Source organism: Prevotella sp. P4-98 (assembly GCF_002251405.1).
GTDB lineage: Bacteria > Bacteroidota > Bacteroidia > Bacteroidales > Bacteroidaceae > Prevotella.
In genome coordinates, this window is sequence record NZ_NPJC01000028.1 from 57,672 (window position 1) to 115,342 (window position 57,671).

Below are 57,671 nucleotides of genomic sequence, written 5' to 3' on the forward strand. Positions count from 1 at the left end.
GCATCATCGACTGCGATGTGACCAATACATTGGGCCATTTCATACCACAAATGCAGATCGATGTGCCTCAACAAGTCATCGACAACTATGAGGAGTTGCTACGTACCGACCAATATCCGCCGTGCTACCGCATCATTCCTCAATTGGCTCCCATCACCATCCATGCTTGGATGGCTGCTTTGCAAACCGAGCGGTTGGAGCAAAAAACGGAGGCTATAGCTGAACGCGCACGTAGATTGGGTGGTTCGTGGGAAGACGCTTACTTCATGACCTTGGCCCGCAACTATGGTTTCGGCATCAACGGAGACAGTTTCGAAGAGTGGGCAGCACACATTCCCCTATCGGCTGTGGGACATCATCGCGATGATCAGTTTCAAGTGGAAGCCATTTTCATGGGACAAGCAGGATTACTAACACCCGAATCCATTCCACAGCGCTACCGCGACGAAGCCGTTGCTGACCCATACTTTCAGCGCCTTAGTAAGGAATATACATACCTTGCCCATAAATTCTCACTCCAACCGATGGACCACCACCGCTGGCGTTTCCTACGACTGAGACCTCAGAATTTCCCCTATATCCGTTTGTCACAACTGGCATGTCTCTATCATGAGCGTAAAACAAGTCTCTCGCAACTGACCGATTGCAAAACTGTGGCAGAGTTGCAGAATATGATGGGCACCCACGTATCCGACTACTGGAAGACTCACTACACTTTCGGACAGGAGAGCGAAAGCAACACTAAACATCTGTCGCCATTCTCTATCAACCTATTGCTCATCAACACTTGCATACCGATGCTCTTTGCTTACGGTCGTCACACTGCCAAAGAGGAATATTGCGACAGGGCTTTCGACCTGTTGGAACAGCTCCGCGCCGAGAGCAACCATATCATCCGCATGTGGAGCGAATGCGGTCTGAAAGTGAAAACGGCCGGCGATTCGCAAGCACTTATCCAACTAAAAAAAGAATACTGCGACCGAAAAGACTGTCTGCGCTGCCGCATTGGCTATGAATACCTTCGCCGACCAGGAGACAAAACACAGCAGCCCCATGAACAGATAAATAGCAAATCATAAATACATGAGTAAATATATTTTTGAAGCGCACATGGAAGTGCGCGATTACGAATGCGACATCGAAGGCATTGTCAACAATGCCAATTATCTGCACTATGCCGAACATACCCGCCATCTGTTTCTGAAATCACGAAACCTGAGTTTTGCAGAAATGCATGAGCGTGGGGTAGATGCCGTGGTTGCACGTATGAATCTGCAATACAAGACACCACTTCGCTGCGATGACGAATTTATTTCACGACTGTGGGTAGAGAAAGAAGGTGTCAAATACATATTCCATCAAGACATCTTCCGTGCTTCCGACGAGGCATTATGTTTCCGCGGAATCATCACACTGGTATGTCTGATAGATGGAAAACTCGCTAACAGCGAGGATTACGACCGGGCTTTATTATCATGACGATGAACGAAGATATCCGCTATACCATTGCCTTAAGTCGCATACTGGTGCTCTATCCTGCCGTTGCACAATTGCTCTACCGCGAATTTGGATCGGCCCAAGCGGTATATGAAAACCGCAACAGACTGACTGAAACCGTACCCGATTGTTCACAAAGATTGATCGAACTGCTACAAGACTGGTCAGAGCCACTACTGCGTGCCGATGAGGAGATACGTTACATGACGGAAAACAATATCGAAGCTATCCCCTTCGGTAGCGACAACTATCCCACACGACTGCACGAATGTGCCGATGCACCACTTCTACTCTACTATCGTGGCAACGCCAACCTCAATGCGCGGCGCGTGATAAGCATCGTGGGAACACGCCATTGTACGGTTTATGGCAACGATTTGATTCGCCGGTTTGTGGCAGACCTAAAGACAAAATGCCCCGATGCACTTATCGTCAGCGGTCTGGCATACGGTGTGGATGTGTGCGCCCATAAGTACTCCCTTGACAACGGGATACCTACTGTTGGAGTCCTTGCCCATGGACTCGACACGCTCTACCCCTCTGCCCATCGTGGCATTGCCCAGCAAATGACCGAACAGGGCGGTCTGCTGACGGAATATATGTCGATGACACGTCCTGAAAAAATGAATTTCGTGAAACGCAACCGCATTGTGGCTGGCATAAGCGATGCCACTATCGTAGTAGAAAGTGCATCACATGGCGGCAGTCTCATTACTGCCGACATTGCTCAAAACTATGGTCGCGAGGTGTTTGCATTCCCTGGTCCGGTAGGAGCGGAATATAGCAAAGGATGCAACCAACTCATCCGCAACAATGGCGCAACCCTCATCACTTCTGCCGATGATTTCATTTCATCAATGGGATGGACTACCGACAGTTTGCGTCCGCAAGCCGTAGAGCGCCAGCTCTTCCCTGATCTTACCATCGAAGAACAGGCTGTTGTTGATGCTTTAAGCAAAACCAACGACCTACAGCTCAATATGATAACAACCGTCACCAACATCCCTATCGGCCAAGTCACCGCCCTACTCTTCAGCTTGGAAATGAAAGGAGTAGTACGTCCTATGGCTGGTGGCACCTATCATCTACTGAGCTGATACTCCGACAACCATCATACAACAATCAAGAATGACAAAAATAGGAAATATAGAATTGGGCGAACGCCCGGTGTTTCTGGCACCAATGGAAGACGTGACCGATATCGGTTTCCGTCTGCTCTGCAAGCGGTTTGGTGCATCAATGGTATATACAGAGTTTGTATCTGCCGAAGCTTTGGTGCGCGACATCAAATCGACGGTACAAAAACTAACGATTGCAGACGAGGAACGTCCCGTTGGCATACAGATATACGGCCGCGACATTGATGCTATGGTCGATGCTGCAAAGATTGTAGAACAAGCTGGTCCAGATCTGATTGACCTCAACTTCGGTTGTCCTGTCAAGAAGGTTGCAGGAAAAGGCGCAGGTGCTGGCATGTTGCAGAATATCGACAAATTGCTCGACATCACTCGTAAGGTTATCGATGCAGTAAATCTGCCTGTCACGGTAAAGACCCGTTTGGGTTGGAACAACGACAATCTCGTCATCACCACACTCGCCGAACAGTTGCAAGACTGTGGCATAAAGGCACTAACCATCCATGGCCGCACTCGTGCGCAGATGTACACAGGTGATGCCGACTGGACACTGATAGGAGAAGTGAAGCGCAATCCCCGCATCCACATCCCCATCATAGGTAATGGCGATATCAAATCGCTCGACGATGCCGACCGCGCTTTCGACCAATATGGTGTTGATGCGGTGATGATTGGCCGTGCCACATTTGGTTGTCCTTGGATATTCAGTCGTAAGGAATTAACGCTTGATGAGAAGATTGACGTATTGGAAGAACAATTGCGCATCAATGTTGAGCGCATCGACGAGCGCCGTGGCATTCTCCACACCCGTCGTCACTTAGCAGCATCGCCTGTATTCAAAGGTATTCCAGACTTCCGCCAGACGCGCATTGCCATGTTGCGTGCAGAGAAGATGGACGAGGTGATGCAGATACTGGAACAATGTCGTGAGCGATTGCGCCAATAGAGTTGTTCATCAAAACAATTATCGCATATAACTTTAAAAGGGGTGGAAGCCACATGGCATCCACCCCTTATCAGTATTTGCTGTAGTAATAGAGATTACTTCAGTTTCTTGTAACCATAAACTGAACGGCCACCGAGCTGCTCCTCAATACGGATGAGCTGGTTGTATTTAGCCATGCGGTCGGTACGTGAGAGCGAACCAGTCTTGATCTGACCACTGTTGGTAGCAACAGCGATGTCAGCGATGGTGGTGTCCTCTGTTTCACCTGAACGGTGAGAAGTAACGGTGGTATAGCCGTGACGGTGAGCCATTTCGATAGCGTCGAGAGTCTCGGTGAGTGAACCAATCTGGTTAACCTTGATCAGGATAGAGTTGGCAGCACCCATCTTGATTCCCTTCTCCAGGAACTTCACGTTGGTTACGAACAAGTCATCACCAACGAGCTGGCAACGGTCACCGATGCGCTGTGTGAGTTTAACCCAGTTGTCCCAGTCGTTCTCATCGAGTCCGTCCTCGATAGAGTCGATAGGATATTTGGTAATCAGCTGCTCGAGGTAAGCAATCTGCTCCTCAGCGCTGAGCTTCTTACCATTAGGATCTTTCTTCTTACCATTCTTCAGCTGACGGTAATCGTAGAACCACTCACCATTCTCCTGAACAGCAAATTCAGAAGCAGCGCAGTCCATTGCGATCTTCACGTCCTTTCCTGGCTCGTAGCCAGCAGCCTTGATAGCTTCCATGATGGTGTCGAGTGCATCCTCGATGCCGTCAAAGTTAGGAGCGAAACCACCCTCATCACCAACAGCAGTAGAGAGGCCACGAGCCTTCAACAGCTTAGCAAGATTGTGGAAAACCTCAGCACCCATGCGGATACCTTCCTTTTCGTTGGCAGCGCCAACAGGGCGGATCATGAACTCCTGGAATGCGATAGGAGCGTCAGAGTGAGCACCACCGTTAACGATGTTCATCATAGGAACAGGCAGAACGTAGGTGTTAGTACCGCCGATATAGCGATAGAGGGGAATCTGCAGATAGTTGGCAGCAGCATGAGCAACGGCCAGTGATACACCGAGGATAGCGTTAGCACCAAGGTTCTTCTTAGTAGGAGTACCGTCGAGTTCCAGCATCTTGGCATCGATAGCGCGCTGATCCAGAACGCTCATACCTTCGATAGCGGGAGCAATCTTGGTGTTTACGTTCTCTACAGCTTTCTGAACGCCCTTGCCCAGATAGCGGCCTTTGTCGCCATCACGGAGCTCAAGTGCCTCGTTTTCACCGGTAGAAGCACCAGAAGGAACGCTGGCACGACCCATGTCGCCAGTTTCCAGAGTTACTTCAACCTCTACAGTAGGATTACCACGTGAATCCAGAATCTCTCTTGCGTGAATGTTTTCAATAATCATAATAATCTATTATTTTAATGAATGATTGTAAATTTCCGTGCGCAAAGTTACCAAATTTATCTCAAAACTCCATACTCCTGTGGCATTTTTATCGGTGTTTAACCTTTATTTATTTTATATAAGGTGTAGTTTGTCATGCCGAAATGGCAAAACAAAGTGCATCGGTTGGTTGGTAACAGGATGTCGGAACCATATTTCGGCAGCATGGAGCATGAGTCGGTCGGTGTCATCGGGATGGATTCGGGACGTTGTTAGGTTGGTATGTCCATATAGTTCATCGCCTTGAATGGGGCGCCCCAGCCCATCGGGGTGTGCACAATGTACCCGCAACTGATGGGTGCGTCCGGTATGTGGAGTGAGCGAAACTGTATTGGAGTCGATAAATTCATAGTCGGTGACTGCCGTTTTTCCGTGTTCCATATCAACCATTTGCAGCGGTCGATTTGTCATATCGGGCCGCATAGGCAGTCGGATGGTGCCTTTCGCTGGGCAGAGAATCTGTCCAGCTGCAGGTGGTTCGAGCAGAGCAACATAGCGTTTGCGCACCTCATGATGCAGGAATTGGTCTTGAAGGTCGCGATATGCATCGAGTGTCTTTGCCACGATGAGCAGTCCTGAGGTACCCATGTCCAATCGATGTGCCACATAACTGTCGGGATAGCGTTCTCGCATGACGGTCTCCACACTATAGGTTTCGTTGCGACCAGGCACACTCAGCACTCCCGAAGGCTTATCGACCACCAGCAGGCTATCGTCTTCATAGACAATGGCAATGGGCTTTCGTGGATGTGACAATGTATCGGGATCTGGATCCACGTTAAGTCCTTTCAGCATCCATGACAGTACTGGTTTGCATTTTCCACTACACGCTGGATAGTATTGTAAGTGGTGCCGTATCTCTTGGCGAGGCGATTGTCCCCACCAGAATTCTGCCATACACCGTGGTTGAAGTCCGTGTTGATAAGCATACTGTAGGAGTTTGGGGGCACAACAGTCACCCGTACCGCCTGGAGGCAACGGAAATTTTCTTACCACACGGTCGCGATAGTAGCCTTGCCAAATATCGACCAACTGACTACTTTGCCCTTCTGCATTGAGCATGCGATACTGGTCGAACAGCCAGCGTTGTAGTTTTTGCGACCGTTGCTTGCGTGATTCGCGATCTGTCTCTGCTGTCATGGCTGAGATGGCGCGCTCCTCCTGTTTGAAATATCCATCTGGTTGTTGGGCATCGAATACTGGCGGCACGAAATAATCCCAGTCGTTACGACCGGCAAGGAGTCCACTATAAGCAGCCAGAAACACCAGTTGTCCCTGCTGCTCACACACCAATACACCAAACATCTTGCCGCGGTCGGCATCGTCTTGCAGTTCTTTATGGCTGGCAATATAGGTTTGCACCTCTGTTGCAGCTTGTCGGCAGAGCGGATGTGGCTCGTATCCGAAGGGATAGGTGAACCGTTCGGGTGGCTTTTCGTCGGAATATAGAGGATGTAGCGTCATTGCTTTTTTGTTTTCTGATGCAAAGATACAACTTTTTTGCCAAATTCCTTTTGCATTTCGCTCGCTTAATCGTACCTTTGATACTATGCATCCAAGGTAGGCTGCACCTCGAAAATGAAAATAAAAACATTTTTTTCTTTTGCATTTCGCTCGGTTTGCACTACCTTTGCAAACGCTACATTAAAAACAAACTAAAACTACTAAAACATTAAGCTTATGAAACATTTTCTACACATGTTTCTCTGTTTGCTGTGCACACATACCGCTCATGCGCAACAAATAGACTTCAATCAACCCAACGACAATCCTTCACAGTATCTGGAGGAAGGTTATGAAGCATGGGGAATCCCTACGCAACAGCAACCAGCTACCAAGACATTCGGTGGCGTTACATTTACCGTAGAAATAGAAGGTGATGTCAAGGGAAAGACCCTCTATACCGTAAGATGGAAAGACGGACGCCAACATTCCAAGCTCATCTGCGATGGTGTGATGGTCAAGGGACTTGACGAACAGGGCAACAGACCCGAACTCACCACCGGACGGGTAGGCATCAAGGTGCATATAGCTGGACTGCCCAATGGCAACCACACCTTGCTGGCCTATCACAACAATACGGATGGAGGCGATTTCGTAGCTCCTCCCATCAGTATCGATGTTGATGGAGTGACCAAAGTGACGGGCATACAACAGACCCGTCGTGCTACTTCGCTCTCTGAGTCTGCCAAATCGAGCGTAGAATTTACCGTCACAGATCAACGACCTGTCACCATCACCTATTATACAGTACCTGTAGAGGGCACGACCTACACTACCACATCGCTCGAACTCAACTCGCTTGAAGTGGGCGGTGATACTTTCATGGCACTCGACCCTACCCCTGCCAACAACGACCGCCATGCGGCATGGGAGGATGGTAAGGCTTCGCTGTCGTGGAAAGCTCCCGATGGTACCGCCAAGCACCACTTGGTATTCGGCACCGACTCCATGGCAGTTGTCAATGCCACAACCTACGACTATGAAGGAACAGCAGCCTCATGGCAGACCGGTCAGCTATCGCCATTGACCAGATACTTCTGGCGCATGGACGAAGAGGATGCCCAAGGCAAGATACACCATGGCACGGTATGGTCGTTTCAACCGCGCCGCAAGGCATTTCCTGATGCCGAAGGCTATGGTCAATATGCTGTTGGTGGACGCGGAGGCATAGTCTATCATGTCACTTCACTCGATGACGATGCCACCAATCCCCAACCCGGAACTTTCCGCTATGGTATCACTCAGGTGAAAGGGCCACGCACCATCGTGTTTGATGTGGCAGGTGTAATCCACCTGAAAGCCCGTCTGACCTGTTCTGAGAAATATGTTACCGTGGCGGGACAAACCGCGCCAGGCAACGGCATCTTGTTCCGTGGTGCACCATTCGGCATGCAGAGCGACGGTATCACCCGTTTCATCCGTCTCTACCGTGGCCATATCATTGATGCCAAAGATGCACAGATCGGTATCGACGGAATGGGTATGGCGGGCAACGACCATGCCATCATGGACCATTGCTCCATTTCTTGGACCATCGACGAGGGTTTCTCAAGCCGTAATGCCAAGGCCATCACGCTGCAACGCACTATCATCAGCGAGGCGCTCAACTGTGCCAACCATCCCAACTACGGCACGGGAACACAACACGGCTATGCCGCTACCATCGGAAGCGGACAGATGGGAGGACTGCCCGGATCGTTCCACCACAATCTGTTGGCACATAACGAAGGACGCAACTGGAGTATCTCTGGCGGACTCGATGGCACTGGCAACTATGATGGTCATCATGATGTGTTCAACAATGTGGTTTATAACTGGGGCAGCCGTGCTACCGACGGTGGTTCCCACGAAATCAATTTCGTCAACAACTACTATAAGATGGGACCTGCCACAACCATGAGAAAACTCTTCCGCCATCAGTTTGAAGGAACGGGCAGCGGCACACAGGCTGCTTATGTCAAAGGCAATATTCGCGAAGAACCATCAGGATCAAAAGTCAACGATAAGGAAGGCGACACCTATATATATGAACTCTCCAACGGTCAAGTGCTCAACTGGGAACCCTGGGCCACTAAGCCTTTCTTTGAAAGCTATGCCGAAATCGAAACGGCAGAAAGTGCCTACAAGAGTGTGTTGAGCGATGTGGGTTGCAATATGCCTACTCTTAACAAGCACGATGCACGTATCATCGACGAAACGCGCAACGGATCTACATCGACCACCGGTAGCAAAACGGGCAAAAAAGGCCTCATCGACCATGAGGAAGACAGCGAGGGTTTCGATGCCGCCAAACTTGGAATCACCACCGAGACACGTCCTACAGGATTCGATACCGATATGGATGGCATCCCCGACTGGTTTGAAGAAATTGCAGGAACAGATAAAAATGTTGCCAACAACAATGACGATCGAGATGGAGACCACTACACCGACTTGGAAGAATACCTTGATTGGATGGCACATCCAAACTTCATCGTGAAGGTTGGCGATACCAAGAGCATCGACCTCAAACCCTATTTCGCAGGCTATCCTTCGTTTACGGCTACCATTGCCAATAGCGTCAGCGGTGCCACCATCGAAGACAACAGCCTCAGCATGGTCACTACGGTCAAGGGATTCTATACCGTTCGCGTCAAAGTGAGCGACGGTTCCGACTCGATGGTACGTCAGTTCAACTTTGCCGTGACCGACGGTACAACAGGTATCGAACATGTGAAGACCGACGAAGAACAGACCGACGGTCCTATTTACGACCTTCAGGGCCGTCGCATACAGCGTCCGTCAAAGGGCATCTATATACAGAACGGACAGAAGCGACTGGCTCGTTAACTCGAAAAACAAATCCCGATTAGGGAATAAATCACATAGCAGGGTGCAGAGATACACAAAAAAAGTGTAACTTTGCACCCACTATGGTTTCTACGACATCGCCTGTTCAGGCACTCACCCAACAACGATTGCTACTCCAGATGGAGTATCAAGCCGAGAAAGAAGCCTTCCGCAAACAGACCGAAGAGATGGGAATGATGCGGAAGGTAAAGCGTGGCGATGCTTGGTATCCGTTGCAAATCACCAAGAGCTACTATAATTCGCTCAACCAACTGGCTGTGGAGGTGATGCGCACTACCGATACCGACATCGAGCACAACTTCGAATTTGGCAAACCCATCATATTTTTCTCCTGCGATAGTATGTCGCAAAAGGACGCCCGAATCAAGTATTTGTCGTTTACGGCTATGGTGAGCTATGTGGATGGCGACCGCATGGTGTGCGTCATTCCCAACGATGGCTATCTGCTGACACTTCAGCGCACCGACCATCTGGGTGTGCAATTATCGTTTGATGAGACCAGTTACCGATTGATGCTCGATGCACTCGACCGCGCCATACGTGCCAAAGGACGTCTGGCTTACCTTCGCGACCTCTTTTATTCGCGCAAAGAACCTGAAGTGCTGACGTTCGCACCCATGCATTTTCCCTATCTCAACACCACGCAGGAGGCGGCGGTCAACTTAGTGTTGCGTGCCAAGGATGTGGCTATAGTCCATGGTCCGCCAGGAACAGGAAAGACCACAACGCTCGTAGAGGCTATCCACGAGACTCTTATGCGCGAGAGCCAGGTGTTGGTATGCGCACAAAGTAACATGGCTGTTGACTGGATTTCGGAGAAATTGGCAGACCGTGGCATCCCCGTACTGCGGTTGGGCAACCCCACACGTGTTACCGACAAGATGCTGTCTTTTACTTACGAGCGGCGCTTTGAGGGGCATCCCGACTATCCACAACTATGGGCCATCCGCAAAGCCATACGTGATTTGCGTGCTCACCGAAAGCGCGGCGATGAGAAATACCACCAGAAAATGGAGAGTCTGAAAGGGCGTGCCACCGAATTGGAGATACGCATCAACCAAGAACTCTTCGACGATGCACGAGTGATTGCCTGCACTTTGGTAGGAGCCGGCCACCGACTGTTGGACGGCAGAAAGTTCAGCAGCCTCTTTATCGACGAGGCAGCACAGGCATTGGAAGCTGCCTGTTGGATTCCCATGCGCCGTGTGGGCCGAGTCATCCTTGCCGGCGACCACTGCCAACTGCCGCCCACGGTGAAGAGCATTGCTGCTCTCAAGGCTGGTTTGGGCCGCACGTTGATGGAGCATCTGGTAGAGACAAAACCCTCGGCAGTCAGCCTATTGCAGACGCAATACCGCATGAACGAAGACATCATGCGCTTCTCTTCCGACTATTTCTATGATGGTAAGGTGGAGAGTGCTCCCGATGTGAAGTATCGTGGAATACTCGATTTGGACATTCCCATCGAGTGGATTGACACCAGCGGAGAGGAGATGCATGAGGAGTTTGTTGGCGATTCGTTCGGTCGTATTAATAAAAAGGAGGGAACGCTGACGCTCGAAACCCTTCAACATTACTTCGAGCGCATCGGCAAAGAGCGTCTGCTCGACGAGCGCATCAATGTGGGCATCATCTCGCCCTATAGAGCACAGGTGCAATACCTGCGCCGGTTGGTGAGCCGCAGCGAATACTTCAAGCCCTTCCGAAGGCTTATCAGCGTCAATACGGTAGATGGATTTCAAGGGCAGGAACGTGACATCATCGTCATCTCGCTGGTGCGTTCCAATCAAGAGGGACAGATCGGATTTCTCCGTGACCTACGCCGCATGAACGTTGCCATTACTCGTGCACGTATGAAACTCATCATCTTGGGCGATGTGCCTACCATGACACGACATCCTTTCTATAAGCAGCTGTGGGACTATATACAACGGTTGAAGAGGAAAGAATAGAGAGAAAAACGAGTTTTCACTTTGCTCTTCACTCACTTAATCGTACCTTTACGACACCGTCGCCAAGGTACTAACGTTCGGAAATGCAAAAGAAAAACGAGTTTTCACTTTGCTCTTCACTCACTTAATCATACCTTTGCGACGGTGTCGCCAAGGTACTAACGTTCGGAAATGCAAAAGAAAAACGAGTTTTCCTTTTGCTTTTCGCTCACTTAATCGTACCTTTGTACCCAAAACCGAAAAAACAATTAAAATGAAGAAGTATATGATGATGGCCATGGCTGTACTGGCAATGGCCTCTTGTAGCGAGAAGAAATTCCATGTAGAAGGCACCATTGCCAATGCTAAAGACTCTGTGCTCTACCTCGAAAACGTGGGCATTGAGGAAATCAACGTAGTGGATTCTGTAAAACTGGACGGCGAAGGCAACTTCAATTTTGCTTGTGCACAAAACGATGCACCCGAATTTTACCGTCTGCGCATTGCAGACCAGATCATCAATGTAAGTATCGATTCTACCGAAACTGTGACCATCAAGACCAAATATCCACAAATGGCTACACAGTATGAAGTAAGCGGTTCAGAAAACTGTGAGAAGATTAAGGAACTTGCCCTTAAGCAAATCGACCTGCAACAGCGGGTCATGGCTATCCAGCGCAACCCAGCTCTGACCATCGACCAAAGCAACGACAGCATCTTACGCATCATCAACGACTATAAGAATGATGTAAAGATGAACTATATTCTCAAAGAGCCCAACCGCTCTTATGCATATTTTGCACTGTTCCAGACCTTGGGCAACATGCTGCTGTTTAACCCTCGCAGCAACAAAGATGACATCAAAGTGTTTGCAGCGGTAGCTACCAGTTGGGATACCTACCATCCAGGAGCTGAGCGCGGAACCAACCTGCACAACATTGCCATCGAGGGCATGAAGAATATGCGCATCAACGAGGCAGACCGTGCCAATACCATCGATGCCAGCAAGGTATCGACCACGGGACTTATCGATATTGCACTGACCGACAACCATGGTAAGGTGTGCCGTCTGAGCGACCTCAAGGGCAAGGTGGTGATGCTCGATTTCCATGTCTTTGGCACAGAAAACTCACCCAAGCGCATCCTGCTCTTGCGTGAACTCTATAACAAATACCATGCACAGGGCTTTGAGATTTACCAGGTAGCACTCGATCCCGATGAGCATTTCTGGAAGCAGCAAACCGCCGCACTGCCATGGATTAGCGTGCGCGACCCACAAGGTCTCGACTCACAGTCGCTTATCGTTTACAACGTACAAGGGCTTCCAGAATACTTCCTCATCGATCGTACCAACACCTTGCGCAAGCGCAGTCAGCAAGTACGTGACATCGAGGCTGAGATTAAGGCACTGCTGTAACAGTCTGGCAGACCGTCAGAACCATCAAGAAACAAGCATCGCACAGACCACCAAGTCTATGCGATGCTTATTTTTTGATGAATCCTATTACAGACTATTGTACTATAATGCGTGATGGATGAATGTTGCGGCTGATGCCCTTAATACTTTTGCGGAACTTAGAAACTCTGCAACCAACGGCGCAACTCCATCATCAATTCAAGATGATAGGGGAAGGACTGGAGGATGCCGAAACCATGTCCACCAGTGGGATAGATATGCATCGAGGCAGAAACACCTGCCTGACAGAGTTCCTCGTAATAGCTGACAGCATTGATAGGCGATACCGCTTTATCATCGTTGGCTAATGCTATGAAGGCAGGAGGTGTGGCATGGGTCACGTGCTGCTCGTTGCAATAGTCGTTGACGAGTTTGCGCTTGGGATTCTTACCCAACAGATTATCGCGCGAACCCTGATGGGTGACACCTGTCTCCATAGAGATGACGGGATACATCAATATCTGGAAATTGGGCGCTGCATCGCCCTTAGAATGGGTGGCAATGGTCGAAGCGAGATGACCGCCTGCTGAGAATCCCATGATGCCCACTTGCTGCGGGTCGATATCCCAACTCTTTGCGTTGCGACGCACGGTGCGCATGGCCTCTTCAGCATCTTCGGCAGGCACTTTCCATACGCAATGAGGCATGCGATACTTCAACACAATGACGGCAATGCCCAAACTGTTGAAGAAGGGTGCCCATGCGGTTCCCTCTTTTTCAAATGCCAGATGAGTGTAGCCACCGCCTGGACAGATGACAATGGCACGTCCTGTAGATTGGCTCTTCTTAGGCAGAAAGATGCTTATCTTCGCCATGTCGGTGGGGTCGCCATTATTGGTTTGTGGTCCCTGGGGCCACAGATTCAACTCCATGCCTTGCTGGGCATAAGCCGAAGCAGACACAAACAATAAGATTAAAAAAAGTAGTTTCTTCATAATAAAATGATATTTTTAGGTGCAAAGATACATATTATTATTGAAAAGTCTGTATCTTTGCACTACCAAAACGACAAATCATTACGACTATGAATAAAAGATTCCTTTCATTAATGGTGCTCGCCGGACTGACCATCGGAGCACAGGCAAAAGTAAAATTGTCGCATCTTGTAGGCGATAACATGATTATTCAGCAACAGAGTGACGTGCGCCTTTGGGGATGGGCAAAGCCCAAAAGCAAGGTAGTGGCGACCACTTCGTGGAGCAATGAGCGTAGCGAAGCTGTTGCAGGCAAGGACGGTAAATGGTTGCTGACCGTTAAATCGCCCAAAGCCAGCTATACCCCACTGAGCATTAGTTTTGACGACGGTGATGGAAAGGTCACTGTCAATAATGTATTGGCAGGCGAGGTATGGGTCTGCGCAGGCCAGTCTAACATGGAAATGCCTATCAAAGGATTCGGCAATTGCCCTGTGGAAGGCTACAACCAAGTAGTACTCGAAGCCAATAAGCATAAAGGTATTCACTATGTCAAAGTGCCCAGCATCATGAGCACAAAGCCTCTCGACGATGCCAACTGCGAATGGAAAGAGGCCAATGCAGACAATGTTAGCGAAGCATCAGCCACCGGTTACTTCTTCGCCAAGACTGTCAACGAGGCTATCGACGTTCCCGTTGGACTCATCATGGCAAACAAAGGAGGCAGCCGCGTAGAGAGTTGGCTCGACCGAGACTATCTGACCAAGAATACCAAAGAGGATTTAGACTCCACACACATGGTGAATAAATTCAAATGGGACTTCCTCTATCCACTTCTTTGGGGCAACGGCACCTTCAACCCAATACTCAACAGCACCGTAAAGGGCATCCTCTTCTATCAAGGCTGCTCTAACGTGGGCGACCCTGACGGTCAATACACCCAGCGACTGGCTGACCTTGTGGCTCAATGGCGCCGCGATTTCAAGCAGGGCGACATTCCCTTCTACTTCGTACAGATAGCTCCTTATCATAACGGCGACATCAACGGCGACGCTGGACCAAGATTGCGCGAACAGCAGTTCAATGCTGCCAAGGTCATCCCCAACAGTGGTATCGTATGCACCGAAGACCTCGTTTACCCCTATGAGGTAGAGCAAATCCATCCTGCACAAAAGCGTCAGGTGGGCGAACGACTTGCCTATCAAGCGCTCAACAAAACCTACGGCATGAAATCTGTCATCTGTGAGAGCATGACTTTCAAGGAGATGAAGATCGACGGCGATAAGGTTTTGGTACATTTCGACAACGAATACGGAGCCTACAGCCGTTTCGAAGGCATCGAAGGCTTTGAGGTAGCTGGTGCCGACCGCGTGTTCCACAAGGCTACCGCACGCCACACATGGGTTGATGCACCAGGCCCTTGGAACGAAGCCATCGTAGTATCAAGTCCTGAAGTGAAGGAGCCTGTGGCTGTACGCTACTGCTTCCGCAACTTCCAATTGGGCAATCTGGCCAATGCGGGAGGCCTGCCCCTGTTCCCATTCCGCACAGACAACTGGTAATATGAAACATCCTCTTGATATGTTTGCTTACTGCCCAATATGTGGCAGTAAGCAATTTGTTACTAACAATTTTAAGAGCAAGCGCTGCAAAGACTGTGGCTTCACCTATTATGCCAATGTTTGCGCTGCAACAGCAGCATTCATTGTCAACGATCGCGGCGAGATACTCGTGGTGCGCAGAGGTAAAGAACCCGCCAAAGGCACACTCGATTTGCCCGGCGGCTTTGTCGATATGGACGAAACCGTAGAGGAGGGAATGCGTCGCGAGATACAGGAAGAGACGGGCATCCATGCCACAAAGATGGAATATCTCTTTTCCTTCCCCAACCAATATCTATACAGCGGCATCACCGTACATACCATCGATATGGACTTTCTGGTACGTGTTCCTGCCGAAACGCGTGCCCGTGCAGCCGACGATGCTGCCGAATGTATGTGGATTCCCATACGCCATCTCCACCCAAAAGAGTTCGGACTGACCAGCATACGCCGTGCAGTGGAACGCTTTCTGGAAGTGGCACGCATCGAATAGGCCACACTTCCGTATGCACAAGTCGTTAGTCGGCAATGTTTTACACATTGCTCGTCACCGCTTCAAATATCACTTGGCACAGCAAAACAAATTGATTTGCTGAACAAAGTAAATTGATTTGCTGAGGAAAACAATTTGTTTTGCTGAGCAAATCAATTTATTTTGCTATCATATCCCCTATTCATGATATGTCTAACCAACGTTAATAACCCACCGAAAAAACATCCATAGCACTTCTAAAGAATACCCATAAGCGAGGAAATTCAATGAGTTTGCTCAGCAAATTCATTGAAATTGCCCGGTAAATTCATTGAATTTGGTCAGCAAAATCATTGAATTTGCTAAGAAAAGCAACGTCTGAACATAGACTGTTGATATGCAAGTAGCTGAAAAACAGGCGTTCAAAGCATATCAACAAGACATTGGCAACAGAACACAGAAACACCATCGGCACAACGCTGAGGTATAGATAGCCGACGTTGAAGACAAGCAGACACCAACCAACTATCATGCGGCGAATAGTTAAGAAAACAAAAAAACACCTATATATATAAGGTGTAACCAAAACTTTTACCTACTTTTGCAGCCCGAACAATATTATTATCAAAGGTATGCAAAAGAATTTAGTCATTGTGGAGTCGCCTGCCAAGGCCAAAACAATAGAAAAGTTTTTGGGGAAAGACTATAAGGTCATGTCAAGTTACGGACACATCCGTGACCTCAAGAAGCACGACATGAGCATCAATACCAGCACACTCGAACCCGAATATGAAATACCAGAAGAGAAAGAGAAACTGGTAAAGGAACTCCAGACAACTGCCAAGAAAGCTGAAAAGATATGGCTCGCATCCGATGAGGACCGCGAAGGAGAAGCCATCTCATGGCACCTTTGCGAAGTACTCGGACTTGATGAAGAGAAAACAAGCCGTATCGTGTTCCACGAAATCACAGAGCCTGCAATTCTCAAGGCCATCGAAACACCACGTCACCTCGATATGAATCTGGTCAATGCACAACAGGCCAGACGTGTACTCGACAGACTCGTGGGATTCAAACTATCACCCGTGCTCTGGAGAAAAGTAAAGCCATCACTCTCTGCCGGACGTGTGCAGAGTGTGGCACTAAGACTTATTGTGGATCGCGAACGCGAGATACAAAACTTCAAGAGCGTACCCTTCTATAGCGTAAGCGGCGTGTTTGGAGTGGTCAATGCAGACGGTTCACAGACCGAAGTAAAGGCTCAACTCAACAAACGCTTCAAGACACACGATGAAGTACTGGCATTCCTCGAGAAGTGTAAAGACGCATCATTCATAGTAGAAGAGGTGACCAAGAAACCTACCAAACGCACACCAGCTCCCCCATTCACTACTTCTACGCTCCAACAGGAAGCTGCACGCAAACTCGGACTCACCGTGAGTCAGACCATGATGGTGGCACAACACCTCTACGAAAACGGACTTATCACCTATATGCGTACCGACTCGGTCAACCTGTCGGCACTATGCACCGAAGCAAGCCAACAGATTGTCACCTCACTCTATGGCGACAATTACAGCCGACCAAGACAGTATCACACCAGTTCGAAAGGCGCACAAGAGGCACACGAGGCCATCAGACCAACCTATATGGACCGTACAGAGATTACGGGAACACCACAGGAGAAACGCCTCTATGAACTGATTTGGAAGCGTACTGCTGCCAGCCAGATGGCAGACGCAGAACTCGAAAAGACTACCATCAGTATTGCCATGAGTGGAACATCAGAACTCTTCGTGGCACAAGGCGAAGTGATTACCTTCGACGGATTCATCAAAGTATATCGTGAATCATTTGACGACGATGACAACCAAGACGAGGAAATGGCAAAACTGTTGCCTCCTTTGAAACAAGGCGAAGAACTGCAACGCCGCGAAATACAGGCTGTAGAGCGATTCAGCCAAGGACCTTCACGATACAACGAAGCTTCATTTATCAAAAAAATGGAGGAACTCGGCATCGGACGACCTTCTACCTATGCACCAACCATCTCTACTATCCAACAGCGCAAATATGTGCACAAAGGTGACCGAACTGGAACTGAACGCAACTACACTATCGACACGCTGAAAGGACTCCAGATCAAAACCACAGAACGCACAGAGGTGACTGGGTCTGACAAGGGAAAACTGCTGCCTACAGATATCGGTATCGTGGTCAACGACTTCCTCATGGAACACTTCAAGGAGATCATGGACTACAATTTCACCGCTAAAGTGGAACTCGACTTCGATAAGATTGCAAGTGGAGAAGAGCAGTGGAAAGACATGGTAAAACAATTCTACGACGGATTCGAACCTATCGTAGAGAAGACCATCAATGCTCGCGACGAGCACAAAGCCGGTGAACGGCAGTTGGGAACAGACCCCAAAAGCGGACGACCCGTATTCGTTAAGATCGGACGATTCGGTCCTGTCGTACAGATAGGATCTGCAGACGATGCAGAAAAGCCACTCTTCGCACAGATTCCAAGCGACAAGAGCATCGAAACCATTACATTGGAAGAAACACTCGAACTCTTCAAACTGCCACGCACCGTAGGAGAATTTGAAGGATCGCCAGTAGTGATTGGCAACGGACGCTTCGGACCTTACATCCTCCACGACAAGAAATACACCTCACTGCCTAAGAATACAGACCCCATGGCGATTACACTCGACGAGTCGATAGCACTCATACGCGAAAAGCGCGAACAGGACCAGAAGCGCCACCTCAAGGTGTTTACCGAAGATCTCGACCTCGAAGTCATCAACGGACGATATGGCCCATACATCGCCTACAAGGGTAAAAACTACCGACTGCCCAAAGCACTCCATCAGAAAGCAGCAGAACTGACATACCAAGAGTGCATGGATATTGTCAACACATCCATTCCCACAAAGAAAAAATGAGACGCATCATACTGATAGGCTATATGGGTTCGGGGAAAACCACAATAGGCAAAGCCCTCTCCAAAGAGACGGGCATGATGTTCTACGACCTCGACTGGTATATAGAAAGCCGCATGAGAAAAACTGTGGCACAAATCTTTGCGGAAAAAGGCGAAGAGGGGTTCAGAAAAATAGAACACAACATGCTCCACGAAGTGGCGGAATTTGAAAACGTCATCATCAGCTGCGGCGGTGGAACACCATGCTTCTTCGACAACATAGACTATATCAACCAACAGGGAGAGGTGGTCTATCTCAAAGCTACACCCGAAGTGCTCTATCGACATCTGCTGATGGGAAAGGTCGAAAGACCACTCATCAAAAACAAAACACCAGAAGAACTCATTGCCTATATCACCGAACAAGTCGCCAAACGCGAGGAATTCTACAACAAAGCAAGATACACACTCGACGTCAGTCTCATGGACAACTACGAGAAAATACAACTCAGCGTAGATCAACTGCGCCAACTGCTCAACATCTGAAATCTATTCTCATCCACAACAAATCCCACTCTGTCAAGACATGAAGAAATGGACTATTGAAGATTCTAAGGAACTCTACAACATCAACGGCTGGGGCACCAGCTATTTCGGCATCAACGAACAAGGCAACGTCTATGTCACTCCGTTTAAAGACGGAACACAGATTGACCTGCACGAAGTGATGAACGAACTCGCTCTGCGCGATGTGGAATCACCCGTGCTACTGCGTTTCCCTGACATTCTCGACAACCGTATCGAGAAAACATGGAGTTGCTTTAAGAAAGCAGCAAAGGAGTATGACTACAAAGGTGAGAACTATGTGGTCTATCCCATTAAGGTCAATCAGATGCAACCCGTAGTAGAAGAAATCATATCTCACGGACGCAAATTCAATCTCGGACTTGAAGCGGGATCAAAACCAGAATTGCACGCGGTCATTGCCATGCAGTGTCAGAGCGACAGCATCATCATCTGCAATGGATACAAAGATGAAAACTACATCGAACTGGCTTTGCTGGCACAGAAAATGGGCAAGCAGATATTCATTGTGGTGGAGAAAATGAACGAGTTGGAAATCATTGCCAACAAAGCAAAGAAGATGGGTATCAGGCCTAACATCGGCATACGCATCAAACTCGCATCATCCGGAAGCGGTAAATGGGAGGAAAGTGGAGGCGATGCCAGCAAGTTCGGACTCACCAGCGCAGAACTGCTGGAAGCTCTCGACATACTCAACAAGAAGGGCATGCGCGACTGTTTGAGACTCATCCACTTCCATATCGGAAGCCAAATCACCAAAATCAGACGCATACAGACTGCACTCAGAGAGGCTTCACAATTCTACATACAGCTCCACAAGATGGGCTACAACGTAGATTTCGTAGATTGTGGAGGCGGACTCGGAGTGGATTACGACGGCACAAGGTCACCATCCAGCGAGAGTTCAGTCAACTATTCTATACAGGAATACGTAAACGACTGTATCTACACCTTCGTTGATGCGGCCAATAAAAACAATCTGCCCCACCCCAATCTGATAACAGAAAGCGGGCGATCGCTGGCTGCACACCACTCGGTATTGGTTATCGACGTGCTCGAAACAGCATCGCTGCCCGAAATGCCGGAGGAGTTTGAACCCGATGAGAATAGCCATCAACTGGTGAAAGACCTATACGAAATATGGGACAACCTATCACCAAGAAACGTATTGGAAGACTGGCACGATGCAGAACAAATCAGAGAAGAGGTGCTCGATCTCTTTGCACACGGCATCGTTGACCTCAAGACAAGAGCGGAAATTGAGGCGATGTACTGGAGTGTGTGCCATGAAATCAATGCATTGGCAAAGAATCTGAAACACATACCGGAGGAGCTGATGAACATCGACAAACTGCTTGCCGACAAATATTTCTGCAACTTCTCACTCTTCCAGAGCCTCAGCGACTCATGGGCCATCGACCAGATGTTCCCTATCATGCCTATTCAGCGACTCACCGAACGGCCCACACGAAACGCAACACTACAGGATATCACCTGCGACTCCGACGGAAAGATTGCCAACTTCGTAACCAATCGCCACAACTCCCACTCGCTGCCGGTGCATCCGCTACGTCGCAACGAACCCTACTACTTAGGAGTTTTCCTCGTAGGAGCCTATCAGGAAATTCTCGGCGACATGCACAACCTCTTCGGCGATACTACCGCAGTACACATTTCCGTTAAGGACGGACAGTATCACATCGACCAGGTGATCGACGGAGAAACCGTTGCTGAGGTGCTCGAATATGTGCAGTATGAACCCAAGAAACTGGTAAGACAACTGGAAATATGGGTTACCAAGAGCGTCAAGCAAGGTAAGATCACACTCGAAGAGGGTAAGGAATTCCTTTCTACCTACCGCAGCGGACTCTACGGTTACACCTATTTAGAATAATAACTGACGGTTGTCAACAACCGCAGAAACATCACACACCGACGGTACAGACCGTCAACAACTGTTGGCTCTGACCAATTCGGTCAGGGCCAACAATAGTTAAAGAACAAAAAGAAACAAGTGAAACACTGCATATTACGCAAATTTATTACTAATTTTGTATGTGCAACATCACAACAATAAAAATGTTATGGAAAAAATAACCATCGTAAAAGTAGGCGGTGCGGTCGTTGAAGACGAAGCACAACTGACACAGTTACTCAAAGACTTTGCTGCCATCGAAGGGAAAAAAGTACTTGTACATGGCGGAGGACGACGAGCCACAAAGGTGGCTGCAGCACTCGGCATTGAGAGCAAGATGGTCAACGGAAGACGTATCACCGATGCCGACATGCTCGAAGTGGTAACCATGGTCTATGGCGGACTGGTCAACAAAAACCTCGTGGCACGACTGCAAGCTGCGGGAGTGAACGCACTCGGACTGACTGGCGCCGACATCGACGTCATCCGCAGCCATAAGCGCCCCATCAAAGACGGTATCGACTTCGGTTTTGTGGGCGATGTGGAAAAAGCCAACGGACAAATGCTCCACACCCTCATCAACGCAGGAATCACTCCCGTCATGGCGCCGCTGACACACGACGGACAGGGACATATACTCAATACCAACGCAGACACCATTGCCGGAGAAACCGCTAAAGCACTTGCATCCTACTACGATGTTACACTCATCTATAGTTTCGAGAAGAAAGGCGTGCTAAGCAATCCCGACGATGACAACAGCGTCATCAGCGAAATCACACGAGAAGACTTTGAGAGATACAAGGCTGACGGAACCGTAGCAGGGGGCATGATACCCAAACTCGACAATGCTTTCGACGCCATCGACGCCGGAGTAAAACGCGTGATCATCACCCTTGCAACAGCCATCGACGGACAACACGGCACCGTCATCCGATAATTTAGAGAAAAAAATATCCATCATTCTGTAACTTTCACTTTCCACAATCGTCGTATATATAGAGAGGATGAAAAAAATCAGTTTTCGAAATGACATCCTGCCACTGAAGAATCTACTCTACAGGCTGGCGCTCCGCATCACTCTCGATCCTGCGGAAGCAGAAGATGTCGTACAGGAAACCATGATAAAGGTATGGAACCGGCGAGACAGCTGGGATACGATAGACAATATCGAAGCCTTCTGCACCACGACATGCCGCAACCTCTCGCTCGACAAGACACGGCGCATGGGACGACAGGAAGCATCGCTCGACAGCGTAGCAACAGACCCTGAAGACCACAGCAGCGCGTCAAACCCCGAAGAGCAGGCAATGCAACGAGACCGGGTGGCACTCATCCGACAACTCATAGACAGACTGCCAGAGAAGCAAAGATGCGTCATGCAACTGCGGGATATCGAGGGGAAGAGCTACAAAGACATTGCCACCTTGCTCGACATCAGCGAGGAACAAGTGAAGGTCAATATCTTCAGGGCACGTCAGGCTATCAAACAACAATTTAAGAAAACAGAGAATTATGGACTATAAGTACATCGAACAACTTTTGGAACGTTACTGGAAAGCGGAAACCTCTATCGAAGAAGAGGACATCCTCCGTGCGTTCTTCAGCCAACAGGACATTCCTGCGGCACTGAAGCAATACCAGCCGCTATTCACCTGCCAGCAGGAAGATGCCGACATCAAGTTGGGCGATGACTTCGATGAACGCATCTTGGCACTCACAGAAGATACCGAAGTGAAGCCCGTCAAGGCTCGCACCATCTCTCTGCAACAGCAGTTGAGACCGCTCTTCAAGGCCGCAGCAGTCATTGCCATCATCTTCTCTGTAGGTGGAGCCCTTCAGCATCCATGGGATGCCAGTTGGAACGACCCACGAATCGACTATGCCAACTCCTATATCCAGCAGATTGACACAGCCGACACCATAGTGCCCATGCAGGCGGAAAACATCACCGATGCCCCTGCCGACAGTAGCAAAGCTGTCAACGAGACACTACACAAAGAATGATACATTTCTATGCTTTCTCTATATTTAAATCATTTCAACATTAAAACAACAACGAAACTGTGAAGTTTCACTTCTCTCAAATTTTTCATAACATACTAACGAAGCGGGCCACCCATCAATAATGATAGGTGGCCCGTCGTACTTTTTGTCGCTAAAGTCATGAAACTGTTTATGACTTAGAGCATAAACCGAAATGCCGCAACCGTCATTCGGTCGTTCTAACGGCCTGTCGGCGATGTTGACCAACCGGACAACATCAGTTCTGACTGTCGGCACGCTTCATCTGCAGATACAGCTGCCACAAGGCTGGAATAACTATCATCAACGAGAATCCTGCTGCCATCAGCGCATGTTGCTCACTTCCGAAGATATCTACCAGCTTCACATCAGCCTGTTGATACATATTGGAAACGATATACGCAGCACTGTTGTTCACCCAGTGATACACCATTCCGGGAATGATTGAACCCGTGCGCCAATACATCCATCCCAGCAGCAAACCGCCAATAAAGGCATAGGGCATTTGGGCAGGATTGCCATGCACCAGGCAGAAAAGCAAAGCAGATACGACTATTGCCTTCCATGGTGTCAGCTTCTCAAGCAGTACGCGAAGCACTGCACCACGGAACACGACTTCCTCTACCAAAGGGGCCAACAGCCCGACGACCACATATCCCCAATAGTTGGCCATCAAATTGCCCATCTCCATTTCTATCAGGTTAGGCAACTCAGGAAGATGCTCCTGCAACCAAGTAAAGGGAATTGCCATGCCTATTGATGCCAGTGCAGCCCAAAGCAGAACGCTCCAAGGACGTGTCAGCAACCAACTGGGCGATAAGGGTGTCATCCGTTTCCACAAGAAAACAACAAGGGCAAGGACATTGGCAGCCGACAAACCGATAATCATCTGTGTTGTTTTGTCAACCACCACCGCTGTGCTTCCTATCAATAGGCATACGCCTTCTACCACATTCATGACCACCACCTGGATGGCCACAAACAGCAAAACATATAATATTGCCTTTTTCATCTATTTCATCTATTTAATTGGTTTATCTTATTTCTACAGCTGTCAACTACTTGCCGCATACTGTTTCCTGCGCCTCTGCATCGGCACGAAGTACCTGCAAGGCGTCGCTCTGATCCTTTGCCAACTGCGCTTTCAGGGCTGAGGCATCGGCAAAACGCTGTTCGTCGCGCAACCTACCGACAAAGCGCACATGCACAGTCTGTCCATAGAGATTGCCGTTATAGTCGAAAAGATGCACTTCGAGTGTTGTAGGCCGACCGCCAAACGTTGGGCAATGCCCGATATTCATCATGGCAGGCAGCGTAGGTCCATCCACACCGATTGTTGCCCATACGGCATAAACCCCAGCCTTAGGCAGCAGTTTATGGGTATCGGGCGAGAGATTGGCAGTGGGATAGCCAATCTTCATACCGATCTGTTCGCCGCTGACCACTTGACCTTCGAGACTATAGTCGCGTCCAAGACAGTAGTGCACCTTGTCGAGCGCACCGTCAGCCAACAGTCGTCTGACCATCGACGAACTCACGGGGCAGTCTTCTTCCGTGATGTTGCACGGCTCAAGCGCCTCAACATCCATATCCATCTCCTGCCCATAGCGCACATAGTCGCTAAAGCCAGCAGATCGGTCGTGGCCGAAACGGTTGTCGTAACCCGTCAGCAGAAGCTTCACGCCAAGTTGTTGGCGCATCAGCAACATAAAGTCGCAGGCAGCCAAGCCAGCCATCTCTTCAGTAAACGGCAGTACCACGCAACGCTGCACACCGGTGGCGCACAGCAATTGCAACCGCTCATCGAGTGTTGTCAGCAGCGGAGGACACTTGTCAGGACATACCACACTGAGTGGATGGCGGTCGAACGTGATGACCGTAGATATCAGTTTTCGCTCGCGTGCCTTATCTGCCAGTTGTTCGAAAACAAAGCGATGTCCGCGATGCACACCGTCAAAAACTCCGATGGTTGCCACCGCCAATCCTTCGAGTTGCATCGCCTTATCGTATATTAATATTTCCATTTCGGGTACAAAATTACAAAATTTCATGCAATTAGTTGCGTATTTGCAAAAAAAGCAGTACCTTTGCACCGCAAAAATTTGCGGACTTGTAGCTCAGTTGGTTAGAGCAACAGACTCATAATCTGGAGGTCCCAGGTTCAAGCCCTGGCTGGTCCACCTCTTAAAATCAAGCACTTACGAGCAATCGCAAGTGCTTTTTTCTTTCTCTGCGTAAACAATGCGTAAACAAACTGTTTGAGTTTACGCAATTCTACCATTTGAGTTTCTTTGAAGGTCGGTGATATTAAATGGTTAATAGAAATTGTACCAATTACATACAAAGTTCAGCTCTTAACCTTTCAAAATCTTCTGGCATATGCGCCTTTATGTATGCTAGTTTGTAACAAATCTTTGCTCTGTTTCGAAAGAATTTTCTGTTCGAGAGGGAATGTTGGCGCAATTCTATCTCGTGTAGAACAATCTTTATAGCCGAACTATATCGTTCTTTCTCTTCATCTGAAAGTGAATCAATGTAGGCAAGAATATCGTCCTTTTGTTCTTTCCAGAGTAACATGCCATGTGTATCACAGAGGATTTCCTTTACTCTCTCCATTTCTGTGAACCTTGAATAGGTAAAAGGTTGTATCTCCTGTATTTTCAGATAGGTGTAGATATACGGATTAACTGCCAACCCGTGGCTAAGTGCGATTGTTGCTGTCAATTCATCCATATTTTTAGGCTTAATTCGGAGAAGGTCGTACTTGTCCCATTCGGATTCCATCATAAAGATACCGTCTGTGTCTGCTCGTTGAAACAACTCAAACGTAGCAACATCATCGAACGGAAGATTATTTGCGTCAAACTTGTCAGCAATAAAGGCGAGCATCTGCTCTGCCTTCTCCTCTGTCATCCTTTTCATGCGCGTGTCCTTTCTATGATTATATACAACTTACTGAACTTTACTATTGGGCGACCAAGGTAGGTTGAAGTGTTATAACCATTTGCTTTTGCCCAGTCGATTATTTGGTTTCGATATTCTTCAGGATAATAGATAGTAAGCATCTTCTTCTCAACCATCTCGCTCCATGTAAGAGGAATACCAATGTTGTTGATTTCATTGATCTGTGCAATACCAAGAGCCACTGCTGTAAGGCTTTTCGTAAAATCGCCCTTCTCCAGAGTTGGAACCACCGCAAAGTATTGCTTTACTCCATCAACAAGTGATTTGATAGCGAGCAAATCCTGAGAAAGGTCAAGTTCTGCAATGAAGTTGACCTCTGCATCAACAAGTTCATGAAACAGGTTGCCATCCTGCTGCCCGAGTTGTTTAAGCCCCCAATGTGTTTGAAAGCGAAGTGTCTCTACTGCACTCTTCTTTGCATGTGATTCAGCTTTCTTCTGATTCTTTTTCTTTGCCATACTTTGTATAAATTTGATTATTACTATTACTTTATACGATGAGATTTCTTCAAAATCGGTCATTTTACAGTTTTCTCTGCAATATTTCCGCAGAAAATAGGCAATTTTTGCCTGTTTTTGCCGTTAATTTAATAAATTTGCAGAAAAATTCTGAATCATGATCAGTAAAACATATCTCAGATATATTTGGCTGCTTGACACTATCAAGCGATCAAAATATCCTCTCACCTTTGAGGATATTGTTAAGAGATGGGAGGCTTCTCCCTATGCCTATATGGGTGGTTTACCAATACGCACCTTCCACGAACACCGTAAAGGTATTGAAGAAATGTTTGGAGTTATCATAGAATGTGATAAATCCAAAGGTTACATATATTATATAAAGAATCCAGAAGTCCTGATCCAAAATCCTTATGCTCAACTTTTATTGCGTAAGTATAGTGTTCCCCAGGACTTCACAACTTTCAATATGATGCGTGACCGTATCTTACTCGAAGAGATACCTCATGGTACAGGTTACTTTGACTCAGTTGTAGAGTCTATGAGGACTAATACGGAACTTATAATTGACTATCAACGTTATGAAGGGCAGCGAGAAACGCTTACGATGCAGCCTTATTCTATGAAGGTGTACAACAGAAGATGGTATGTACTTGGCTATATAAAAGAAAAGGAATCCATCAGGCATTTGGCATTGGAAAGATTTCTTGACCTTCATACTACAACTAACAAGTTTGAATTTCCCAAGGACTTCATCCCAAGAAAGTACTATGACAATGTTGTAGGTATCTATGTGAATGAAGAACTTCCTGTCGTTAATCTGAAGATAAGGGTGTATGGTGTACAGATGGAATACATGAGAATGTTACCACTCCATAAGTCACAAAGTGAAGTCAAGTCACGCTACGGTGAGTTCGCCGAGTTTACCTACAGAGTCTGTTTAACACCAGAATTAAAGTCAAAGATACTGGCATTGGGACCAAACGTTGAAGTGTTGGAACCATTGGAATATCGTGAAGAGATAATGTCCCAAATTAGTGCTTCTCTTGACAGATATATGAAAAAAGAGTAAGAAATCCGATGGTATTCTGCGGAGTTTACGCACACAACACCCCCAAAACACCCGATTTTACCCATTTTCATTCGTATATATAATAGAGACACATAATTTCGATAGTACAATGAATAAGAAAATTTTAAACCGCGTTAGTCAGTCTTTGGATGCGTATTTAAAAGTATGAATCTAACAACAAGAAGAGTAGAACAACTGAAAGACAGGGCTATAGCAAGATTAATAGAGAATGGCAAAAAATAACACTGAATGTCAGCAACGCCTATGGATATTGAACGATTATCAGTCAATAATTGAAGACCCGGAATCCTATGGCTACCCCAATATAGAGGAGCACATGGATGAGGTCATTGCTGACATCAAAGAAGACGTTGAGAAAGTCTTCTGCTGCAAGATAAGTGAAGGTTTTATAAAATCTCAAATTAAAGTCGAATATGGAAGATAGAAATTCATTCAGAGGTTTTGGAATAACTGATGAGTTTGTAAATCGTTTCAAAGCAAGTAAATTCTACAAGGTTATCTATCAGGAGCATACAGACGAAATAATCGTTGGAGTGCGTGATGGTTATATCTGTCTGTATTATAACTGCGACTGTATCGCCAAGATAGAACCTTCATACAATCTTACTGCCCAAATTGACCCATACTATACCAATGGACAGTATTCATCATTGACCGATGATGAAATGGTGGAACTGTTCTCTCTCATTAAGCAGAAAAGCGATGAACGCAAGAAGAGAGAGAAGCAAGCACAGCAAAGGCTATACATACAGAACAACAACAGTCTGTCATCAGAGTGGTTCTGCATAGATGTTGAATATACGAAATCATTGCGAGGAAAGTCAAGAGCAGAAGATTGGAGGTTTGATATAATCGCCATCAGCAAATCAAAACCCCACAAGATTGCTCTTATAGAGCTGAAATATGGTGCAGGAGCATTAGGTGAACCTTCTGGAATACGCACACATGTAAAAGACTTCTATTCATTCCATGTGCAGGATTCAAGTTGTGAGTTTAGCTTTGGTGAATTGAAACAAGAAGTCGTATCTATGATAAGCAAGCTGGATATGCTTGGTGTTAGTATTCCTGAAGAACTTGCTGAAGTTGATGGGAACAAAATATCAGATTCGCCTGAATACTACTTCATTACCTTGAACAACAACCCTGCAGAAGAAGGCAAGTCATTACCCAAACAAACGATGAGTGGGTATCTCTTTGGCGACAAAAGATGGAACTGTCAGCGAATATCGAAGTTGGTTAAAGAAGAAGGTGACTATTTCACTCTTATACACAACGACAAGACATTCGTTCCAAAGTTCTTGTTCTCTAACAAATGCTTGCCAGACTTCACCATTTCCGACATAATCAATGACGATAGTTATGAGCAGGAAATCATAGACGTATCAGATAAGACTGAAATCTATTCAAAGACCACCCTCCAATCTAAAGAAAGGACACAAACAGAAAATGATACGTTGTTCAAACGCAAATGCCGCATACATCAGTCATGGTTCCGTGAAAAGGTATTGAAACTGGGCATGGGTATAAATCCACGTACTCATCGCGCTGTCAATGAAACCGAGGAAGACTTTCTTGTCAGAAGACAGATGGTTGAAGACATCAACCACCTAACAGATACTGATGCTTCCCTGCTTATGAACTTCGTTCCTTCATTCCATGAAGAAATACGAAATGCCTTGATTGAAAGGTATGGCAAAGTGCCTGTATCTCACGATTTGATGAACGATATGCTACGCAGCGAGAACATACCATGGAATATCTTTGTACCAATGTTCCAGGACAAAGACGCTGCCATTTGTGTATTGAGAAAACTGACAAACAGAAACAATATAAAAGAGATAACAGGCTGGAAGATTGAATATAACCCGAATACTCTTGGTGACAACACGGCCTTTGACGCATTTGTTCAGTACAGAACAGTGGAAGGCAATACCGGAATCATTGGAATTGAAGTAAAGTACACCGAGGAAGGGTATAAGGTACACAAGAAGGAACAGGAACGGATAGATGAACCTAAGTCATCATATTCCATTGTCACACGTGACAGTCACTGTTTCATTGAAACAAATACAGAGCAGTTCAATACAAGGGAATATATACAGATCTGGCGTAACCACATGCTCGCTATCTCCATGGGAACGGAGTATGAATGCCAATACGATTCTGTAACCATCTATCCTTCCGGCAACACACATTTTCATTCAGCCAATGGTCGCCCTGGAGCCCTTGAACAGTACATGAACATGTTGACAGATAAGGGAAAGAGCACATTTCATTACACTTCATTTGAAGAACTCTTCAATCTCTTTGACTTGTCATATAACGGTGAGCGACACAAGAGTTGGATTGATTACCTCAAAGCCAGATATATAGTTGATGAAGATGAAATTGAGTGCAATCAGCATGTCTGCACCTCTTACCAGAAGGATAATCGACAACATGCAGCAGAGAATATTGCAGATGTGAATCCAAATACGTCCCAGACTATTGAGGTAGTATTGGATGGTGCAAACCAGGAATGGGTTCTTAACCTTGTTGATTATTCACTCGACGATATGCTCAGTACCTCAAAGGTGAGGGCACGCTTCACAAATGATGCACCTATAGCATCAAGACAAGTTTCTACAGAAAAATACTACTCGTTAGACCAGTTCAAAAAGGCATATAATCAAGAACGAGGTTCCACCCATGACAACAAGAATGCCGCCTATTGGTATTTCTGCCGTTCTGTCAAGATTGGCGATGTCATCTACCTTGCAAAAGGTCCTGTCCTTTACGGCTATGCGGTAGTCAAAGGCAATGAAGTGATAACAGATGAAACTACAGGTGAACACTGCTGGAAGGTAGAATGGCATAAATACGATAAGGAAATAGCGATAGATGCAAATATCGCAACACCGTTCTTTGTGAATCTCCAAGTTCAGAAAGACAAGATGATTCGCCTTCATAAGGCTATAGAAAAGCATTAAATTACAAGACATATGAACATAAAAATTCACAGAGGACTTGACCAGATTGGTGGCTGTATTACGGAGATTTCAACTGAAACTTCTCGTGTGTTTATAGACTTCGGCCAGAACTTGCCAGGGAATGGCAAACCAACAACTCCCGAAGAGGACGAAGTGTTGGTGACACAGATATTTGCTCAGAACAAGAAACAGCATGAAGCTGTATTCTACACACATGGGCATGAGGATCACGTCGGATTGTTTGAATACATTCCTGAAGATGTTCCCCAGTACATGAGCGAAGGAACCAAAGGATTACTGGAGATAAAGTACGATGTTCTTTACGAGGGCGCAGACTTAAAAGTCAATGAACTCCTTGAAAACGAATGTGATTCTCAGGAGTATAGCGACGCTTTGAATAGGCTCATATCTGCTGATAACAAATGTAAGTTGCTCAACAAGATTGAGGTATGGCAGCGTACTTCACCACGCAAAGTTCCAGAAAGCATCTGCATTGGCGACATCAAGGTTACACCTTTCTTCAACTGCCATAGCATCTATGACTCCCACATGTTCCTCATCGAAGCTGACGGCAAGCGTATCTGGCACATGGGCGACTATCGCGAGCATGGCTATATGGGTAAAGGGCTGATTCCTACGCTGAAGAAATATGCAACAGACATCGATGTGCTCATTACCGAAGGAACGATGCTGAAACGTGACGACAAGTGCATCCATGAGCAAATTGTGTCGTACAAAATGCAGAATGTAATGAAAGCCTTCAAGTATGTCTTTGTCCTTGCATCTGCCACTGACATAGAAAGACTGGCTGCTATTAAGCAAGCTTCTATCGATGCTGCCAAACCACTATGCATTTGGTCCTTGTTTATGAAGAAAACGATGGCATACTTCACTGAGTGTGAATCAAAACAGTCAAAAGGTTTGTTCTCGTTCGAGCCATTGTTCTACAATGATCGACTGCTGAAGAAACTGAAGCAGACTGGTATGACAATGGTAGTAGGTACATCGCAGATGGAACGTGTAAAAGGATTGCTCGACAAGCTGCCCCAGGAAGAAACACTTCTCATCTACTCATCATGGGATGGTTACTACAAGGATCCAGAGCAAGTGAAGATAAATCCGAAGTACAAGGAGTTCCGTGACATGTTTCACAATGTTGTAGATATACACACCTCTGGTCATGCCGACCGCCAGACAATTGAGAAAGTAATCAAAACCGTTAAACCTAAAGAAGTTATCTGCATACATAAGGAGGCAGATGCTGAATTATAAACGACGCCAAATATGGGAAGATACAATAGCAGTATTACAAGAGTTAAGCCTCTTGGTGATGCAATAAGGAGTAATCATGATATTCTGAAACGGATGTTATCTATTGTGGCTCCAAATGTGCCATCAGTCTTTGGAGATTTTGAGGAAAAGAATGTTTATTATACTGGCTGGCAAGGAGAAAAAGCATTACCTGCAACACCAGAACATTTGAAGGTCATTATAAAAAAGATAGTTAACGATGAAGCATTTAGAAAGTATGTGCAAGAACGTGATAATTCCACAAAATCAAACAAAGATAAACGCCAGTTGTTATTCAATCTTGACCAAAGCATGATAGAACAGGCTTCAACATCAAAGTTTGTTCAATGGAACACGTTTGAAGGTAGTTCCAAACCAGATCTGTTTATAGAGAATGATAAGTTCATCATATTGATAGAAGGGAAAAGAACGGAAAGCGACACAACAGATAAGGTGTCATATTTGAAACATCGCAGCCAAATGGTAAGACATATAGAAAATGCGCTACATCATTGCAATAACGCAAAGCAGGTTATCGCATTCTACGTTGTTGAGGAAAACTGTGGGTATGAAAATCACTGTGTAAAGGAGTATATTGAAAAAGAAATTGATGCCGAGACAATTGAAAAAAGCCATGCACTCAAGAAGGCTATATTAGATAGCTTTTACGGATATACTACCTGGGAAAAACTATCTGTTGCTCTTGGTATAAACTTCCCAGACATGGCAAATGAATGACCTGTTAAAAAACCAAATTGAGATAAAATGACAAAGAACGACATACTCAATTACATATACAATAGTCCTCTTGACTGCGAGAATACACCAGCAGAGCTTGAAAACATGCCAGGAGATAAACTGTTAGAGTTGGTTGGTGGAGTTATTGACACCAAACCCAATGATGGGAAGCACTCATACGAGATTATTTCTATTGATAGCTTTCAAACCGCAAAACAGTATGAGCATTATGCTCCAACCTGGTGCATCTTCCAGTCAGAAGAGGTTTTCTATGAGGAAAGCCACCAAGGAACCTGCCATTTCATCTTCTGCAAGCGTGACGATGCAGAAGATTATGGAAAGTTAGCTTTTGGTGAAGGTTATCCTTATGACAACTATGGCATGTCATTCTTTGCGGTCCTATTGACACAGGGAAACAGAGTTGTATCGGTTACATCCCGAAGGAATTGGGACGAAGACTATGATCATTACCTCAATAATCAACAGCTTAAAGAAGCGTTGGGCGAAGTCCTGTACAAAGTTACAATCAATGAAAAGCCTATCAGGTTGCTTCAAATCTCAGATACTCACAATAGACATAATGAACTGACCAACCTTCCAGAAGCAGATATTATCATCCATTGTGGCGACTTCACGGAGCAAGGTACTGAAGAAGAAACTCTAGACTTCCTGAACTGGTTCTTAGAATTGCCTCACATGCACAAGATTTTCGTCACTGGCAACCATGACCTTTGTCTATGGGATGCAGAAGGTATAGAAGACCTTCCCGAAAACATTCACTTCCTCCAGGATAGAGGTTGTGAAATAGAGGGAATTAAATTCTTCGGGTTGGCATACAATCATTCGGAAGAACTCATTCCTGACGGAATAGACGTTCTTGTTACCCATGAGCCACCTGTAATGATCCTTGATGAATCGTCAGGAACCCATTGGGGCAATGCACCTCTAAGGAACAAAGTGTTTGAGATTAAGCCCAAGTATCACTTGTTTGGTCATGCACACGATGCTTTTGGCACAGAGAAACATGATGGGATTGTATTTTCAAATGGCGCATTGTTAGATGACAATTACAACATGCGTTATAATCCAAAGGTGTTTCTTCTTGACAGAAAGTGACCTTGCTCGGTTCAAAGTATAAACTCGGGGTGTAGCATTTTGCTATCCCTTTGTTCTTAGAACCAAGATACAAATTTGACATGGTGATTAACCAGATTCGCAAAACACTAATAAAGAATATTTTCGTAAACTTCTATAAAGTTGACAGCCCTGTCCTCACGGATGGGGCTGTCTCATTTATAAAATCAATGACTCAACAATTCCATGGTGCTCCAAACTTCACCCAATAGTACAAGAGTAAAGACAGTACCCCAGTTCGGGATAAGAAATAGTTTATAAAAAAGTTGGTAGCCTCATAAATATTTTGTACCTTTATAGGTGAAAATCAAATAGTTACAAAAATATTTAATATGACTACCGATTGCAAAGTTACAGAATTATTTTGTATTATAGACGAGTTTTGCAAACATTTTGATGCAGAAAATGCAGGAAATTTGCTGGAAGACAATAGCGGAGTGAAGCGTAGACGGCGTGCAGCATCGTTGTCCGACAGTGAAATCATGACGATTCTGTTGTATTTCCATTTCGGTACATTCCGCAATTTCAAGCACTACTACCTGTTCTTTATTAAGGGTACGATGAAGTCTTATTTTCCGAAAGCTGTGTCGTACAACCGCTTTGTGGAGTTGGAAAGCCGCGTGTGACGGAATACAGCTGGTGACAGGGTTGCGCGTAAACATGAGAAACAAGCTGATGCCGTTCTATGACAGAATGATGCTGCGCAAGAGATACATTATCGAAACCATTAACGACATGCTGAAGAATACGGCACAGATTGTACATTCACGCCATAGATCTGTAAGCAACTTTATCATGAACCTTATTTCTGCCTTGGGAGCATATTGTTTCTTTGATAACAAGCCAAAGGCATTGAAAGGATACTGCATCGAAGACACGAAGCAACTTACATTGTTCTAAGGACAGAATAATCTCTTTCGATTCTTTATATATAGCCCATGTCTGATGGTATGGGAAGAGAATTCACGTATCTGTCTTCACATGCAACTAATCGCTATTTTATCCCGAATTGGGGTAAAGTAACAAAATATCTATGAATCAGCGAAACATAATTCAAAATAAAATTACTTGAAACATAAAGAAATTTTATTCTAACAGACTCATAATCTGGAGGTCCCAGGTTCAAGCCCTGGCTGGTCCACGCTTCTATTACAGCGACTTACGAGCATTCGTAGGTCGCTGTTTTTCGTTTCTGCGTAAACCACTAATAAATACAGGTATGAAACTTATAATGAACTGTGTGTGTGATTTTATATGCGGGAAAAGTGTCAATATTGCCAAAAATTCCGTGTACATACTATATTGCACAACTGCATTGATGAGCATCTGCTCCACGGTATTGGGGCCGTTAAAGTATGAAATCTTATCAACGCCTTCCAACATGACCAGAACAGAAACCGCAGTTCTTGATTTAAGATCGCCTGTTCTATGTCGTCAATCAAAATCCCAATCATATCTTTGTATGTTGTTGGTTTAATAATCACATGACAAATTATTCATACTACAATATCAACTTAGTCACTCATCAGTGACCAAGTTAAGTGACTAAGTCAATGACCGTTTGTATTTTTGACTTCGACTATTAGGTTTTTCAGGAATAGTCATAACCAAAAAACCACCCCCTATAAGTGGGTCAATATAGCGATGCTTAACATTATATCTGTGTTTAAGGCCAAGATGCTCCATTATTTCTGTCATACTTCTGGGAGTAGAACAAAAATCAATTACATCATTAAGCGTGTCATTTAACTTAGTCACTGACTTAGTCACTTTTTCTTCATCAGTGAGCAAGTTAAGTGATAAAGAAGGTCTCACGACAACCTCAAAAGCTGTAATCTTGTCCACACAGAACTCTGGTTCAGGATTACCGTTCTCTTGCAAGAGATTCTTTACACGTTGAATTCCACGATTGAACATATTAACGTACTTCAATCCACGCATAGCTTCTGCAACAATAGGATTACGATAGTCATTTACCGTTGGGAAGTTCTCTGGACGAGCCTCACCATACAGACCTCCAGCATTAAGAATTTCAATTCGATCTTCATATTGATAAAGTCGTATTGGCATATTGGATTGGTAATCTCTATGCATACATGCATTCATTAGCAATTCTCTCAAAGCCAGGTCAGGGAAGTTCAACACATTCTTCTCACGTAACATACTAATAGGCATAGGCCGAGAAGTGACCACAGCATCCCGCACAAAATTTTCCAATTGTGGCAGTATCTTACAAAGGCTTCCTTTAATTTGTCGTTCATTAACGATTTCACTACCACGATCTTTCCCTGCAAAATGAACATATTGCACATAACACCCATGCATGTAGTACTGTGGGGCTTTACCAAAAAGAATCATTGCTGCATTCGTAGGACATTCATGTGTAAGGTCGTACAAATGAATTGCAGCCAATTGTTCCTTAATATCACGAGTGTCATTAGCCAATACTTCGTCATCAAGAATCTGAGGTAGATACTCTTTCTTAATAAAGCCCGTATCAATATCATCGATAGTTGCGCCAAAGCAAGGCATAGCATCAAAAGTAGCCATATAGGATGTTCTGCGTTCAAGCAATATCCGTTCTTCCGCTTCACTGGCAATATCTCTGCGAGGACCAATACGAACAAATGTCCGACCACGATATCGTACAGGAGGAATCAATGATGGTGAAACTTCAGCTACAAGTAATTCTCCATCCTCATATTCAAATTTTTCAACCGACATAATAGGAAGAGGCAATATATTTCCATTTGAACGTATGGCCGAAATCTTTTTTAGCAAATCATCATCAACCTTCAATCCCGATAAAGTTCCATTATCATATGCACCAAGAATCAGATACCCATTCTTTTTAGAATTAGGTAAATCATTCGAGAAGGCACATATTGCTTCTTGAAACTTATCCATATCTCCTGTTGATACGGTACGCTCAATTCTATATGTCTCTGTGCTTGTCAAAAGTTCACGCACTTCTTCTTTTGATATCATGCTATTCCTATTATTGATTCTTTATCAAACTCTTTATTACTTGATCTATTGCCTCTATAGATTCACGGAGTTAGAATTAATATTTATCGGTGCAAAGATACTTCTTTTATTTGATTCTGCCAAGCCATTTAACAGCTTTTCGGTCGCTTGTGGCGAAGCTTCTGCCTTATGAAAACTTTGCGCATGGGGTTTTTGCCAATATTCTGCGTAAACCATGTAGAAACAAACGGTTTGAATCGGAAGCGCTGTTTCGTTTCTGCAGCGATGAATTGGCGAGTAAGGTGTAATGATTCAGAGGGGAACGGTAGAAAAAACGAGGAGACATCAAGGCTTTTTTAATTTTTTTCTTTACCTTTGCAATCAGAAATAATAAGGTAAAGAGAAAAGCAATACCGAAGGATTGAAAACTAAAGACAAAACACAAAGCATGAAAAAAAATATCTTGATTACCCTCTGCCTGCTCATACTGTCAGCCACCATAACGTGGGCACAGGATGCCAACTTTTCTGAGATTCATTCAAACACCAGCCAACAGTCGCGCACACCTGAAGGTGACCGCCACCACTATGGACTATGGGCAAAAGACAAACTGATGTCGCTACCTCAGTTTAAGTCGCACTGGAAGTCGGCAGCAGACTCTATCCAGAAGCGTCGCGAGTTTGTCAATCTCTGTGGCAAGGCGTTTGGCTATTACGACGAGAAAGATGCGCTAAACACGGTTATCTATGGCGACAGCGCCCTGCGCACAGGTTTTGATAATGACCAGATATACTTCTATGTGGCACTCTCCTACGAGCAATTGGGCGACTACAAACAGGCTGAGCGCACCTTTAAGCAGGCTCGCTCGCGTGGCATTCCCAATGCCGGCAGAGCGCTGAAGGCTTTCCGCAAGCGCATGAAGGAAATGAAGGAAGCCTCCAAGAAGTAACCTACCCTTGCAGGCAGGAAGATTGAGGCAACCCTTTTATATGTTATATAATTCAAGTTTCGCAACTGAGGGAATTGATTGAAGTTAAAGACGTTATCACTCCCTACGGTCGTTCGGGAAGTTAAGAGACAATAGCCTTTTGCCGTAAGACGTAGGACATTTGTCCCTTAACTTCTCTCTAACTTCCCTCTAACTTCTCTCTAACTTCTCTCTAACTTCTCTCTAACTTCTCTCTAACTTCCCTCTAACTTCCCTCTAACTTCCCTCTAACTTCCCTAACTTCCCTAACTTCCCTAACTTCCCTTAACTTCCCCACATGCGAAAGTTCAGTTATATAATAGGTACACGTGTGTACGCATGCGCACGCGCGATGTTGCAAAATTTCGACCACTCGACCACCACAACGGCATAACGCGCTATGCGTGTGCAGTTTACGTGGGTGGTCGATTACGCTGACTCGCGGTGTTCGACCACCATTCGACCACCCTTCGACCACCAGCCATCTGCCGTTACCATCACAGAAACAGCTTGACCAAAATAGCCACCAATACACGATTTTGCATGTTCTGACGACCGGCAACACCCTTGTCTAACGTTGGACAAGACTATTGCATAATATTTGACACCACTATTTTCCGATATTTGAAACAATTTGTTTCCAACGTTGAAAAGGCCCTTGTCTAACGTTGGACAACACTCTTATCTAACGTTGGACAACACTCTTATCTAACGCTTGATAACACTCTTATCTAACGTTTGATAACACCTTTATCTAACATTGGATAACACTCTTATCTAACGTTTGACAATAACTTTGTCAGCCGTTTGAAAATGCCTGAAAATAATTTTTGTTTACTTCGCGTGAATATCCGCCATGATTTTCGGGAAAAGCATGCGTGGTCGAAGTGTGGTCGAAAGCACGGGTTTGTAGCAATCGACCACAGTCTGAAGATGCTGTCTCATAGTCGATTACACCACATCTGTGGTCGTGTGGTCGAAATTTTTAGAAAAATAAAATTTTAAGGATTCCAAGTGTATGTACCCTGCCGCCCATCCGAGATGATTGCTGTCTCGATACCGACCTCCCGTCAGAAGAGTCGCCACTTGGAGGACTGGCAGATTCTGAGCCATGTACCCATGGGGCAGACGAAGCGACAATACGGGCGAACAACCACGAAAGACAATAGCACAAAGGCGATGGCGATGGCGATGACCACCCACGATGCCGACTGGAAGATGAATGCGGCAAACGGTTCATAGTCGGTCCAATCTGCCCACACCCCTGTCCAGATGAGGATCATCAGCACGCACCATAGCAGTTTTCGGAAAATGTCCAATCCCCGCACGAGGCGGGCACCCATCTTCACCTTATAGCTGACACACCGACTTGCCATATACTGCAGCGATCCGAATGGGCACAGGTGGGTGCAATAGTATGACTTATGGCCTATCAACGGATAGACCAAAGCGACCAAAAGCATGAGACAAGGCACCGCTACCGCCAGCGGATTCATGCCGTGTGCCATATATCCCATGAGCGAGGTGTAGGACAGGAAGGATCCACACCATAAGCCGAGCACCACCACATTGAGCGTGGATTGGCAGAAGCGGTAGGTTTTGTTTTTCACAAACAACGGCAGGATGGCAGCCATCAGCACCACCAGGATGCCGGCTATGTTTTTTACCGACCAGTCGAAAGACGGTTGCGCGATGGTAGCCTGTGCGCGACGGGCATACGCCAATCCGCGCTGCACGTTGCCGATAATGGCTTTCGAAGAAAAGGTAGCACCCGACACCGCATCCACCTGCAGAGCCTCAGCCTCTTCCGTGGTTTTGCCGTTCCACCGGGAAAGCAGCACCGCTGCCGTTTCAAAGAAATCTTCCGTCTCCTGATTGGGCAACGCCTTGATATGCTCCACCCTGTTGTCTTTGATGGTAATCAGGAGTGGAACCGTTCCGGCATAGCCGATAATATCTGATGCGATCGACGTGGTATTCACCACCATAGATCCATCGTCGAGCACCTGCAAGGTGTCGTTGTCGGCTTGGTGGGCTGTGGCTGTTGTCGCTTGGAAGTCGTGGCCGGGCAACGAACCATGTTTCGCCAGGGCAATCGAAGCGAGAATCAGCAATCCCGCCAACAGGCTGCCCATTTGTCGCATAGCATCTTTCTTCTTCATCATCAATACTTGTCGTTGTGATAGATCATCGTGTTTTCGTGCACAAAGATACGGCGATTATTTCTAATCTCCAATTTTTCCAACACAAAATAAAGGATTCCTCCACCCCACTTGTTCGTTTGTCTGTTGCCCCACACAGCAATTCCACAAGGTGAAAAATGCATATAAATAGGTGAAAATCATAAAATTATTGGGATTTACGCTTGTCATTTTCACAAATATTCGTATCTTTGCACCCAGAGAATCACGATACTTATCGTTTCCGAAATAACGAACAAACAAAAAATATAATTATAGATCTATGAGAAAACTATTATTGTTATGTGCCTTGATCACAGCATCGGGTACATTCTTTTTGAGCTCCTGCTCTAAAGACTCAAACCTCTACGATCCCAATCAGAAGGTCAATGAGTACAACAACAGTTGGAACCAGCAGTTTGGAGCCATCGACCCCACACAAAACTGGAATGTAGCAACCACCGTTAGCGCAACAGCCGCTTGCCCCACCATTGCCGGTGAGAGCGAGATGCGCATCTATTCTGATGCTCCGCTGGAAGACGAAAGCAACCTGATGGCAGTTACCAAACTGACCAATGGCGCAGGCAGCATCTCGTTTGATGCCAAGAAGGCTGCCAACCACGTATTCGTTTCTATCAAAAACAGCGAAGGCCTCTTCAAAATCTACAACTACTATGCTATCGTAAACGGCACAGTAAACATCACCCCATCAGACTATATCACACCAACTCGCAGCGGATTTACACGTGCTGCCAATTGCCCGGTGACAAAAGGTGAGAAGAAGACGCTGAACAACCAATACGAATCATTAGTCAAAGATATGATTTGGTGGAACTGGACTACAAAAACCGTTGAAGAATGGAAACAAGTTTACCAAGGTCAAAGTGTTCAGTATTACAACCCTGGTCCTTTCACCACAGAATCTATCGTAACCAAAAACGCTGATGGTTCTACCAACTATACTGTATTTGACTTCTCAAATGCCGAGCTTAAGCCTGATGCAAAATGGGTTGGATCTACCAAGAATATTGAAATCACCCTGCTCAACGGTGTTGCTCAAGAAGAAGCTGTTCCCTGCTGGACATTGGGTCAAGGCTACAAGCTCTTCGGTCCTGGCTCATTCTTCATGGAGAGACAGAAGTACTACAGCAGCGAAAAACTTAACCTCTACACCAATGGTCTTGAAGACTTGAAGAAAGTGGAGAAGGGTTTCTCTATCGTTACCGAAGGTGGAGAAATCAAAATGCCAGTAGTATATGGTGCGACACAAATTTCAGACCGCGTCGGCTACGTTTACTACAAAGACGGACAAGACCCATTGGCTCAGCCCCACTACATCTTGATTAACGATGCACGTCCTCAGAGCAACATCTATTTCAACAGCTGGAAAGGACAAACCCTTAATGATAACATGCAGTTGGAAGGCTGGAACTCAACAACAGAGTCACTCGGCAGCTACGCTAAAGACACCAAGATGTATGGCACTTCATACAAATTGGCTTTCTTCGGCGAGAACCACGACCAAGAAGCAACCTACAATTTCCCAGCAGGCTACCACATCGTGTTCTTCATCGCACCATATCAGCCATACAATACCAACGATTACAGTAACCACAATGGTAACTACACAGATGTCAACTACAACTACTCGCTGCCTGAACTGAACAAGCGCATCAACCACTTAGACCAAAAGGACTGGGTGATTTCTAAGCCTACCTACGATCCCAACCGTGGCGCTATCAAGGCTGCCTCTTGGACCTTCAACGGACAGACATTCCTTGGATTTGAAGATGGTGGTGGCGATGAAGACCTCAACGACATCGTATTCTGGGTAGAAGGACAATACAAGACTCCAGAACCTCCAATCACCGTGCCCGACCCGGATCCACTGCCCGAACCACAGTCAGAATCATGGATTATCGCATGCGAAGACTTGGGTAATACCGACGATATCGACTTCAACGACGTAGTGTTCAGCGTTAGCCATACCGCTGGCGAAACCACAGCGAAAGTCACTCCGCTGGCTGCAGGTGGTGTGCTGCCTTCAAACATCTACCACGGTGGCAACAACCTCGGCGAAATCCACAACCTCATCAATGGTGCACAGCCCAATGCCAACGGACAGTATTCTATGCTCAACACCGGCAGCAAGGGCACTCCCGGTAGCGCAATCACCATCAACGTGCCTGCCGACTACTCTGTAACCAACCATGGTTTCACAGTAAAGGTGAAAGACCAGAACGAGTCTATCGTGCTTGAGTCAGCAGAGATTGGCACAGCTCCCCAGATGCTTGTATTGCCAGGCGAATGGGCATGGCCTACCGAGCGTACTCCTATTGGTACCGCCTTCCCCATGTTTGTAGATTGGAGCAAGGCTGCCAATACCGCAATCGACTGGTATAAGAGTCCCGTAGAAGGTAAAGTGGTGAAGTAATTCACTACTCCCTGTACAATCCCCCAATCACCCTAAGCAACTCCCACCCTACCTGGGTAGAGTTTCTTAGGGTGATTTGTTTGTTTCATCCCCTTGCAGGAAGACCATACCCTGCATCGCATTCCCCATTCCCTTCGGGATGTGTTCGGGATGCGTTCGGGATGAATATGATATGGATATAGTATGGGTTTAGTATGGATTCGGGAAAATAAAACTGAGCCAACCTGATAAGGAAGGCTCAGTTGGTCATACAGCAGATGGTCGTTGCTATTATCTATAGGTATTGGTATTATCGGGATAGAGATACCAGTCGCGTGCATTATAGCGGTCGCGTCCCCAGTCGAAGAAAGAATGGCTGGGCGTGCAGTAAGCACCATCATAACCGTTAGCTCCGAGCGTTCCTATCACTTTTCCTTCGCGGGCATAACGGAAATCCGTAGCCACGAGCAAAGCCCAAATATAGTTTTTAGAATAAACCTCCTGGTTGGCACCGTTTATATATTGGTGGATCACTTCGTCAGCTTTATACGTCATGGTATGGGTTTCAAAATATCCGCCATTATAGGAAGTGACTGCAAAGAGGTCGAGATCCATCATATTGAAATCGTTGAAGGAGGCACGGCTCGACTGATGAAACAACACACGAAACTCACGCTTCACCGTTCCCACCTTCATTCCCAACTTGCCGGTAGTAGCCACCTCAGCCATATCTTCGTCGGTCATGGTGTTGTAATAACAGCGCACCACCTGCTGCGCATTGTCCATAGACCCTTTGCTGATGGCATAGTGGGCATCGCAGAATAGCGGAATGCACACGTCGCGGTTGGCAGGATTCACCTCGCTCGTCTTCTCTATAAACTTGCGGGCCTCGGTTGTCGGCACAAAACTGCTGCCGTATTTATAATAAGGATAGGTGTCTTCTGCCTCGTAAGTAGTACCCACCACGGCGGTATTCACCCCTTTCAGGCGCATGGCAGCACCTATGGGGTTGACCGTTCCCACCGCTTTGAGATTGGTGGAAATAATCAGCGTATCGGGATCGGTGGTGTTGGCAGCATAGCGCTTGTTGAGCTGAACGCCCATCACCAAGTCGTTGAAATCGTAGTCGCCAGGCTGTGGAAACGCATCTTCAAAACAGAATGTATAGGGTTGCGGACTTACTCCAGCCAGCATGGCAGGCGTAGAACCACGCAAATAGGCATTGCTGAGGTCGGCTGTGATGTTGACCTCATTGGTTCCAACGGCAATACGAGCCTCTTTCACTTCGCCCGCCGCATCGACAATAGCTATCCATAGCTCCGAAAGAACCGTCGGACACGACACGTTGACCGACTGCCGGTTGGCTCCATTGAGTTTCACATGTTGCAACAGTCGGGTTGTTGAAACGGCAGGAATGCCCGTAAACATATAAACCTCATAGCTGTCGGCAGAAGGCAGTATGACCGACATGGTGAGTTCTCGTGCCGTAGCCCAAGTATGTCCTGCATCAAAGTCCTTAACAGGAAATTCCTCTGCCACCAGATCAACATATCTTTGTTTTTGGAAAAACTCATGTTGACAAGCAGTCAGCACAAGCGTTGCCATTGTTGCGGCAATCAATAGTTTCGGTTTATTCATATTTGTTCGTAATAAAAACAGGATACAAAGTTAAGTAAAATAATGTATATCAGCACTATTCTTGATGGAATTATGATTTTTTAACATACTGTTAACTATACAAAAACGAAAAAGTTTTTATCTTTGCACCCACAATGGAAAGACTCTATATATAACGAAAATGAGCCAACCGTTTAATCTCATAGAATTATCAACAACAGTAAAATTAAAAATCGAGAAAATGAAAAAGATTCTTTTTGTAGGAATTACAGCCTTAGCCATGGCTAGTTGTACGCACGATGACTATGCCCCTGTTAGTAAGCAAGAGCAATATCAAGCTGTCTTCGAAAAGGAGTTTGGGGCAGTCAATCCTAATGTTAACTGGGGATTCACTCCTCAGCAAGTATTCACATTCGACAAGGATGGCAAGCTCATTGGTACTCGTGGTTCAGACCCCAATGCCAACGACTGGTATAAATATCTGACCGTACCCGCCCCACTGACCGACGCTCAGAAAGAAGTGGTACGCAAATGGTTCCAGAATAACCCAAACCCTAAAGGCCTCGAAGTCAACTGGAGCGACTTCTTTGTACAGCAAGTGTATAAAGGTGGTACTAATCCTGGTTCAAATTCGCCCGAAATTTACGATATTCTTAAGGATGGTGTTCTCGACAAGGATAAAGGTAAAGTTACTGGTTCCAATCAGATGGACTGGCTGCATTGTGGTAACAACTCAAATGTCGGAGACCACATCAACAACTTCAACCGTGGTGATGGTGGCAATATGAATGTTGGAGAGGGCAACAACAAGTTCCATAATGACACAATCATGTATATGAAGGACTACAACACCACTTGCTTTGGTTTCCACGATTCTTATGGAGATAAATACTACGACAACTCATACGTACTGATCCCCGGCGATATCATCGATCCTATTGTGGCAGGCATGTATTTTGTAGGTTTCGACTATCAGATGCAGAAATACGACAACGGAGAATTAAAAGTCGAACCCGACGGATACTATAGCGACTGGATTGTCAGAATAGCTCCAGGCCTCAACGCTCCTGGTACAGCTATGCGCGTCATGGTAGAGGATATCATCGATAGCAATCTGGCTTCTGTACAGACCAGCGACTGGGACTTCAACGATGCTGTATTCGATGTAAAATTCGAGTACAATTGGAAAGATGGTCACAATCAAAAATTTGCTGTCATCACTTTGCACGCAGCTGGTGGTACGAAGTATCTCACCATCGGTGGACAGGGTGACAAAGGTGTAGAGGTGCACAAAGCTCTCTGTGTAGAAGAACAAGGCACTATGATCAATACCGGCAACGGAGCCACACGTCCTGTAGCCATCTTCCGCATCCCTGTGGCAGACAATGTGAACAATGCCAACGATATTCCCGTTTATGTAGGCGCACAAGAACTGACAGCTCACCAGGGCGAAGCTACCCAAAAGCTTTGCGTACCTACAGACGTAAAATGGATGAAGGAGCGCGTACAGTTCATAAATTCCTATGATCAGTTCAAGGACTATGTCAACAGTAACACTCCTGACAACTGGTACAAGAGTGTCCAAAACTTAGGAAATTTATACTAATTCTTTATAATCATATAGACACAGGAGGAAGCGTGTCGGCGTATTGCCGACACGCTTTTTCTATGAAAAGACCAGCATATATTTGGCGTTGTGACAGAAAAAGTGTAATTTTGTTGGCTGTATATGGTTTTAAATTATATTTGGGTAGCATTCTTCATCATCGCCTTTGTGATAGCGATGGTGAAATTGGTATTCTTTGGCGACTACAGTGTGTTTCCTGCCATGATGGATTCCACATTCAGTTCGTCGAAGACAGCCTTTGAGATTTCATTGGGATTGACGGGTGTATTATCGCTATGGCTCGGTGTGATGAAGGTTGGCGAACGCGGTGGCGTGGTCGATGTATTGGCACGAATCCTATCGCCGGTATTCAGCAAACTCTTTCCCGATATTCCCAAAGGGCATCCCGTCACAGGCAGCATCTTCATGAATATTGCAGCCAATATGTTAGGACTCGACAATGCCGCCACACCATTGGGATTGAAAGCCATGGAACAGATGCAAGCCTTGAATCCAAAGAAAGACACAGCATCCAATCCGATGATCATGTTTCTCGTGCTCAACACCAGCGGATTGACCTTGATACCAGTCAGCATCATGGTTTATCGTGCTCAGTTGGGTGCTGCCCAACCCACCGATATCTTCATCCCCATCCTTTTGGCCACATTCTTCTCGACGTTGGCAGGAGTGGTAGTCACCTCACTATTCCAGCGCATCAATCTACTGAACCGCATCATGCTGCTCACACTTGGTGGTGCCTGTCTGGTGGTGTCAGCCATTATTTGGGCATTCAGCCAGATGGATGGTGAGACGATGAACCGCGTCAGCACGACAGTAGCCAACATCCTGCTGATGTCTATCATCATAGGATTCATCCTTGCCGGAGTGCGCAAGAAGGTAAACGTCTATGATGCTTTTGTAGAAGGAGCCAAAGACGGATTCCAAACTGCCGTGCGCATCATCCCCTATCTGGTGGCTATTCTGGTGGGCATCGGTGTGTTTCGCGCATCGGGAGCCATGGACATGCTGATAGACGGTATGCGCTGGACGGTAGAACAAACTGGCGTGAATGCACAATGGGTGGATGCGCTACCCACAGCACTCATGAAACCGCTATCGGGAAGTGGGGCACGCGGCATGATGGTCGATGCAATGACCACCTATGGTGCCGACTCCTTTGTAGGACGCCTGTCGTGCATCTTCCAAGGATCTACCGATACCACATTCTATATCCTTGCCGTATATTTCGGTAGTGTGGGTATTGCCAAAACCCGACATGCCGTAGCCTGCGGCTTGCTGGCAGACTTTGCAGGCATCGTTGCCGCCATCTGCATCAGCTATCTCTTCTTCTATTAAGAAATAAAGAAACTGAACTATCGCATGTGGGGAAGTTAGAGGGAAGTTAGAGGGAAGTTAGAGGGAAGTTAAGGGAAGTTAGGGAAGTTAGGGAAGTTAGAGAGAAGTTAAGGGACAAATGTCCTACGTCTTACGGCAAAAGGCTATTGTCTCTTAACTTCCCGAACGACCGTAGGAAGTGATAACTTCTTTTACTTCAATCAATTCCCTCAGTTGCGAAACTTGAATAAAAAAATATAAATATGCCAAATCTGAAATCATTAGCAAAAGACACAGCCATCTATGGATTGAGCAGCATCGTAGGACGCTTCCTCAACTATCTGCTTGTGCCGATCTACACCGCATCCATGCCGGCATCGGGCGGTGGTTATGGTGTCATCACCAACATGTATGCCCTGACAGCATTCATTCTTGTATTGCTGACCTTCGGCATGGAGACCACTTTCTTCCGTTTTGCCAATAAGGAAGGGGAGCATGCAGAACGGGTATTCTCTACTGCTCTGATAGGAGTGGCATCAGCATCAACATTGTTTTTCATAGCCATTCTGCTACTCATCACTCCCGTCAGCACCTTCCTTGGCTATGCCGACCATCCGCAATATGTGTGGGTCATGGCGCTTACCGTTGCTATCGATGCCGTGCGTGCCATCCCCTTTGCCTATCTCCGACAACAGAAGAAAGCGTTGAAATTTGCAGCCCTGCAGATGCTGAACATCGCCATCAATATTGCACTCAACATCATCTATTATATCGGTATGGACGGTCATGATCCCGGTTATGCCTTCTATATCAACCTCGCCACATCAGCAATCGTCACACTCTGTCTCTTCAAAGAACTGTGGGGCATACGTTACGGCTTCGATTCACAACTGATGAAGCGCATGCTGAACTACAGCTGGCCTATCGTCATCCTGGGTGTGGCAGGCATCCTCAACCAAGTGGCAGACAAGATTCTCTTTCCTTTTATCTATCCCGGAAAAGATATGCACACCCAACTTGCCATCTATGGCGCTACGGTGAAGATTGCCATGATTATGGCTATGATCACACAGGCCTTCCGCTATGCTTATGAACCATTCGTGTTCGGCAAGTCGAAAGATAAAGACAACGATCAGATGCAGGCTTCTGCCATGAAATACTTCATCATCTTCACCCTACTGGCGTTCCTTTGCGTGATAGGTTGGATGGATGTGCTCAAGCGCATCATCGCACCCGACTACTGGGAAGGACTGCGCATAGTGCCTATCGTAATGGCTGCCGAAATCATGATGGGCATCTATTTCAACCTGTCGTTCTGGTACAAACTGGAAGATAAGACCTATTGGGGAGCAATCTTCTCCGGTGTGGGCTGTGCCGTTCTCATCAGTATCAACGTCATCTTCGTACCGCGCTATGGGTATATAGCCTGTGCATGGGCAGGGTTTGCCGGCTATCTGACAGCGATGACCCTCTCCTACCTCGTAGGACGAAAATACCATCCGATAGCCTATCCGATGCGCGATATTGCCCTCTATGTGGTATTGGCAGCGGCTGTATTCTTCGTGATGCAAGCCACCAACCACCTCTCTACCGCTGTTGCCATGGGAGTCAACACCATCTTCATCCTACTCTATACCGCCCTTGTGGTAAAGAAAGACTTCCCATTGGGCAGTCTGCCCGTTATCGGTAAATACTTCCGGAAACATCAAAACAAATAATTATAACACTATGAAAAGAAAAGCAATGTTACTCTTCGGCGCTTTGATGGCCCTGTCTGTCAACAACGCCAAGGCCGACGAAGGCATGTGGACACTCTACAACCTGCCGCCAGCCATCTATGAACAGATGAAACAGGAGGGATTCCAACTCCCTATGGAACAACTCTATCAGAGCAGCAATGCCGTGAAAAATGCCGTTATCAACTTTGGAGGCTATTGCTCAGGCGTTGTGGTATCTCCCGATGGACTCGTATTCACCAACCACCATTGCGGTTTTGAATCTATCCGTAGCCACTCTACCGTAGAGCACGACTATATGCTCAACGGATTTGTTGCCAACTCGTATGAAGAGGAATTGCCCAACAAAGATCTCTTCGTAAGCTTCATGGTGGAACAAAAAGACGTGACCGACGAATTGCGCAAACTGGGCATGAGCAGCCTCGCTATCGGCAAAGTGGGCGAATGGGTGGATTCTGTAGAGAATGCCTGGCAGAAAGACATCCGCCAGAAAGACTCTACGTTGCGTGTAGAAATCAAGCCTTTCTACGAGGGCAACAAATACTATATGACAACCTATCGCGACTTTACCGACGTGCGTCTGGTATTCTCTGTGCCCAAATCGATGGGTAAGTTTGGTGGAGAAACCGACAACTGGATGTGGCCCCGTCAGACTTGCGACTACTCTGTATTCCGCATCTATGCCGACCCAAAGACCAATGGTCCTGCCGCTTACTCCAAAGACAACGTGCCCTATCATCCTGCATCATGGGCACCAGTATCAATGGATGGCTATAAACCCGGCGATTTTGCCATGATTATGGGATATCCCGGCAGCACCAGCCGCTACCTGAGCAGCTATGGTATCAAGGAACGCCGCGATGCTATGAATGCTGTTATGGCTCAGGCTCGTGCCGTAAAACAGGAAATCATGCTCCGCCACATGCGTGCCGACGAAGCTGTGCGCATCAAGTACGACTCGAAATATGCCCACAGCTCCAACTACTGGAAGAACTCCATCGGTATGAACAAATGTATCGATTCCATCGGACTCATCAGACAGAAACAGGAGTTTGAAGCCAAATTGCAGCAATGGCAACAGGAGTCTGGCTATCTGAAAGGATTGCTCGACTTTGCAAAACTGGAAAAACTCTACGCTAATCGATTCTCTGCCCTGCGTGCCCTCTACTATTGGAACGAGACTTGGGGTCGCGAACCAGACCAAATGAGCCTTCGTGCTAAGCGCATCCACAACGGCATGGAGGTGAAAGGTCCGGAAAACAAGAAGCAGAAACAATATGTGGAGTTTAAAGACAATCGCAACGAGTGGGATGAAGCTACAGACCGCGAACTGCTTGCCGCTATGATGAAAAACTATAGCGAGCATGTGGAAAAGCATTATCACCCTGCATTCTTCACCACCATCGAAGAGAAATACAAGGGCGATTTCACCGCCTATGTCAACGATCTCTACGACAAATCGCTGCTGATGAAGGACAATACTCCTATTTATATTAATAAGAAGAGCTATGCCAAAGACCTCGGTGTGCTGTTCGGTCAAGACCTCATCGAGACCATGGGTGCCATCCGTGCCGACCTTTCTGGTAGTGCCGACCAGATTGAGGAACAGGAGAAATGGCTCTGTGCTGCCAAACTGCGCATGGAACAGGATCTTCCTAACTATTCGGATGCCAACTTCACACTCCGCATGACCTATGGTCAAGTGGGCGAATATACCCTTGGCGGCAAACCTTCTGGCTACTATACCGATGCTCGCAGCCTCTGGGAGAAGATGCAACGCGCCAACGACAACTTCGAATACTTTGCCGAACCCGTCATGCACGAACTGCTCTCGGCAAAAGATTTCGGTGCTTATGCCGACAAAGAGACAGGTACGCTGCAACTCTGTTTCCTCTCTAACAACGACATTACCGGCGGTAACTCTGGTTCTCCTATCTTCAACGGTAAGGGCGAACTGTTGGGCCTTGCCTTTGATGGCAACTGGGACAGCCTGTCGAGCGATATCTTCTTCGACAAGCAGTTGGCACGTACCATCAACGTGGATGTGCGCTATATGCTCTACATGATGGATCGTTGGGGCCATGCCGACCGTCTGCTGAAGGAAATCGGCATCAAGAAATAAGATGAATGATAACCCATAGCAAAGGGAGCAGCACCGTAGTGTTGCTCCCTTTCTTTTATTAGAATCGTTGCCCATACCCCGATATGGTATGCTCAACGACTATCGTCCCATTTGGTCGTTAGGTTTTATCACAAACCAGATGTTAGGGCTTATCCCCTATCGGTCGTTAGTTTATTTCTTCTTCGGACGACGACGTGCCCAGCCTTCCTCGCTGAAGTCGGGCTCTTCACCACGCAAGCGCATAGAGTCTGGATTCATCAGCGATCGCCAATCATTCATATCTTCATGATTCTGATGGCGTGCAGCTCCCCTTGAACCACGTTGCTGACGACCGTCGTTTCTGTCGGCACGACCATAACCTTTAGCGCCACGGCCTTCGCCACGTCCACTACGACCCTCGCTACGCTGATTGCGTGGAGCAGACTCGGAGGAACGTCTGCCGTTTCCGTGTCCAGCCTCATCAGCATCGTTGCAGCGCACTTCACGGCGCTTATAGTGCTGTCCGTTGAGGTTCTGCATCACGCGGTCAGCATCTTCCTCAGGAACTTCTATATAAGAGAACTTGCCCAAAAGGTCGATATGTCCCACCTGTACACGTCCTGGCACACACTTATTGAGGAACTGCATCACTTCGCCAGGATAGAAACCATCGTCCTTGCCTAAATTGACAAACAAGCGGCGGTATCCGGCTTCAGCCTTACGCGGTCCGTTCTGACGAGTACGACGGTTGCCATCTGCTTTACCTTCGCCCCTTGCAGCCTTGGCACTACGGCTATCGGGCTTGATGATTTCGGGTGCATTCTTATAATAGTCGAGAAATTTACCGAAGGTGATTGTCACCATCTTCTTGATAATATCCTCTTTGTCGATATATTCAAACTGACGGTTGATTTCTTCCATATAGGGAGCAATCTGCTCATCATCAACATCAGTCTTCATAATATCGTCCATGGTCTTGAAAAGCTGTTTCTTGCAAATCTCCTCAGGAGCAGGCAACGTACCATCCACAAAGTCCTTACCAATCTGTTTCTCTATCTGTCTCACCTTGAATTTCTCTTTGGTATGGATGATAGAGATAGACGTTCCCTTCTTGCCTGCACGTCCGGTACGACCGCTACGATGGGTGTAGCTCTCAATATCGTCGGGCAATCCGTAGTTGATAACATGGGTAAGATCATCCACATCAAGGCCTCGTGCTGCAACATCGGTAGCCACAAGGAACTGTACGGTGTGCTGGCGGAACTTCTGCATGGTCAGGTCGCGTTGTTGCTGACTGAGGTCTCCGTGGAGTGCCTCGGCATTATATCCATCCTTGATGAGTTTGTCGGCAATCTCTTGTGTTTCTATCTTAGTGCGACAGAAGATAATGGCAAAGATGCGAGGATAGAAATCTACCACTCGTTTCAATGCAAGATATTTATCACGTGCATTGACCAGATAATAGATGTGGTTCACATGTTCAGCACCTTCGTTTCGTGATCCCACCACAATTTCCTTATGGTCATGCAGATAGTTGAGTGCTATTTTCTCAATATCCTTACTCATAGTAGCCGAGAAGAGCAATGTGTTTCTATCGGCAGGCACACACTCGAAAATAGCATTGATACTGTCAGAGAATCCCATGTTGAGCATCTCGTCTGCCTCGTCGAGCACTACATTATTCACCTGATCGAGTTTAGCAACTCCACGGTTGATGAGGTCGATGAGACGTCCTGGTGTGGCAACGATAATCTGCACACCATGTTTTAGTGTACGTATCTGCGAACCGATATCCGTTCCACCATATACAGCGGCAATATGCATACCATCGATATATTTTCCAAAACTGTTGAGATCGTCAGCAATTTGCAGACAGAGTTCACGTGTAGGACTAAGGATGATGGCTTGTGTTTCTTTTCGCGATGCATCAGTTTTCTGCAACAACGGCAGTCCATAGGCAGCAGTTTTACCTGTTCCTGTCTGTGCCAATGCAATGACATCGTTTTTGTTACCCAACAAATAAGGGATTACTTCTTCCTGTACTGGCATTGGATGTTCGAATCCAAGCTCGTCAATAGCGCGGCGAATCTCTTCGCTGACGCCCAATTCTTCAAATGTTTTCAATGTTTTTTACCTTGATAATATTGCTAATAAAGAAGGCTGAATTCACCCTCCCAGCCATTATCCCACACAAACGATATGGGATCATCAGGGTGCAAAAACCTTCCAAAAATCCTGCAGACCATCATACACATGGTCTAAATTCGTGTGCAAAGGTAGTGCAAACCGAGCGAAATACAAAGAAAATCAGAAATTTTCTTTTATTTCCGAGGTGCAGCCTACCTAAGAGACAAAGTCTCAAAGGTACGAATAAGTGAGTGAAATACAAAAGAAAACTGTTTTTTCTTTTGTATTTTCGAACGTAAGTACCTTCGACGCATCGCGTCAAAGATAATGCAAACCGAGCGAAATACAAAGAAAATCAGAAATTTTCTTTTATTTCCGAACACTTGCAAAGTTGACGCAAAAATATTTTTGTCCTCTTATCAACCAATTTCTTCCTCTTATCTGCACTTATTACCTGTCATCGTATATGGGCATTTTGGCGACTTGTAGAATCTAAAAAAACACAGTAAATTTGCAAGTAGGAAATGATTAAAAAATAACTAAAAACTATACCCATTATGAGAGACTGGACGATACGGTTGCTCCTCCTATTATTGGTTGCTATGCCAATCACAATGGAGGCTAAAGAAAAAGACAAACCACTGATATATGAAGTAAGTTGTGGCGGGGCAGCAAAACAAGGTTTTTTTTTGGTAAAAGAGAAAGCCGGGGGCGGTAAAAAAAAAAACGGCGACAATATCCTAAAGCGTTGCGCTATCCATGGCGTGTTATTCCGAGGCTATTCAGGTGGCGGTGGATGCATTTCGCAACCGCCAATGGCGGGTAGTGCCATGGTTGAACAACAGTATAGCGACTTCTTTATTCCTTTTTTCCGCAAAGGAGGAGGATGCGAGGCTTATGCCACTCTGATAGAAGGATCTATGCAGGTAGTGCGTCAAGGCAAACAGTATATCGTTACCGGCATCATCTCTGTATCCAAAGAACAACTCCGCAAAGATTTAGAAGCAGCAGGAGTGGTGAAACGATTAAACAGTGGATTTTAACCCTAACACGAAAAAATATGAAGAAAACCATTCTCATCAGCATCGCCATATTTATGATGGCAGGTGCAAAGGCACAAGTGGCCATGTCGCCACGAGTAGGATTCGAGACCCAATGTCTCGGTGTGGAGGAAGATGGCACTCAGACACTACGTGTATGGGGATTCGGCAGCAAGAAGAAAGATGCGGTAGAACAAGCTATGAAAACTGCCGTACGTGACATTCTCTTCAAGGGTATTCATGCTGGCATGGAAGGTTGCAACACACGTCCTATGCTGACAGAAGTCAATGCTCGCGAACGTCACGAAGCCTATTTCAACAAGTTCTTTGCCGACGGCAACCGCTTCAAGAAATATGTTTCTTTCAAGGATGAGAAAAAGAAGAAAAAGTCAAGAGAACATACCGAGAGTACGTTGGGAACCCGATGGAGCATTGTGGTAACCGTGAAATGTCCACAGTTGCGCCAACGACTCATCAAAGATAAAATTATTCAGAAAGACTATAAATAGACACGCTATAATAATGAACACAAGGATTAACATTATACTGATAGCATTGTTGGCAATTGCCATGCCATCGTTCGGACAGGCCAAACTGCCGAAATTGATGGTTGTGCCAAGTGATGTCTGGTGTAACGAACACCATTGTATGGATACTGTAGATGTGATGGGCATCAAGGAAATGATTCCCAACTATAAGAAGGCACTACAGGAAAACCGCGACCTGATGGCGGTCATCTCCAAAATCAATACACTCATGGCAGAACGTGGTTTCCCTTTGCAGGACCTCTCACAGACCATCAAAAGTATAGAACGTCTCAATCAAGAGAACAGTGTGATGCGTACCAAGACCTCAGGTGCTGGTTTGGCAGAGAGTCCTGTTGATCGTTTGCGTCGCACGGCTCGTGCCGACATTATCTTAGAAGTAGATTGGGGAGTGAATGTCAATGGACCGAAACGTTCCATTACCTACAATCTCCGCGGACTCGATGCCTATAGTAACAAGCAGGTTGCTGGTGCAGAAGGAACTGGAGCACCATCATTCTCTGCAGAAGTTCCAGTGCTCATAGAAGAGGCGGTGCAAGACCACATGGACAGTTTCACATCTCTGCTCCGCCAGCACTTCGATGACCTTCTTGCCAAAGGCCGCGAGGTTGTTATCGAATTACAGATTCCAGACAACGGACAAGAACTCGATTTCGAAACAGAGTATGACGGTAAGGAACTCGGCGAACTGATTACCGAATGGATGGCAAACAATACCGTAGAACATCGTTTCAACAAGAGCGATGCCACCGAAAACTATCTGCTCTTCGATCAAGTTCGCATCCCACTCTACCACACCAACGGTATGGCTATGGATGCAGAAGGTTTTGCACGCGAACTACGTAAATATCTGAAAGGAGCCCCACGCAACATATCCACAAAAGTAGTCAACCGTGGACTGGGTCGCTGTCTGCTTATTGTTGGAGAAAAATAAAGTATTACGACTATGAAGAAATATATTGCATCGTTTATCATAGCCTGCACAACGGCACTTTCCGTTCAGGCTCAAGAGTGCAGTCTGCCTATTGGCATTGCATTCCAGTCTGGTGCGTCTGCCATTCCAGTATCTTACCAACGAGTGGTAGCAGGCAAACTGCGCCAGTTATTGACAACGAATGGTGTATCGGCAATGGCAGGACTCCATAGCTTTGCATTGGTCCCTGAATATGAAATCATAGGCAAGAGCATCACAGCAGGTCCTCCCCGCCAAACAGTCTGTCAGATACAACTCAACCTAAAGGTGCTCAACGCTGACGATGGTGTTGTATTCTCGGCATATACCACTCAACTCGATGGTGTCGGTCAGAGTGATGCTGCCGCATTCAGCGATGCCGTAAAACGGCTGACGCCACGTCATCAAGGATTGTCAGACTTCATTGCTCAATCTCAAAAAAAGATTGTTGCATACTATGATGCACAAGCAGACCGTATCATTGCCCGTGCCAAGATGCTGGACCAAACCCGTAAGTATGATGAAGCCATCTACGAGTTGCTCATTATTCCCGAATGTGCAGCAGCCTATGATCGTGCGCTATCATGTGTCAAGGAAGTATGGCAACACCGTATCAACACCGAAGGCGAACGACTATTGACCAAAGCCGTTGCCGTTTGGTCTGGTCGTACAAATAGTGATGCTGCTATCGAAGCCGCCAATCTGTTGGCAGAGATAGATCCCGAATCATCAAGTTATGAGGCTGCTATCAAACTTCTTGAGGAAATCAAAGAGAAGGCAGAACTGAATACACCATGGGATATTGCACTAAAAGTCATGGACGACAACATCGATATGGAGCAACGTCGCCTCGATGCTTCCAAGGAAGTAGCTAAAGCCTACGCAGAGAACATGCCACAGACAGAGACCAAACTTCTATTCTTAGATAAATAAATATCTTTAAGCAGAATTTAACTTATAACTCCCGAAACAATGAATATGAAAAATTTAAACTTCAAGTATTTTTTAGGCATTCTTACCGTATGCATCATGCAAGGAGTTTGCAGTAGTTGTTCAAACGATGACAATGGAACAGCTTCTGTCCAAGCATCACTTGCAGGAATTTGGCAAGGTGACTATGCTCAATGGGTCATTCAACCAGATGGCACATACGAGGTAATCAACGAAATAATTAATATCGGACTAAATCCCGGAGAACCGGAGTCTAGTGAATATATCGAATGGGAAGGTAGTGGCAAAATCATCTACAATGGCAATAGTTCTCCTTTAATTATCGAAACTGGAGAAGGGAGCCTTACCATTACTGACTATAAAATAGAACGTGATAAAATTACACTAAAGATGCAAGGCGAAACGGTTACTCTTAACAGAAGGGCTGCTTTCAAAAACAAAGCACCGAAACAACTGAAGAATTGCCGTTTTAACTGCGAAATAGACAGATACTACAATCTTTATTTCGACGAAACAGGAAAGGCGCTCTTCGCAAAGGGTTGTGAATGGGATGGTTTGACAGAACCTATAACATATAATTACACTAAAACAAGTCAGAACACTGCTACTTTGACTTGTAGTTTTACTATAAAATACCCGATGGTGGGTAATTGTTATGGAATAGAAAAACATACCTTGACTTATGATCTTGAATTCAGAGGCACTTATATGGAAAACGGAATAGACAAGATGTATTTTGGAAAAACTATAGCAGAAGAAAAAATTGAGTATGAAGCGTATGACAAAAATGGAAATTTAATTAATGAGTCTTCTTCAACAGATAGTGGATATGAATATTTTGCTATCCGAAACGAATAGAATCAAACAACAACTCATATTTCAATATATAAAAACAGATATCAATATTACAATAACCTCAAAAAAATTATGATTATGAAGAAAACAGTATTTACATTTGCGTTACTTCTTATTTTAGGAATAGGAAACAGTACAGCCCAAACCAATGAAGCAAAACCATTTGAAGGAGAAATAGTGTCTAAAGTAAACTCTTACCAAAAGGTAAAGACCAAACTCAAAACAAAGAATATTATTGCCAAAATGATAGCGGGATCTATTATCAAGAAGAACGTTGATAATAATCCTGATTTTTACAACGGCATCTGTACCACCACCCTTCTTATTAAAGGATCAAAGATACGCGAGCATCATGGTGGTAAAAATAGTGTTACGATTACTCAGACAAATGGAAATGTGACAAAAACTGCCATCTATTATCCCTACATCAA

The 57,671-nt window shown here is 46.1% G+C and carries 45 protein-coding genes, 1 tRNA gene and 1 pseudogene (2 of these 47 cut by a window edge); 36 read left to right on the plus strand and 11 right to left on the minus strand.

Features of this window, described 5'->3' with window-relative positions; genetic code table 11:
- The 4 genes in view from CIK96_RS04625 to dusB are tightly spaced (at most 31 nt apart) and all read left to right on the plus strand, a layout consistent with a single transcriptional unit that may run on beyond the window.
- Positions 1-1,079, plus strand: the 3' portion of a protein-coding gene (locus CIK96_RS04625) for a DUF2851 family protein (RefSeq protein ID WP_094391498.1). It extends 262 nt beyond the left edge of the window; only the last 1,079 of its 1,341 coding nucleotides appear in the window; the start codon falls outside the window, past its left edge; it ends in the stop codon at positions 1,077-1,079.
- Positions 1,080-1,083: 4 nt separating this feature from the next.
- The gene (locus CIK96_RS04630; protein ID WP_094391499.1) at positions 1,084-1,479 is read left to right on the plus strand and encodes a thioesterase family protein; all 396 of its coding nucleotides are present in this window, start codon (positions 1,084-1,086) and stop codon (positions 1,477-1,479) included.
- Positions 1,480-1,481: 2 nt separating this feature from the next.
- A complete protein-coding gene (dprA, locus tag CIK96_RS04635; protein WP_094391500.1) occupies positions 1,482-2,594 on the plus strand; it encodes a DNA-processing protein DprA in 1,113 nt (370 codons plus the stop codon).
- Between the two features lie 31 nt (positions 2,595-2,625).
- Positions 2,626-3,579 (plus strand): tRNA dihydrouridine synthase DusB, encoded by a 954-nt coding sequence (gene dusB / locus CIK96_RS04640; protein WP_094439921.1) that lies wholly within the window; start codon positions 2,626-2,628, stop codon positions 3,577-3,579.
- A 95-nt stretch (positions 3,580-3,674) separates the two neighbouring features.
- On the opposite strand, the gene eno is transcribed toward dusB, so the two are convergent.
- Positions 3,675-4,982, minus strand: a complete 1,308-nt coding sequence (eno, locus tag CIK96_RS04645; RefSeq protein ID WP_094391502.1) for a phosphopyruvate hydratase — start codon at positions 4,980-4,982, stop codon at positions 3,675-3,677.
- Positions 4,983-5,096: 114 nt separating this feature from the next.
- A complete protein-coding gene (locus CIK96_RS04650) occupies positions 5,097-6,485 on the minus strand; it encodes an RluA family pseudouridine synthase (RefSeq protein ID WP_094439922.1) in 1,389 nt (462 codons plus the stop codon).
- Positions 6,486-6,701: 216 nt separating this feature from the next.
- On the opposite strand from CIK96_RS04650, the gene CIK96_RS04655 reads away from it, so the two are divergent.
- From CIK96_RS04655 to CIK96_RS04665, 3 genes are all read left to right on the plus strand, one after another.
- A complete protein-coding gene (locus tag CIK96_RS04655; RefSeq protein WP_094439923.1) occupies positions 6,702-9,353 on the plus strand; it encodes a hypothetical protein in 2,652 nt (883 codons plus the stop codon).
- Between the two features lie 83 nt (positions 9,354-9,436).
- Positions 9,437-11,326, plus strand: a complete 1,890-nt coding sequence (locus tag CIK96_RS04660; RefSeq protein ID WP_094391505.1) for an AAA domain-containing protein — start codon at positions 9,437-9,439, stop codon at positions 11,324-11,326.
- 253 nt (positions 11,327-11,579) lie between these two features.
- Complete coding sequence (locus tag CIK96_RS04665; RefSeq protein WP_094439924.1) at positions 11,580-12,722, plus strand: TlpA disulfide reductase family protein; 1,143 nt, start codon at positions 11,580-11,582, stop codon at positions 12,720-12,722.
- Positions 12,723-12,880: 158 nt separating this feature from the next.
- Here CIK96_RS04665 and CIK96_RS04670 read toward each other — a convergent pair whose 3' ends face one another.
- A complete protein-coding gene (locus tag CIK96_RS04670; RefSeq protein ID WP_094439925.1) occupies positions 12,881-13,696 on the minus strand; it encodes an alpha/beta hydrolase in 816 nt (271 codons plus the stop codon).
- An 89-nt stretch (positions 13,697-13,785) separates the two neighbouring features.
- On the opposite strand from CIK96_RS04670, the gene CIK96_RS04675 reads away from it, so the two are divergent.
- The 8 genes from CIK96_RS04675 to CIK96_RS04710 all read left to right on the plus strand — a co-directional run bounded on the left by CIK96_RS04675 (position 13,786) and on the right by CIK96_RS04710 (position 23,184).
- Positions 13,786-15,237, plus strand: coding sequence for a sialate O-acetylesterase (locus CIK96_RS04675; RefSeq protein WP_094391508.1), 1,452 nt, complete (start codon positions 13,786-13,788; stop codon positions 15,235-15,237).
- 1 nt (position 15,238) lies between these two features.
- Positions 15,239-15,769: an NUDIX domain-containing protein gene (locus CIK96_RS04680; protein WP_094391509.1), complete on the plus strand. Its 531-nt coding sequence runs from the start codon at positions 15,239-15,241 to the stop codon at positions 15,767-15,769.
- A 611-nt stretch (positions 15,770-16,380) separates the two neighbouring features.
- Positions 16,381-18,699, plus strand: a complete 2,319-nt coding sequence (gene topA / locus CIK96_RS04685; RefSeq protein ID WP_094439926.1) for a type I DNA topoisomerase — start codon at positions 16,381-16,383, stop codon at positions 18,697-18,699.
- Entirely contained in the window at positions 18,696-19,223 is a 528-nt protein-coding gene (locus tag CIK96_RS04690; protein WP_094439927.1) for a shikimate kinase, read from the plus strand. The genes topA and CIK96_RS04690 overlap by 4 nt, the downstream gene beginning before the upstream one ends.
- Positions 19,224-19,263: 40 nt before the next feature.
- Complete coding sequence (gene speA / locus CIK96_RS04695) at positions 19,264-21,156, plus strand: biosynthetic arginine decarboxylase (RefSeq protein WP_094439928.1); 1,893 nt, start codon at positions 19,264-19,266, stop codon at positions 21,154-21,156.
- Between the two features lie 190 nt (positions 21,157-21,346).
- A complete protein-coding gene (gene argB, locus CIK96_RS04700; protein WP_094434780.1) occupies positions 21,347-22,117 on the plus strand; it encodes an acetylglutamate kinase in 771 nt (256 codons plus the stop codon).
- A 67-nt stretch (positions 22,118-22,184) separates the two neighbouring features.
- Positions 22,185-22,703, plus strand: coding sequence for an RNA polymerase sigma factor (locus CIK96_RS04705; protein ID WP_094391514.1), 519 nt, complete (start codon positions 22,185-22,187; stop codon positions 22,701-22,703).
- On the plus strand, positions 22,693-23,184 hold the full coding sequence (locus tag CIK96_RS04710) for a hypothetical protein (protein ID WP_094391515.1): 492 nt from the start codon (positions 22,693-22,695) through the stop codon (positions 23,182-23,184). Before CIK96_RS04705 ends, CIK96_RS04710 begins: the two co-directional genes overlap by 11 nt.
- Positions 23,185-23,440: 256 nt before the next feature.
- Here the strand turns inward: CIK96_RS04710 and CIK96_RS04715 are convergent, their stop codons facing one another.
- Entirely contained in the window at positions 23,441-24,214 is a 774-nt protein-coding gene (locus tag CIK96_RS04715) for a CPBP family intramembrane glutamic endopeptidase (RefSeq protein WP_094439929.1), read from the minus strand.
- A 46-nt stretch (positions 24,215-24,260) separates the two neighbouring features.
- Positions 24,261-25,226, minus strand: coding sequence for a bifunctional riboflavin kinase/FAD synthetase (locus CIK96_RS04720; protein ID WP_158214827.1), 966 nt, complete (start codon positions 25,224-25,226; stop codon positions 24,261-24,263).
- 82 nt (positions 25,227-25,308) lie between these two features.
- Between CIK96_RS04720 and CIK96_RS04725 the strand changes: the two genes are divergently transcribed.
- Positions 25,309-25,382, plus strand: a tRNA-Ile gene (locus CIK96_RS04725).
- A 154-nt stretch (positions 25,383-25,536) separates the two neighbouring features.
- Here CIK96_RS04725 and CIK96_RS04730 read toward each other — a convergent pair.
- Both CIK96_RS04730 and CIK96_RS04735 read right to left on the minus strand, forming a co-directional pair.
- Positions 25,537-26,115 carry a hypothetical protein gene (locus tag CIK96_RS04730; RefSeq protein ID WP_158214828.1) on the minus strand — a complete coding sequence of 193 codons (579 nt, stop codon included), beginning with the start codon at positions 26,113-26,115 and terminating at the stop codon, positions 25,537-25,539.
- Between the two features lie 5 nt (positions 26,116-26,120).
- Positions 26,121-26,624 (minus strand): hypothetical protein, encoded by a 504-nt coding sequence (locus CIK96_RS04735; RefSeq protein WP_094439946.1) that lies wholly within the window; start codon positions 26,622-26,624, stop codon positions 26,121-26,123.
- 157 nt (positions 26,625-26,781) lie between these two features.
- On the opposite strand from CIK96_RS04735, the gene CIK96_RS04740 reads away from it, so the two are divergent.
- From CIK96_RS04740 to CIK96_RS13685, 8 genes and pseudogenes are all read left to right on the plus strand, one after another.
- Positions 26,782-27,696: a YafY family protein gene (locus tag CIK96_RS04740; protein WP_094439932.1), complete on the plus strand. Its 915-nt coding sequence runs from the start codon at positions 26,782-26,784 to the stop codon at positions 27,694-27,696.
- 229 nt (positions 27,697-27,925) lie between these two features.
- Complete coding sequence (locus CIK96_RS04745) at positions 27,926-28,141, plus strand: hypothetical protein (protein WP_094439933.1); 216 nt, start codon at positions 27,926-27,928, stop codon at positions 28,139-28,141.
- A complete protein-coding gene (locus CIK96_RS04750; RefSeq protein ID WP_094439934.1) occupies positions 28,131-30,686 on the plus strand; it encodes a hypothetical protein in 2,556 nt (851 codons plus the stop codon). The genes CIK96_RS04745 and CIK96_RS04750 overlap by 11 nt, the downstream gene beginning before the upstream one ends.
- A gap of 12 nt (positions 30,687-30,698) precedes the next feature.
- Positions 30,699-31,958, plus strand: a complete 1,260-nt coding sequence (locus tag CIK96_RS04755) for an MBL fold metallo-hydrolase RNA specificity domain-containing protein (RefSeq protein ID WP_094439935.1) — start codon at positions 30,699-30,701, stop codon at positions 31,956-31,958.
- 12 nt (positions 31,959-31,970) lie between these two features.
- Positions 31,971-32,714 carry a hypothetical protein gene (locus CIK96_RS04760; RefSeq protein ID WP_144007483.1) on the plus strand — a complete coding sequence of 248 codons (744 nt, stop codon included), beginning with the start codon at positions 31,971-31,973 and terminating at the stop codon, positions 32,712-32,714.
- Between the two features lie 540 nt (positions 32,715-33,254).
- Positions 33,255-33,830 (plus strand): metallophosphatase domain-containing protein, encoded by a 576-nt coding sequence (locus CIK96_RS04765; RefSeq protein ID WP_094439947.1) that lies wholly within the window; start codon positions 33,255-33,257, stop codon positions 33,828-33,830.
- A gap of 350 nt (positions 33,831-34,180) precedes the next feature.
- Positions 34,181-34,474 (plus strand): hypothetical protein, encoded by a 294-nt coding sequence (locus CIK96_RS13680; protein ID WP_371591491.1) that lies wholly within the window; start codon positions 34,181-34,183, stop codon positions 34,472-34,474.
- 1 nt (position 34,475) lies between these two features.
- Positions 34,476-34,748: pseudogene (locus CIK96_RS13685) on the plus strand (transposase); the annotation flags it as partial.
- 645 nt (positions 34,749-35,393) lie between these two features.
- Here the strand turns inward: CIK96_RS13685 and CIK96_RS04775 are convergent.
- Positions 35,394-36,836, minus strand: coding sequence for an ATP-binding protein (locus CIK96_RS04775; RefSeq protein WP_094439937.1), 1,443 nt, complete (start codon positions 36,834-36,836; stop codon positions 35,394-35,396).
- A gap of 427 nt (positions 36,837-37,263) precedes the next feature.
- Between CIK96_RS04775 and CIK96_RS04780 the strand changes: the two genes are divergently transcribed.
- Positions 37,264-37,764, plus strand: a complete 501-nt coding sequence (locus tag CIK96_RS04780; protein WP_094439938.1) for a tetratricopeptide repeat protein — start codon at positions 37,264-37,266, stop codon at positions 37,762-37,764.
- A 1,088-nt stretch (positions 37,765-38,852) separates the two neighbouring features.
- On the opposite strand, the gene CIK96_RS04785 is transcribed toward CIK96_RS04780, so the two are convergent.
- Complete coding sequence (locus CIK96_RS04785; protein WP_371592425.1) at positions 38,853-39,947, minus strand: FMN-binding protein; 1,095 nt, start codon at positions 39,945-39,947, stop codon at positions 38,853-38,855.
- A gap of 298 nt (positions 39,948-40,245) precedes the next feature.
- Between CIK96_RS04785 and CIK96_RS04790 the strand changes: the two genes are divergently transcribed.
- The gene (locus CIK96_RS04790) at positions 40,246-42,396 is read left to right on the plus strand and encodes a DUF4114 domain-containing protein (protein ID WP_144007484.1); all 2,151 of its coding nucleotides are present in this window, start codon (positions 40,246-40,248) and stop codon (positions 42,394-42,396) included.
- Positions 42,397-42,666: 270 nt separating this feature from the next.
- Here the strand turns inward: CIK96_RS04790 and CIK96_RS04795 are convergent, their stop codons facing one another.
- Complete coding sequence (locus tag CIK96_RS04795; RefSeq protein WP_094439941.1) at positions 42,667-44,013, minus strand: LruC domain-containing protein; 1,347 nt, start codon at positions 44,011-44,013, stop codon at positions 42,667-42,669.
- A gap of 220 nt (positions 44,014-44,233) precedes the next feature.
- Between CIK96_RS04795 and CIK96_RS04800 the strand changes: the two genes are divergently transcribed.
- The 4 genes from CIK96_RS04800 to CIK96_RS04815 all read left to right on the plus strand — a co-directional run bounded on the left by CIK96_RS04800 (position 44,234) and on the right by CIK96_RS04815 (position 50,791).
- The gene (locus tag CIK96_RS04800; protein WP_144007485.1) at positions 44,234-45,598 is read left to right on the plus strand and encodes a DUF4842 domain-containing protein; all 1,365 of its coding nucleotides are present in this window, start codon (positions 44,234-44,236) and stop codon (positions 45,596-45,598) included.
- Between the two features lie 123 nt (positions 45,599-45,721).
- Complete coding sequence (locus tag CIK96_RS04805) at positions 45,722-46,954, plus strand: nucleoside recognition domain-containing protein (RefSeq protein ID WP_094391522.1); 1,233 nt, start codon at positions 45,722-45,724, stop codon at positions 46,952-46,954.
- A 242-nt stretch (positions 46,955-47,196) separates the two neighbouring features.
- On the plus strand, positions 47,197-48,651 hold the full coding sequence (locus CIK96_RS04810; protein ID WP_094439943.1) for a lipopolysaccharide biosynthesis protein: 1,455 nt from the start codon (positions 47,197-47,199) through the stop codon (positions 48,649-48,651).
- 10 nt (positions 48,652-48,661) lie between these two features.
- Positions 48,662-50,791, plus strand: a complete 2,130-nt coding sequence (locus CIK96_RS04815; protein ID WP_094434804.1) for a S46 family peptidase — start codon at positions 48,662-48,664, stop codon at positions 50,789-50,791.
- A gap of 171 nt (positions 50,792-50,962) precedes the next feature.
- Here the strand turns inward: CIK96_RS04815 and CIK96_RS04820 are convergent, their stop codons facing one another.
- A complete protein-coding gene (locus CIK96_RS04820) occupies positions 50,963-52,894 on the minus strand; it encodes a DEAD/DEAH box helicase (protein ID WP_094391525.1) in 1,932 nt (643 codons plus the stop codon).
- A 617-nt stretch (positions 52,895-53,511) separates the two neighbouring features.
- Between CIK96_RS04820 and CIK96_RS04830 the strand changes: the two genes are divergently transcribed.
- From CIK96_RS04830 to CIK96_RS04855, 6 genes are all read left to right on the plus strand, one after another.
- Positions 53,512-53,940, plus strand: a complete 429-nt coding sequence (locus tag CIK96_RS04830; protein WP_094439944.1) for a hypothetical protein — start codon at positions 53,512-53,514, stop codon at positions 53,938-53,940.
- A 17-nt stretch (positions 53,941-53,957) separates the two neighbouring features.
- Entirely contained in the window at positions 53,958-54,446 is a 489-nt protein-coding gene (locus CIK96_RS04835; protein ID WP_094391528.1) for a hypothetical protein, read from the plus strand.
- 13 nt (positions 54,447-54,459) lie between these two features.
- Positions 54,460-55,416, plus strand: a complete 957-nt coding sequence (locus tag CIK96_RS04840) for a DUF6175 family protein (protein ID WP_094391529.1) — start codon at positions 54,460-54,462, stop codon at positions 55,414-55,416.
- A 12-nt stretch (positions 55,417-55,428) separates the two neighbouring features.
- On the plus strand, positions 55,429-56,367 hold the full coding sequence (locus CIK96_RS04845) for a hypothetical protein (protein ID WP_094391530.1): 939 nt from the start codon (positions 55,429-55,431) through the stop codon (positions 56,365-56,367).
- A gap of 39 nt (positions 56,368-56,406) precedes the next feature.
- Positions 56,407-57,243 (plus strand): hypothetical protein, encoded by an 837-nt coding sequence (locus tag CIK96_RS04850; RefSeq protein ID WP_094434814.1) that lies wholly within the window; start codon positions 56,407-56,409, stop codon positions 57,241-57,243.
- Between the two features lie 75 nt (positions 57,244-57,318).
- A protein-coding gene (locus CIK96_RS04855; RefSeq protein ID WP_144007486.1) for a hypothetical protein crosses the window boundary here: on the plus strand, positions 57,319-57,671 show its 5' portion. The gene runs 562 nt beyond the window's last position; 353 of the gene's 915 nt are visible here — the first part of the coding sequence; its start codon is at positions 57,319-57,321; its stop codon lies off the right edge, out of view.

Excerpts from the sequence above, each read along its gene's own strand:
- CIK96_RS04630 (WP_094391499.1), top strand. The coding sequence starts at position 1,084 with ATGAGTAAATATATTTTTGAAGCGCACATGGAAGTGCGCGATTACGAA.
- dprA (WP_094391500.1), top strand. The coding sequence starts at position 1,482 with ATGAACGAAGATATCCGCTATACCATTGCCTTAAGTCGCATACTGGTG.
- dusB (WP_094439921.1), top strand. The coding sequence starts at position 2,626 with ATGACAAAAATAGGAAATATAGAATTGGGCGAACGCCCGGTGTTTCTG.
- eno (WP_094391502.1), bottom strand. The coding sequence starts at position 4,982 with ATGATTATTGAAAACATTCACGCAAGAGAGATTCTGGATTCACGTGGT.
- CIK96_RS04650 (WP_094439922.1), bottom strand. The coding sequence starts at position 6,485 with ATGACGCTACATCCTCTATATTCCGACGAAAAGCCACCCGAACGGTTC.
- CIK96_RS04655 (WP_094439923.1), top strand. The coding sequence starts at position 6,702 with ATGAAACATTTTCTACACATGTTTCTCTGTTTGCTGTGCACACATACC.
- CIK96_RS04660 (WP_094391505.1), top strand. The coding sequence starts at position 9,437 with ATGGTTTCTACGACATCGCCTGTTCAGGCACTCACCCAACAACGATTG.
- CIK96_RS04665 (WP_094439924.1), top strand. The coding sequence starts at position 11,580 with ATGAAGAAGTATATGATGATGGCCATGGCTGTACTGGCAATGGCCTCT.
- CIK96_RS04670 (WP_094439925.1), bottom strand. The coding sequence starts at position 13,696 with ATGAAGAAACTACTTTTTTTAATCTTATTGTTTGTGTCTGCTTCGGCT.
- CIK96_RS04675 (WP_094391508.1), top strand. The coding sequence starts at position 13,786 with ATGAATAAAAGATTCCTTTCATTAATGGTGCTCGCCGGACTGACCATC.
- CIK96_RS04680 (WP_094391509.1), top strand. The coding sequence starts at position 15,239 with ATGAAACATCCTCTTGATATGTTTGCTTACTGCCCAATATGTGGCAGT.
- topA (WP_094439926.1), top strand. The coding sequence starts at position 16,381 with ATGCAAAAGAATTTAGTCATTGTGGAGTCGCCTGCCAAGGCCAAAACA.
- CIK96_RS04690 (WP_094439927.1), top strand. The coding sequence starts at position 18,696 with ATGAGACGCATCATACTGATAGGCTATATGGGTTCGGGGAAAACCACA.
- speA (WP_094439928.1), top strand. The coding sequence starts at position 19,264 with ATGAAGAAATGGACTATTGAAGATTCTAAGGAACTCTACAACATCAAC.
- argB (WP_094434780.1), top strand. The coding sequence starts at position 21,347 with ATGGAAAAAATAACCATCGTAAAAGTAGGCGGTGCGGTCGTTGAAGAC.
- CIK96_RS04705 (WP_094391514.1), top strand. The coding sequence starts at position 22,185 with ATGAAAAAAATCAGTTTTCGAAATGACATCCTGCCACTGAAGAATCTA.
- CIK96_RS04710 (WP_094391515.1), top strand. The coding sequence starts at position 22,693 with ATGGACTATAAGTACATCGAACAACTTTTGGAACGTTACTGGAAAGCG.
- CIK96_RS04715 (WP_094439929.1), bottom strand. The coding sequence starts at position 24,214 with ATGAAAAAGGCAATATTATATGTTTTGCTGTTTGTGGCCATCCAGGTG.
- CIK96_RS04720 (WP_158214827.1), bottom strand. The coding sequence starts at position 25,226 with ATGGAAATATTAATATACGATAAGGCGATGCAACTCGAAGGATTGGCG.
- CIK96_RS04730 (WP_158214828.1), bottom strand. The coding sequence starts at position 26,115 with ATGACAGAGGAGAAGGCAGAGCAGATGCTCGCCTTTATTGCTGACAAG.
- CIK96_RS04735 (WP_094439946.1), bottom strand. The coding sequence starts at position 26,624 with ATGGCAAAGAAAAAGAATCAGAAGAAAGCTGAATCACATGCAAAGAAG.
- CIK96_RS04740 (WP_094439932.1), top strand. The coding sequence starts at position 26,782 with ATGATCAGTAAAACATATCTCAGATATATTTGGCTGCTTGACACTATC.
- CIK96_RS04745 (WP_094439933.1), top strand. The coding sequence starts at position 27,926 with ATGGCAAAAAATAACACTGAATGTCAGCAACGCCTATGGATATTGAAC.
- CIK96_RS04750 (WP_094439934.1), top strand. The coding sequence starts at position 28,131 with ATGGAAGATAGAAATTCATTCAGAGGTTTTGGAATAACTGATGAGTTT.
- CIK96_RS04755 (WP_094439935.1), top strand. The coding sequence starts at position 30,699 with ATGAACATAAAAATTCACAGAGGACTTGACCAGATTGGTGGCTGTATT.
- CIK96_RS04760 (WP_144007483.1), top strand. The coding sequence starts at position 31,971 with ATGGGAAGATACAATAGCAGTATTACAAGAGTTAAGCCTCTTGGTGAT.
- CIK96_RS13680 (WP_371591491.1), top strand. The coding sequence starts at position 34,181 with ATGACTACCGATTGCAAAGTTACAGAATTATTTTGTATTATAGACGAG.
- CIK96_RS04775 (WP_094439937.1), bottom strand. The coding sequence starts at position 36,836 with ATGATATCAAAAGAAGAAGTGCGTGAACTTTTGACAAGCACAGAGACA.
- CIK96_RS04780 (WP_094439938.1), top strand. The coding sequence starts at position 37,264 with ATGAAAAAAAATATCTTGATTACCCTCTGCCTGCTCATACTGTCAGCC.
- CIK96_RS04785 (WP_371592425.1), bottom strand. The coding sequence starts at position 39,947 with ATGATGAAGAAGAAAGATGCTATGCGACAAATGGGCAGCCTGTTGGCG.
- CIK96_RS04790 (WP_144007484.1), top strand. The coding sequence starts at position 40,246 with ATGAGAAAACTATTATTGTTATGTGCCTTGATCACAGCATCGGGTACA.
- CIK96_RS04795 (WP_094439941.1), bottom strand. The coding sequence starts at position 44,013 with ATGAATAAACCGAAACTATTGATTGCCGCAACAATGGCAACGCTTGTG.
- CIK96_RS04800 (WP_144007485.1), top strand. The coding sequence starts at position 44,234 with ATGAAAAAGATTCTTTTTGTAGGAATTACAGCCTTAGCCATGGCTAGT.
- CIK96_RS04805 (WP_094391522.1), top strand. The coding sequence starts at position 45,722 with ATGGTTTTAAATTATATTTGGGTAGCATTCTTCATCATCGCCTTTGTG.
- CIK96_RS04810 (WP_094439943.1), top strand. The coding sequence starts at position 47,197 with ATGCCAAATCTGAAATCATTAGCAAAAGACACAGCCATCTATGGATTG.
- CIK96_RS04815 (WP_094434804.1), top strand. The coding sequence starts at position 48,662 with ATGAAAAGAAAAGCAATGTTACTCTTCGGCGCTTTGATGGCCCTGTCT.
- CIK96_RS04830 (WP_094439944.1), top strand. The coding sequence starts at position 53,512 with ATGGAGGCTAAAGAAAAAGACAAACCACTGATATATGAAGTAAGTTGT.
- CIK96_RS04835 (WP_094391528.1), top strand. The coding sequence starts at position 53,958 with ATGAAGAAAACCATTCTCATCAGCATCGCCATATTTATGATGGCAGGT.
- CIK96_RS04840 (WP_094391529.1), top strand. The coding sequence starts at position 54,460 with ATGAACACAAGGATTAACATTATACTGATAGCATTGTTGGCAATTGCC.
- CIK96_RS04845 (WP_094391530.1), top strand. The coding sequence starts at position 55,429 with ATGAAGAAATATATTGCATCGTTTATCATAGCCTGCACAACGGCACTT.
- CIK96_RS04850 (WP_094434814.1), top strand. The coding sequence starts at position 56,407 with ATGAATATGAAAAATTTAAACTTCAAGTATTTTTTAGGCATTCTTACC.